The organism is Acinetobacter sp. YH12241 (genome assembly GCF_013417535.1).
GTDB lineage: Bacteria > Pseudomonadota > Gammaproteobacteria > Pseudomonadales > Moraxellaceae > Acinetobacter.
This window is the reverse complement of the sequence record NZ_VPDQ01000005.1, coordinates 113597-158058: the sequence shown is the minus strand read 5'-3', so window position 1 is coordinate 158058 and position 44462 is coordinate 113597. Positions and strand designations below refer to the sequence as shown.

44 protein-coding genes, 1 other RNA gene and 1 pseudogene are annotated in these 44462 nt (G+C 42.6%); 27 read left to right on the top strand and 19 right to left on the bottom strand.

Going from position 1 to position 44462, the window contains the following annotated elements; translation table 11 throughout:
• Positions 1-167: 167 nt before the first annotated feature.
• The 8 genes from purD to FTV18_RS04985 all read right to left on the bottom strand — a co-directional run bounded on the left by purD (position 168) and on the right by FTV18_RS04985 (position 8257).
• Positions 168-1451 (bottom strand): phosphoribosylamine--glycine ligase, encoded by a 1284-nt coding sequence (purD, locus tag FTV18_RS05020; RefSeq protein WP_180017646.1) that lies wholly within the window; start codon positions 1449-1451, stop codon positions 168-170.
• 147 nt (positions 1452-1598) lie between these two features.
• Positions 1599-3173: a bifunctional phosphoribosylaminoimidazolecarboxamide formyltransferase/IMP cyclohydrolase gene (gene purH / locus FTV18_RS05015; RefSeq protein ID WP_180017648.1), complete on the bottom strand. Its 1575-nt coding sequence runs from the start codon at positions 3171-3173 to the stop codon at positions 1599-1601.
• Between the two features lie 94 nt (positions 3174-3267).
• Positions 3268-3537 (bottom strand): DNA-binding transcriptional regulator Fis, encoded by a 270-nt coding sequence (fis, locus tag FTV18_RS05010; RefSeq protein ID WP_001086304.1) that lies wholly within the window; start codon positions 3535-3537, stop codon positions 3268-3270.
• Positions 3538-3938: 401 nt separating this feature from the next.
• Positions 3939-4799 carry a DUF3426 domain-containing protein gene (locus tag FTV18_RS05005; protein ID WP_180017650.1) on the bottom strand — a complete coding sequence of 287 codons (861 nt, stop codon included), beginning with the start codon at positions 4797-4799 and terminating at the stop codon, positions 3939-3941.
• Between the two features lie 18 nt (positions 4800-4817).
• Positions 4818-5723 (bottom strand): 50S ribosomal protein L11 methyltransferase, encoded by a 906-nt coding sequence (gene prmA, locus FTV18_RS05000; protein WP_180017652.1) that lies wholly within the window; start codon positions 5721-5723, stop codon positions 4818-4820.
• Positions 5724-5846: 123 nt separating this feature from the next.
• Entirely contained in the window at positions 5847-6746 is a 900-nt protein-coding gene (locus tag FTV18_RS04995) for a bile acid:sodium symporter family protein (RefSeq protein WP_180017654.1), read from the bottom strand.
• Between the two features lie 87 nt (positions 6747-6833).
• Positions 6834-7721, bottom strand: a complete 888-nt coding sequence (locus tag FTV18_RS04990; protein ID WP_180017656.1) for a bile acid:sodium symporter family protein — start codon at positions 7719-7721, stop codon at positions 6834-6836.
• 146 nt (positions 7722-7867) lie between these two features.
• The gene (locus tag FTV18_RS04985; protein ID WP_051065385.1) at positions 7868-8257 is read right to left on the bottom strand and encodes a hypothetical protein; all 390 of its coding nucleotides are present in this window, start codon (positions 8255-8257) and stop codon (positions 7868-7870) included.
• 249 nt (positions 8258-8506) lie between these two features.
• Here FTV18_RS04985 and mnmG point away from each other — a divergent pair, with 249 nt between their 5' ends.
• The 3 genes and pseudogenes from mnmG (at position 8507) to FTV18_RS04970 (ending at position 11859) form a co-directional block, all read left to right on the top strand.
• Positions 8507-10387: a tRNA uridine-5-carboxymethylaminomethyl(34) synthesis enzyme MnmG gene (gene mnmG / locus FTV18_RS04980; protein WP_180017739.1), complete on the top strand. Its 1881-nt coding sequence runs from the start codon at positions 8507-8509 to the stop codon at positions 10385-10387.
• Positions 10388-10532: 145 nt separating this feature from the next.
• Positions 10533-11456, top strand: a pseudogene (locus FTV18_RS04975) (ADP-ribosylglycohydrolase family protein).
• A 76-nt stretch (positions 11457-11532) separates the two neighbouring features.
• A complete protein-coding gene (locus FTV18_RS04970; RefSeq protein ID WP_179992306.1) occupies positions 11533-11859 on the top strand; it encodes a hypothetical protein in 327 nt (108 codons plus the stop codon).
• Between the two features lie 56 nt (positions 11860-11915).
• On the opposite strand, the gene glnG is transcribed toward FTV18_RS04970, so the two are convergent.
• Positions 11916-13397 carry a nitrogen regulation protein NR(I) gene (gene glnG, locus FTV18_RS04965; RefSeq protein ID WP_005235270.1) on the bottom strand — a complete coding sequence of 494 codons (1482 nt, stop codon included), beginning with the start codon at positions 13395-13397 and terminating at the stop codon, positions 11916-11918.
• Positions 13384-14493, bottom strand: a complete 1110-nt coding sequence (gene glnL, locus FTV18_RS04960) for a nitrogen regulation protein NR(II) (protein WP_180017658.1) — start codon at positions 14491-14493, stop codon at positions 13384-13386. The genes glnG and glnL overlap by 14 nt, the downstream gene beginning before the upstream one ends.
• Positions 14494-14843: 350 nt before the next feature.
• Between glnL and rimO the strand changes: the two genes are divergently transcribed.
• The 12 genes from rimO (at position 14844) to lpxA (ending at position 27207) form a co-directional block, all read left to right on the top strand.
• Positions 14844-16187 (top strand): 30S ribosomal protein S12 methylthiotransferase RimO, encoded by a 1344-nt coding sequence (rimO, locus tag FTV18_RS04955; protein WP_004786172.1) that lies wholly within the window; start codon positions 14844-14846, stop codon positions 16185-16187.
• Positions 16188-16233: 46 nt separating this feature from the next.
• The gene (pyrH, locus tag FTV18_RS04950) at positions 16234-16962 is read left to right on the top strand and encodes a UMP kinase (protein ID WP_004786170.1); all 729 of its coding nucleotides are present in this window, start codon (positions 16234-16236) and stop codon (positions 16960-16962) included.
• 79 nt (positions 16963-17041) lie between these two features.
• Positions 17042-17596 carry a ribosome recycling factor gene (gene frr, locus FTV18_RS04945; RefSeq protein WP_005235283.1) on the top strand — a complete coding sequence of 185 codons (555 nt, stop codon included), beginning with the start codon at positions 17042-17044 and terminating at the stop codon, positions 17594-17596.
• Between the two features lie 7 nt (positions 17597-17603).
• Entirely contained in the window at positions 17604-18356 is a 753-nt protein-coding gene (gene uppS, locus FTV18_RS04940) for a polyprenyl diphosphate synthase (RefSeq protein WP_179992307.1), read from the top strand.
• A gap of 5 nt (positions 18357-18361) precedes the next feature.
• A complete protein-coding gene (locus tag FTV18_RS04935; protein ID WP_034702638.1) occupies positions 18362-19186 on the top strand; it encodes a phosphatidate cytidylyltransferase in 825 nt (274 codons plus the stop codon).
• Positions 19187-20383, top strand: coding sequence for a 1-deoxy-D-xylulose-5-phosphate reductoisomerase (gene ispC, locus FTV18_RS04930; protein ID WP_180017660.1), 1197 nt, complete (start codon positions 19187-19189; stop codon positions 20381-20383).
• A 3-nt stretch (positions 20384-20386) separates the two neighbouring features.
• Positions 20387-21742, top strand: coding sequence for an RIP metalloprotease RseP (rseP, locus tag FTV18_RS04925; protein ID WP_034702634.1), 1356 nt, complete (start codon positions 20387-20389; stop codon positions 21740-21742).
• A 38-nt stretch (positions 21743-21780) separates the two neighbouring features.
• Complete coding sequence (gene bamA / locus FTV18_RS04920) at positions 21781-24285, top strand: outer membrane protein assembly factor BamA (protein WP_180017662.1); 2505 nt, start codon at positions 21781-21783, stop codon at positions 24283-24285.
• 80 nt (positions 24286-24365) lie between these two features.
• A complete protein-coding gene (locus FTV18_RS04915) occupies positions 24366-24857 on the top strand; it encodes an OmpH family outer membrane protein (RefSeq protein ID WP_218945543.1) in 492 nt (163 codons plus the stop codon).
• 3 nt (positions 24858-24860) lie between these two features.
• Positions 24861-25931 carry a UDP-3-O-(3-hydroxymyristoyl)glucosamine N-acyltransferase gene (lpxD, locus tag FTV18_RS04910; RefSeq protein ID WP_180033303.1) on the top strand — a complete coding sequence of 357 codons (1071 nt, stop codon included), beginning with the start codon at positions 24861-24863 and terminating at the stop codon, positions 25929-25931.
• A gap of 5 nt (positions 25932-25936) precedes the next feature.
• A complete protein-coding gene (fabZ, locus tag FTV18_RS04905; RefSeq protein ID WP_171064833.1) occupies positions 25937-26422 on the top strand; it encodes a 3-hydroxyacyl-ACP dehydratase FabZ in 486 nt (161 codons plus the stop codon).
• Positions 26419-27207, top strand: a complete 789-nt coding sequence (lpxA, locus tag FTV18_RS04900) for an acyl-ACP--UDP-N-acetylglucosamine O-acyltransferase (RefSeq protein ID WP_004786156.1) — start codon at positions 26419-26421, stop codon at positions 27205-27207. Before fabZ ends, lpxA begins: the two co-directional genes overlap by 4 nt.
• 68 nt (positions 27208-27275) lie before the next feature.
• Here lpxA and FTV18_RS04895 read toward each other — a convergent pair whose 3' ends face one another.
• Entirely contained in the window at positions 27276-28079 is an 804-nt protein-coding gene (locus FTV18_RS04895) for a YbgF trimerization domain-containing protein (protein ID WP_180017668.1), read from the bottom strand.
• A 295-nt stretch (positions 28080-28374) separates the two neighbouring features.
• On the opposite strand from FTV18_RS04895, the gene ffs reads away from it, so the two are divergent.
• An RNA gene (gene ffs / locus FTV18_RS04890) (signal recognition particle sRNA small type) lies at positions 28375-28471 on the top strand.
• Between the two features lie 299 nt (positions 28472-28770).
• Here the strand turns inward: ffs and FTV18_RS04885 are convergent.
• The 4 genes from FTV18_RS04885 to FTV18_RS04870 form a co-directional block, all read right to left on the bottom strand.
• Positions 28771-29385 (bottom strand): regulatory protein RecX, encoded by a 615-nt coding sequence (locus FTV18_RS04885; protein WP_180017671.1) that lies wholly within the window; start codon positions 29383-29385, stop codon positions 28771-28773.
• 75 nt (positions 29386-29460) lie between these two features.
• A complete protein-coding gene (gene recA / locus FTV18_RS04880; RefSeq protein ID WP_004786150.1) occupies positions 29461-30504 on the bottom strand; it encodes a recombinase RecA in 1044 nt (347 codons plus the stop codon).
• Between the two features lie 145 nt (positions 30505-30649).
• Positions 30650-31090, bottom strand: coding sequence for an RNA-binding S4 domain-containing protein (locus FTV18_RS04875; RefSeq protein WP_004786147.1), 441 nt, complete (start codon positions 31088-31090; stop codon positions 30650-30652).
• Entirely contained in the window at positions 31083-31769 is a 687-nt protein-coding gene (locus tag FTV18_RS04870; protein ID WP_004786146.1) for an HAD hydrolase-like protein, read from the bottom strand. Before FTV18_RS04870 ends, FTV18_RS04875 begins: the two co-directional genes overlap by 8 nt.
• A 12-nt stretch (positions 31770-31781) precedes the next feature.
• On the opposite strand from FTV18_RS04870, the gene FTV18_RS04865 reads away from it, so the two are divergent.
• The 3 genes from FTV18_RS04865 to FTV18_RS15680 all read left to right on the top strand — a co-directional run bounded on the left by FTV18_RS04865 (position 31782) and on the right by FTV18_RS15680 (position 33687).
• Positions 31782-32633 carry a 3'(2'),5'-bisphosphate nucleotidase CysQ gene (locus tag FTV18_RS04865; RefSeq protein ID WP_180017673.1) on the top strand — a complete coding sequence of 284 codons (852 nt, stop codon included), beginning with the start codon at positions 31782-31784 and terminating at the stop codon, positions 32631-32633.
• Positions 32634-32693: 60 nt separating this feature from the next.
• A complete protein-coding gene (locus tag FTV18_RS04860) occupies positions 32694-33443 on the top strand; it encodes a histidine phosphatase family protein (RefSeq protein WP_179992317.1) in 750 nt (249 codons plus the stop codon).
• Between the two features lie 121 nt (positions 33444-33564).
• Positions 33565-33687: a hypothetical protein gene (locus FTV18_RS15680; protein WP_004786141.1), complete on the top strand. Its 123-nt coding sequence runs from the start codon at positions 33565-33567 to the stop codon at positions 33685-33687.
• 140 nt (positions 33688-33827) lie between these two features.
• Here FTV18_RS15680 and rpsT read toward each other — a convergent pair whose 3' ends face one another.
• Positions 33828-34097, bottom strand: coding sequence for a 30S ribosomal protein S20 (gene rpsT / locus FTV18_RS04855; RefSeq protein WP_004786139.1), 270 nt, complete (start codon positions 34095-34097; stop codon positions 33828-33830).
• 213 nt (positions 34098-34310) lie between these two features.
• Here rpsT and FTV18_RS04850 point away from each other — a divergent pair, with 213 nt between their 5' ends.
• From FTV18_RS04850 to FTV18_RS04830, 5 genes are all read left to right on the top strand, one after another.
• Complete coding sequence (locus FTV18_RS04850; RefSeq protein WP_034702612.1) at positions 34311-34976, top strand: NAD-dependent epimerase/dehydratase family protein; 666 nt, start codon at positions 34311-34313, stop codon at positions 34974-34976.
• Between the two features lie 12 nt (positions 34977-34988).
• The gene (gene rraA / locus FTV18_RS04845; protein ID WP_125278329.1) at positions 34989-35498 is read left to right on the top strand and encodes a ribonuclease E activity regulator RraA; all 510 of its coding nucleotides are present in this window, start codon (positions 34989-34991) and stop codon (positions 35496-35498) included.
• Positions 35499-35599: 101 nt separating this feature from the next.
• The gene (locus FTV18_RS04840; RefSeq protein WP_034702605.1) at positions 35600-36397 is read left to right on the top strand and encodes a glutathione S-transferase N-terminal domain-containing protein; all 798 of its coding nucleotides are present in this window, start codon (positions 35600-35602) and stop codon (positions 36395-36397) included.
• A 222-nt stretch (positions 36398-36619) separates the two neighbouring features.
• Positions 36620-37303, top strand: a complete 684-nt coding sequence (locus tag FTV18_RS04835; RefSeq protein WP_034702603.1) for a response regulator transcription factor — start codon at positions 36620-36622, stop codon at positions 37301-37303.
• 59 nt (positions 37304-37362) lie between these two features.
• Entirely contained in the window at positions 37363-39225 is a 1863-nt protein-coding gene (locus tag FTV18_RS04830) for an ATP-binding protein (protein WP_180017675.1), read from the top strand.
• A gap of 85 nt (positions 39226-39310) precedes the next feature.
• Here FTV18_RS04830 and FTV18_RS04825 read toward each other — a convergent pair whose 3' ends face one another.
• Genes FTV18_RS04825 through FTV18_RS04815 form a run of 3 tightly spaced genes read right to left on the bottom strand, consistent with a single transcriptional unit; the run spans position 39311 to position 41481 of the window.
• Positions 39311-40480, bottom strand: coding sequence for a cupin domain-containing protein (locus FTV18_RS04825; protein ID WP_180017679.1), 1170 nt, complete (start codon positions 40478-40480; stop codon positions 39311-39313).
• A 24-nt stretch (positions 40481-40504) separates the two neighbouring features.
• Entirely contained in the window at positions 40505-41098 is a 594-nt protein-coding gene (locus tag FTV18_RS04820; RefSeq protein ID WP_180017681.1) for a nucleoside triphosphate pyrophosphatase, read from the bottom strand.
• Positions 41098-41481, bottom strand: coding sequence for a DUF2237 family protein (locus FTV18_RS04815; protein ID WP_180017683.1), 384 nt, complete (start codon positions 41479-41481; stop codon positions 41098-41100). Before FTV18_RS04815 ends, FTV18_RS04820 begins: the two co-directional genes overlap by 1 nt.
• A 141-nt stretch (positions 41482-41622) precedes the next feature.
• On the opposite strand from FTV18_RS04815, the gene FTV18_RS04810 reads away from it, so the two are divergent.
• The 3 genes from FTV18_RS04810 to fba all read left to right on the top strand — a co-directional run bounded on the left by FTV18_RS04810 (position 41623) and on the right by fba (position 44397).
• Positions 41623-42810, top strand: coding sequence for a phosphoglycerate kinase (locus FTV18_RS04810; protein ID WP_034702596.1), 1188 nt, complete (start codon positions 41623-41625; stop codon positions 42808-42810).
• A gap of 150 nt (positions 42811-42960) precedes the next feature.
• Positions 42961-43239, top strand: coding sequence for a hypothetical protein (locus FTV18_RS04805; RefSeq protein ID WP_180017685.1), 279 nt, complete (start codon positions 42961-42963; stop codon positions 43237-43239).
• Positions 43240-43359: 120 nt separating this feature from the next.
• Entirely contained in the window at positions 43360-44397 is a 1038-nt protein-coding gene (gene fba, locus FTV18_RS04800) for a class II fructose-bisphosphate aldolase (RefSeq protein ID WP_104426189.1), read from the top strand.
• Positions 44398-44462: the final 65 nt, after the last annotated feature.

Below are 44462 nucleotides of genomic sequence, written 5' to 3'. Positions count from 1 at the left end.
TGATGGGAGAGAATGTTCAAGAGTGGATTCTAAATGTTCAGATAAAGACATAAAAAAATGAGCGTATTTACATACACTCATTTTTACTACATTTTACTAAAATTTGCTTAACTGACTGGCATTACCGCACTCAGCGGGGTTTTTACTTAATTTTTTACGAGAAAGAATTAAGCATTTTCACGAGCAATTGCACGGTAACCAATATCTTTACGATATTGAACGCCGTCAAAAGTCACTTTCTCACAAAGCTCTAATGCTTTCGCTTGTGCTTCACCAATGGTATTACCCAAAGCAGTCACACAAAGTACACGACCGCCAGCAGTGACAATATCACCATTTTCATTGGCTTTTGTACCTGCATGGAAGACTTTCGCATCAGTCATTTCAGTATCTAAACCTGAAATCACATCGCCATTACTAGAAGTTTCAGGATAGCCTTTAGATGCCAGTACGATCCCGACAGTTTTACGCTCATCCCATTCAGCTTCTGCAGGTAAATTACCTTCAAGACCTGCTTGGACTAAATCAACCAAAGATGATTTTAAACGCATCATGATTGGTTGAGTTTCTGGATCGCCAAAACGACAGTTGAACTCAATCACTTTTGGTTGGCCTTTGTCGTCAATCATCAAGCCTGCGTATAAGAAACCTGTGTATACGTGACCATCTTTTTTCATGCCTTCAACAGTCGGACGCATCACTTCATTCATGGCTTTTTCGAATACGTCAGCAGTCACAACAGGAGCAGGAGAGTATGCTCCCATACCGCCAGTGTTCGGACCTTGGTCGCCTTCAAAAATACGTTTATGATCTTGAGACGTTGCCATTGGCAGGATGTTGTCACCATCAATCATACAAATGAAAGATGCTTCTTCGCCTGCAAGGAATTCTTCAATCACCACACGAGAACCGGCATCACCAAATTTGTTGCCTGCCAGCATGTCATCAATCGCATCAAATGCTTCCTGATTGGTCATGGCAACGATCACACCTTTACCCGCAGCAAGACCATCGGCCTTGATTACGATTGGCGCACCATTTTTTTCAACAAATGCTTTCGCAGCATCTACTTCAGTAAATACATCGTAGAAAGCTGTTGGAATGTTATGACGTTTTAAGAAATGTTTTGCGAATGCTTTAGAGCCTTCAAGCTGAGCAGCGTATTGAGTAGGACCCCAAACTTTCACACCTGCTTCGCGGCAAGCATCAACCACACCATTCACAAGCGGTGCTTCAGGGCCCACGATAATCATTTCAACTGCATTATTTTTTGCAAAATCAATGATGGCAGGGTTATTGAGAATGTCCAAAGCGACATTTTCACATTTATTTTCAGTTGCGGTGCCTGCATTGCCCGGTGCAACAAATACTTTTGCCACTTGATCGTCTTGTGCGATTTTCCATGCAAGTGCATGTTCACGGCCGCCACTACCTAAAACTAAAATGTTCATCTTTAGAAAATTCCCTCGAAAATGAAATTCCACAAACCCAATGAGGTTTAAAAATCTTTTAACATCTTATAGCAAGATATTAAATAATCTACTGATGTAACAAACCCTCCTTACGAAAAGGAGGGTTTGGAATTTAATACTTAAAAATTAGTGGCGGAAATGACGCATGCCAGTAAATACCATTGCAATACCAGCTTCGTCAGCTGCTGCAATAGTTTCTTCATCACGCATTGAGCCACCTGGTTGGATGATGCATTTGATGCCAGCTTTAGCCGCGTTATCGATACCGTCACGGAATGGGAAGAATGCATCAGATGCCATTACTGCACCTTCAACCACTAAACCAGCGTGTTCAGCTTTGATTGCAGCAATACGAGCAGAGTTTACACGGCTCATTTGGCCAGCGCCCACACCGATAGTTTGACGGTTTTTCGCATAAACAATCGCGTTAGACTTCACGTATTTTGCAACTTTCCAAGCGAAGATCATGTCATCGATTTCTTGTTCAGTTGGAGCACGTTTAGTCACAACTTTCAAGTCATCTTTAGTGATCATGCCCAAGTCTTGATCTTGAACCAGTAAACCACCGTTTACACGTTTGTAGTCAAGTTGTGGAGCACGTTCGTTAATCGCTGGAAGTTCGCCACATACCAGTACGCGTACATTTTTCTTCGCGCCAGTTACTTCAAGTACGCCTTCAGCGATGCTAGGAGCAATGATCACTTCAACGAATTGACGATCCACAATTGCTTGCGCAGTTGCAACGTCTAATTCACGGTTGAATGCAATGATGCCACCGAATGCAGATTCAGGGTCGGTTGCATAAGCAAGATCATAAGCTGCTTTGATGCCATCTAGAGAAACTGCAACACCACATGGGTTCGCATGTTTTACGATCACACAAGCAGGTTTCGCAAATGATTTCACACATTCAAGTGCAGCATCAGTATCCGCGATGTTGTTATAAGAAAGTTCTTTACCTTGTAGCTGCTTAGCAGTCGCAACAGAAGCTTCTTTCGCAGCAGGATCTACATAGAAAGCAGCAGACTGATGCGGGTTTTCACCGTAACGTAAGTCTTGAGCTTTGTTTAATTGAGTATTGAAAGTACGCGCAAATTTGTCTGCCTGACCTGCTTCTTTACCTACGCGAGCGCCTAAGTAAGATGCGATCATACCGTCATATTGAGCAGTATGTTCGAATGCTTTAACCGCAAGGTCAAAACGGGTTGCATAAGATAAAGCACCATCAGCTTTAAGCTCAGCAATTACAGTTGCATAGTCAGCAGCGTTTACCACGATACCCACAGATGCGTGGTTTTTTGCAGCAGCACGAACCATTGTTGGACCACCGATGTCGATGTTTTCAATCGCATCAGCCAGTGAACAGTTTGGTTTCGCTACAGTTGCAGCAAATGGATACAGGTTAACAACGACAAGATCGATCGCATCGATGTTGTGTTCAGCCATCACAGCTTCGTCTAGACCACGACGAGCCAGGATGCCACCATGAATTTTCGGATGTAGCGTTTTTACACGGCCGTCCATCATCTCTGGGAAACCAGTGTGCTCCGAAACTTCTACTACAGCGACATTATTGTCTTTCAACAATTTGTATGTACCACCTGTAGATAAAATTTCTACCCCAAGAGCAGCAAGGTCTTGTGCAAATTCCACAATACCGGTTTTATCGGAAACAGAGATTAAAGCGCGTTTAATAGTCATGATCTTCGTCACAGTTACCAAGGAACAGATTAAATCTAAATAGCTAATTAACAGTCAAAAAAAATGCCTGCGGTAGCCGCAAGCATTTTACCATTTATTCACTCATTAAACCGTGAGCTTTTAACTTTTTACGTAAAGTACCGCGGTTTAGTCCGAGAATCTCGGCAGCGCGTGTCTGATTACCACGCGTATATTCTAGAACGACAGATAATAAAGGCTTCTCCATTTCTGCCAGCACCATGTCGTACACCTGAGAAGGTTGCTCGCCTTGCAGTTGTGCAAAGTAGTGGCGAACTGCGCGATCTACGTGAATACGAAGAGCGACATCAGATTGTGCAGTAAAAATAGGAGATTTGCTATTCATGCGAATTAATCCGAAAAATCAAATATCACTTGGGTAAAGCGATATATAAAAGTGGTCTAGAAATTGAAATGAACTCCATTTTAGATCCTAAAACTGGAGTTCTAAAACTTGGTCATTACATTGAGCTTGTAGCTTGCCACATCTCGACGATTTGGTCGAAAAATAAGCGTAACAATAGTTAAAGTTTTGTTACTGACCAAAATCAAAACAAAAAAATCTGCTCGATACGCAATAAGTTTTATAGCGCATTAGGCAAGACTGTATTTGTTGTGAAAAAGTAGCGAGGAGTTTGCAGCACATAGCTTTCGTGGCGCGTATAATACCATTGTCTCGGGAAAAGTGAGCAAGAAAACTGCATTTTTTTTAACTTTTTTTTCGTTTTTTAATAGTTTTTATCAATATTAAGGTCGAATTATTTCCAAACTGTAATTATCGAAGTCTTTACGGTCGACAGGAAGCACAAATTCAAATTTAAATGGGCTGTTTTGGGGAATACGTTGAATCTTGACCAGACTTTCGATCAGGTATTCCTGAGGTTTTAAATTATAAGTCGCCAAGACCACACCCTGATCTTTAAGGTGAACTCTCAAGTTTGGCATTTCCAGACTGCGCTTGTGGAAATTGATCAGCTCGCCACTAAACTGGGTTTTATCTGTGGCAATCGCTTTGGCTTTGACCTTATTGGTATTGATCAGATTGTAATGTTCTTCCAGATTGGAACAGTTGAACACTTCACAGATATTTTTAAAAGCCACACTCATCACATGACTATTCTTAATATAGTGCGGATTGAACCAGAAGAATTGAAATAACAGTAATCCAAATAGGGACAGGTTCAGGCTGGTCCAGCCTAAATAATAAAGCGGGCCTTTATTGTGCTGTTTATCAGCCTGATCATCCCAGTTCATGCTAGGGAGGACTGCAATCGGTTCGGTACTGAAATAATTCAGGTTGTTCAGATAGGTTTTCAGATCAATATTTGAGTTTTCAACTTTTTCATCAAAGATATTCAGTAAATAGTGCTGATCTGAAGAATTAACTGAAGAAGTAGATTCGGTGAGGCTTCTATTAATATAAGAAACATGACTTGGCGTATGGGTAAGGGCGACCGAATTCTGTGCTTCGGTCACCAGATGCGATAAAGCATTAAAGGTCGTACTACATTTTGGGCAGCAAACCATGCCTTGGGCAATGGTTAATTGCGCAACCGTAACTTTATAGGTTGTAGAGCAGGTCGGGCAGTGGGTTCGCTTGTCACTCATAAATGTTTTATAGACTCTTTAATTCTTATGGCGTTTCCCCGAGATACGGCACCAGTGTTCATCGCGTTTTTCTACTTCTAATATATCAAAATGTTTTGAGTAAATGCTAGTAACATCAGCAACTTGCTCTTCGATAACACCTGCGAGTGCGAACTCTGCCTCAGGTTTGACCAATTCTGCGAACTCAGGCTCAAGCATCATGAGTGGGCCAGCCAGAATATTGGCAACAAACACATCTGCTTTCTGCTCACCAAGTTCTGCATTGAACTTTTCCGGTAAACCAACATAAAGTCGATCCAATACGCCATTCAGTTCAGCATTCTGTTTAGTCGCTAAAACAGCTTGTGGGTCAATATCAGTTGCATAGGCATATTTGGCACCGAGTAACAGGGCCGCGACAGCCAGAATGCCTGAACCACAGCCATAATCGATCACGATCTTGTCTTTTACATCGGTTTTACCCAGCCATTGCAAGCAAAGGAAAGTAGAGGCATGGTTACCTGTACCAAAAGCTAAACCTGGATCAAGTTTAATATTCACTGCATCTGCTTCAGGCGCTTCCATCCACTCTGGAACAATCCAGAATTTTTCAGAAATCTGGATTGGCTCGTAGGCATCCATCCAGGTGCGTTCCCAAGCTTGATCTTCCAAGAATTCATGGCGGATCGGTGCTTCAGGTAGTTGTGCGCGAATAAAGGTTTCCAATGCAGCTACATCGATTTCTTCTTCGTCATCTTCTTGAGCATAGATGCCAGTCACGATCACTTTATTCCAGAGCGGTGTTTCACCTGGAAGTGGTTCCAGTAAATCCTGGTTTTCAGCATCATCCAGAGTGACACTTACGGCGCCCAGTGAGCTAAGTAATGTTTCAGTAAAATCTACCTGAGCTTGATCAACTGTAATATGAATTTGTAACCACTTCACAGAAATAACCTTTATACATTTTTTCAAAAAGCTATTGTAACGGAAGTTCAGCTTGAAGGTGTGATCTTCTTGAGACGGAGTCAAATAAAAAGGATGCTTTCGCACCCTTTTTACGAAAACCGGTTAAAACGCATTTTCTTGAGTGGGAGAGATGGTAGGGCGTGCAGCTACTGGAGCAAAGCGATTCAGTAATAATCCAAAAATAGCCGCGAAGATATACATAAAGATTGAATAAACCGCAGCGGGCATAGCAACTACAGTGCTGGACATGACAGTAAGTGCAATAGTCATGGCGAGTGTGCTGTTATGAATACCGATCTCGAAGGCGCTGGCACGTGCCTGAGCGGAATTGATATTCATCAGGCGTGGAACAAAATAGCCAATCATTAAGCTGAAGAGACAGAACAGGGCGGTTGCTAAACCCACCTGAGTCAGATATTCGGCAATATTGGCGCGTTCACTATAAATTGCTCCTGCAATAATCAGCACCAGAAAGAGGACTGCAAAAATGCGGAGAGGCTTGTTTAACTTTACTGTAAGCGCAGGCGCATAATGACGAATCAACATACCAATCGCGACTGGTATAATAATGATACCAAACACTTGCAGAATCTTTCCGAACTGCAAGCTGATCTGCTGACTGTCCTGCATAAAATGCATAATGGAAAAGTTCATAATTAAAGGCAAGGTAAATGCAGCAACCACCGAATTGATCGCAGTCAAGGTAATATTGAGGGCTAGATCGCCTTTAAACAAATAGCTGAACAGATTTGCGGTACTGCCACCTGGCGATGCGGCCAGCAACATCAGACCAACAGCAAGTAAAGGTGGTAAAGCCAGAACTTTACATAGAATGAAAGCAATGCTTACCAGTAGAATTAATTGACAAAACAAGGCAACCAGCACTGCTTTAGGGTGCTGACTGACCCGGGCAAAATCTTTAAGCGTGAGTTCGAGTCCTAATCCCACCATGATGATGGCGAGTGCGAGGGGGAGGAATATTGTTATGATGCCAGAGTCCATCTGTATGCTCCTTATAGAAATTTATTTTAATAGTTTTAAATTTTCTATAAAAAGCATACAGCTTAAGCAGGAAATTGACTTAGAAAGTTACAAATCTGATAAACGACTCTTGCCACTATAGCTAAGTTTCTGCTGACTAATCATAAAGCCAAAAATACCAGCAAAAACGTACATGACAATTGAATAAATACCCGCAGGGATGGCAATGGTGACATTATTCAGGACAGAAATCGCAATCGTCATGGATACAGTCGTATTATGAATGCCGACTTCGAAGGTGCAGGCGCGTGCCATCTTGTCTGGAATATCCATTAATAAAGGCAGGCAATAACCGAGAAACAGGCTGGAAAAACATAATATGGAAGTAGCAATCCCGATACTGGCAAAATATTCGATGATGTTAAAGCGCTCTTGGAAAATGGCATAGATCAAGAGCATGCTTAAAAAAGCGATAGATAGCAGCCGCATTGGCATATGTACAATATCTGAAAGCTTTGGAAATTTTGCCCGAATCAACATGCCGATCACAACCGGAATAATCGTAATCAGAAAAACCTGAGCCATTTTTTCAAGCGGTAAGCCGATGCCGGTATCCTGTCCTATAAAATAGTACAGGGACAGGTTCATAATAAAAGGTAAGGTGAAAATAGAAATAATCGTATTGATAGCGGTTAACGTGATATTAAGCGCCACATCACCTTTATAAAGATAGCTCAGCAGATTGGCAGTGGCACCTCCTGGAGAGGCAGCTAGCAGCATCATGCCTACAGCAAGCAATGGTGGCAGATCCAGTACCAGACAGATTAAAAAGGTTAAACCGGTTAAAATGACCAGTTGTGAGAATAAGACAATAAAAATCACCTTGGGATAACGACTAACATGCAGAAAATCCTTGACTGTTAACTGTAGTCCTAACCCCATCATCGTAATTGCCAAAGTAATCGGCAAAAACAAACTAAAAAACCCCGAATCCATGAAGTTTCCTTTTTATTATTCATTTTTTAGGTATGTTTTGAGTTTAGCGTAGATAAATAAATAAGCAATATAAAAACGGGTAAAATTTATGCATTTTACCCGTTAAGTTTCTGATTAAAAATATATTTAATCAGGTATATAGTGATTTACATCCCTGATTGAGATGGGGTTTGAGGCTGAGTTTGCATTTGTGACTGTGGACGTGGAGGGGTAAAGCCTAATGCACATTTACCATTGACCTGAGTGCCATTAATGGTTGCTGAAGTTTTGCCGCCTGAACTACAAGATGTATAAAGTTCAGGTTCATCGCCTTTGATATTGGTTGATGATGAAGGGAAGAACTGTTGCTGACAGGTACCATTCCAGATAATGCCGCGGTAAGCAAAACTTACAGGAGCGCCCTCTGATTTACCTTTACAAACTTGCTGGTATTTTTGGGCATTATAAACCTTCTCGACTTTATCATTTGCTGAGGCTGCAAATGGAGCGAAACATAGACCGCAGAGCGCTGTTGCTAGGAAAATATTCTTATTCATCATGTATACCTTTGTTTGTAATGTGACCACTTTATAGATTAAAAACTAATCAATATTAAACAATATGAGTCGGGTAACTTTTTGAGTTTAGATGTTTAATTTATATAGTAAGTATGCAAAGTTTAATTACATTGCTTTATTGGCTGGCAGAGTAAATTCCGAAGGATAAATTCAAGTGATTTTGTCAACTTTGGAAGGAAGTTTGCTATAATGTTCAGCTATCCTTTTTCTATCTCTCTATTTACCACTATGCACTATCCTAAAGTATACGATGTCATTGTTATCGGTGGCGGTCACGCAGGTACGGAAGCAGCACTGGCTGCAGCACGTATGGGTCGACAGACATTACTCTTAACTCATAACATTGAGACTTTAGGGCAGATGAGCTGTAACCCGGCCATTGGCGGGATCGGTAAATCACATTTAGTGCGTGAAATTGATGCCTTGGGCGGTGCAATGGCACTGGCTGCCGATAAAGGCGGTATTCAATTCCGTATTCTGAATTCACGTAAAGGCGCAGCAGTTCGTGCAACTCGTGCGCAGGCTGACCGTGTTCGTTATAAAGCGGCGATTCGTGAGACTTTAGAAAATCAAGCGAATCTGGATATCTTTCAGCAAGCAGCAGATGACCTGATTGTTGAAGGCGATACTGTTAAAGGTGTCGTGACCCAAATGGGTATTCGCTTTGATGCGAAAACTGTGGTGCTAACTGCAGGTACATTCTTGGGTGGTGTGATTCATATCGGTCTTAACAATGCTTCAGGTGGTCGTGCCGGCGATCCTCCTTCAATTTCATTGGCACATCGTTTACGTGAGTTAAACTTACCTGTAGGTCGTTTAAAAACAGGTACACCGCCACGTATTGATGCACGTTCAGTCGACTTCTCTGTCATGATACCGCAGCCGGGTGATTTCCCGTCTCCAACCATGTCATTTATGGGTGATGTGTCTATGCACCCTGAACAGGTGAATTGCTACATCACTCATACCAATGAACGTACTCATGAGATCATTCGTGGCGGTTTAGACCGTTCACCGATGTACACTGGTGTGATTGAAGGTGTAGGTCCACGCTATTGCCCATCGATTGAAGATAAGATTCATAAATTCGCTGATAAAGACTCCCATCAGGTCTTCCTTGAACCAGAAGGCCTGGATACACATGAGCTTTATCCAAATGGTATTTCTACTTCTTTACCATTTGATGTTCAGTTTGAATTGGTACGCTCAATCCGTGGTATGGAGAATGCGCACATTCTTCGTCCAGGTTATGCAATCGAATACGATTATTTCAACCCTCAAGCATTAAAGTTCACTTTGGAAACAAAAGCGATCAATAACCTGTACTTTGCTGGTCAAATCAATGGTACAACCGGTTATGAAGAAGCGGGCGCACAAGGCTTGCTTGCAGGCTTGAACGCTGCACGTCGTGCATGGGATCAAGAACAATGGACACCAAAACGTGATGAAGCATACATGGGCGTACTGGTTGATGACCTAATTACTTTAGGTACTAAAGAACCGTATCGTATGTTCACTTCACGTGCGGAATACCGTTTGATGTTGCGTGAAGATAATGCGGATCAGCGTTTAACACCAATCGGTCGTGAAATGGGTCTGGTTGATGACGAACGTTGGGCAGCTTACTGTGAAAAAATGGAAGCTGTAGAGAAAGAAACAGGTCGTTTGCAACACCTTTGGGCTGCACCAAACAATCCAATGGGTAAAAAATTCGTAGAAATGACGGGTGCGGATCTTTCTAAAGAATGTTCTGCAATTGATTTGTTAAAACGTCCAAACATCACCTTTGCTCAAATTGCAGAGCTCACAGGTTCTGAAGTTTCACCACAAGTGGGTGATCAAATTGAGATTGCGGTGAAATACGAAGGTTATATCAACCGTCAGCATCAAGACGTTGCACAAATGAAACGTTTAGAGGAAACCAAGATTCCTGCTGATTTTGACTATGATGTTGTTTCAGGTCTTTCTCGTGAAATTACATTGAAGTTAAAAGATATTCGTCCTGAAACACTGGCTCAAGCAAGCCGTATTCCGGGTGTAACACCTGCGGCAGTTCAATTGGTGATGATTACGATTCGTAAGAATGCCCAAGCGAAAAAATCTGCATAAGATTTTGAAGTGATAAAAAACCCGCGTAATGCGGGTTTTTTATATTTAATGAAGTTAAAAAAATTAAAAGATCAATTATTTCATGAATAAATTCAGTAATTTTGCTATGTTAATTATGGGAAATGTACAACAATGAAGCTAAAACATGGATAGAGAAAAATACATACGTGGCGCGATTTACGGTTTACTTGTTGGTGATGCGGTAGGTGTGCCTTATGAGTTTAAAGTGCCGAGCCAGCTGCCTGATATTGAACAAATTGATATGATTCCCCCAAAAGGATTTGCGCGGACTTATGCCAGTCTTCCAATTGGAACGTGGTCAGATGATGGTGCACAAGCATTATGTTTGTTGGCCTCATTGTTAGATCAAAATAAACTCAATCCTGAAGATTTTATGCAACGGATTTGCGATTGGTACCAATCAGGTTATATGGCTGTCGATGGTCAGGTATTCGATGTGGGAATTCAAACGGTTGATGCGATACATCGTTATCAATAGGGTATCTAGTTAAATCAAGTTGCGAAAAATGATGAATATGCCAATGGTAATGCTGCGCTGATGCGTGTATTGCCTTTAGCGCTCTGGCATCAAGGCTCTAATCGTGAATTAATAGAGGCGGCATTTATACAATCACATCTGACTCATGCGCATATCCGTTCTAAATTATGTTGTGCATTATATTGTTTATGGGTACGTAAAATTTTAGATGGTTGTTCTATTCAAGATTCATGGATAGAAGCAATTGAAATACTCAAGCGTGAATTGAGTGATCAGAATGGTGCGTTAGATGAGCTTGAGCACCATATTTTAAGTGATGACTGGGATCGACCGACAGGTACTGGCTATGTCGTAGATTGTTTAAAGTCGGCATATTACGCACTACAAGCTAGCGATTATGAAAAGGTGATTAAGACAGCAATTGCGCTGGGTAATGATACAGATACGACTGCATGTGTGGCGGGTGGTATAGCTGGTTTATATTATGGTGTAGATGCAATTCCATCATCTTGGATGAATCATTTACGAGGTAAAGAAATGGTGGAAGAATTGCTTGTGCAATGGTTGTAGAAATTTTCTAAAGAATGACTGCGATGATGTTGGGATTTGCTAAAATATTCAAAAGTTCCACATCTAGATCATTCCAATGCCATACCAACTCGTTGAACTCGATATCCAAGCCACAGACAACATCGCTTGCCCTCATTGCCATCAAGACATCATTAATTGGCAAGAAGAGCAGTATGTTCAACCCTGTGAACATACCTTATTTATTGCCATGGATATCGGCTTTGAATACATCACCGATGAATTTGAGCAAACTATGCGAAAAACAGTGGATGAACTGCATGCCAATGATGACATCGTCAACATGTTCGAAGAAATCACCACAAGTACTTATCCGAATTATCTGATTTTAAAATCGGATCTAGGCGCGGCAGGTTATTCACGTTATATCGGTTTAACAGTGTAAGAATCTCATTATTATATATAAGCAATAAAAAAGCACCCAAGGGTGCTTTTTTAATTTCAGGCCTGGCCTTCGACTTCTTCTACTTCATCGTCATCTGCACTGTCCATGCCGAGCTCTTTCAGCTTGCGGGTGAGGGTATTACGTCCCCAACCTAAAAGCTCCGCAGCATGACGCTTACGACCACGGGTTTGTTGTAGTGCAGCATTAATGAGTGTGCGTTCAAACATTGGTGTAGCCACATCTAACAGCTTCATTTCGCCGTTTTTCAGTTTCTGGATCGCCCATTGACCCAGTAACTCATCCCAATGATGCGGCGCAATTTGATTTAGGTTCGGAATTGGAGCACCCGGATCCTGTTGCTGAATTGGAATCTGTTTTAATTCAGGTGGCAGATCTTCAGGATAGACTTCACGGCCGGTAATCATCACAGTCAGCCAGCGACAAGTATTTTCAAGCTGACGCACGTTACCTTGCCAAGGCAGCTTCTGCATATATTCCTGAGTTTCAGGACGCAAGATTTTAGGATTTACACCCAGTTCTTTACCTGCACGCGCAAGGAAGTGCTGTGCCAGCATTGGAATATCTTCAGAGCGATGCGCCAGTTTAGGTATATGAATACGGATTACGTTTAGACGGTGATACAAGTCTTCACGGAAGCGGCCATCATGTACCAGCTTTTCCAGGTCCTGATGCGTTGCAGCCACAATGCGTACATCAACTTTAACCGGAATGTGACCACCTACACGATAGAATTCACCATCAGCCAGGACACGTAACAAACGCGTTTGTGTTTCAAAAGGCATGTCGCCAATTTCATCCAGGAATAGCGTACCGCCGTTAGCCTGTTCAAAACGGCCTTGACGCTGTGTATTTGCACCGGTAAAAGCGCCTTTTTCATGACCAAATAATTCAGTCTCAATCAGGTCTTTTGGAATAGCCGCCATGTTCAGTGCAATAAACGGTTTATTGCTACGCGGTGAATGGCGGTGTAGGGCATGCGCTACCAGTTCTTTACCTGTACCGGATTCACCATTAATCAGCACGGTAATGTGTGATTGAGACAAACGACCAATGGCACGGAAGACTTCCTGCATGGCAGGCGATTCACCAATGATCTCAGTCGATTGAATGGTTGGTGCAGATTTGGCAGATTCTTGCTGCTGTAATTTGGTGATATGTAAAATCGCACGATTGACCAGTGCCAATGCTTCATCAATATCAAATGGTTTTGGCAGGTATTCAAAAGCACCTGTTTGATAACTGGATACAGCAGATTCCAGATCCGAATGCGCCGTCATAATAATAACCGGCAAATCAGGATTGGTATTTTTCACCTTGCCTAAAAAGGTCAGACCATCAATACCTGGCATACGGATATCGGTTAGGATCACATCAGGTGCATCTACGCCCAACTGATCAAGTGCTGACTGGGCTTCTTCAAAACTAGTAACGTCGAAACCTTCTTCTTTAAATGTTTTTTCTAGTACCCAACGCATGGCACGATCGTCATCAATCACCCATATTTTATTTCGCGACATGATCTGACTCCCAAGGTAAAAATAAGCTAAATACGGTTTTTCCTGGAACTGACTGGCATTCAATCATTCCGTTATGTTGATGCATAATATTTTGAGCAATGCTGAGACCTAGTCCGGTACCTTTGGCACGGCTGGTCACCAGTGGATAGAACACGGCTTCGATAATATCGTCTGGAACACCAGGGCCATTATCTTCAATGTCGATTCGAACCACAGATCGGTGAATCACACCACTAATGGTATAAAGACGCTGAATCCGGGTTCTTAAAATGAGTTCCGGTTGATGCTCGACAAAGAAATCCTTGTTTTCTGTCATCGCCTGAACGGCATTCACGCAGATATTTAGCATGACCTGAATGAGCTGATCACGATCTGCCAGAACTTCCGGTAGGGACAGGTCATAGTCCCGGGTAATTTTAATTTTCTTTTTAGTTTGATTCACGATCAGTGAGCGGACACGTTCTAAAGGCTCATGCACATTGACCATTTCATAGCTTGGTAGCTGGCGTGAACCGAGCATGCTATCTGCCAGATTTCTCAGGCGATCCACTTCACTAATAATAATGTCAGTGAACTCTTTATATTTTGGATCTTCAAGGCTACGTGCCAGAAGCTGGGTTGCACCACGAATGCCACCGAGTGGATTCTTGATCTCATGTGCAACACCACGAATTAATTGGCGCGCAACTTGATGCTGCTGGATATAGTTTTCTTCACGTGAGATTTTCAGCATACGGTCACGCTGATTCAGCTCGATCAACAATAAAGGATGATTTGGCTTGCCCGCATTGAGCAGGGAAACCGTATAGTCCACATGAATGTCTTTAAAGTTGACGATGATCGTCGCCTCACGGCGAGTATAAGGTTGGCCGGTATACAGCGTGTTATAGAGTGATTCTTCAGTGTTGAATTCATCTGTCGGCGCTTGAAGTATGTTCAATACCGGCGTACCTGATGCGCGTAACAGGCTGACATCAAACATGGCCTCGCAGGCCGTATTTAAGTAATAAATATTCAGATGACTATCAACCAGCATAATGGCAGTGGTCAGGTTGTCCACCAAAAGGCGATAGTCGATGGAAAGAGGCTGATCCATTAGCGGTGGTTTTCCTGTATTAAAATGGCGCAATGGCATCTTCATAAAGCAAAATAACAATTTCAAAGTTCAGATTTGAGGCAAATTAAGCAAGATGCACGCCAACTTTAGAACTCTTGTTAAAATTTTGCTGAAAAATGCACGAAATCTGACGGGGATGCCCAATCAAACTCAGGTATAACGGATTAAATTGAGGCTGTAAACCTAAAATGATTCATTTTGGTGCATAAGCTTTTATATTGAATATTTTATGGCGTTATTTTAGTGCGTGATGCAAAGAGTGGCCATTTCAACTATTTTTATGATGCGAAAAGACATACAATACGCGCATTCTAGTGGAGCGCAGATTCATGAAGTCCCCCAAAGTCGGTTTTGTATCTTTAGGTTGTCCTAAGGCATTGGTAGATTCTGAACGAATTTTAACTCAGTTAAAGACTGAAGGTTATGATGTCGCATCGGATTATGACGGTGCTGATTTAGTAGTAGTAAATACCTGTGGTTTTATTGAATCTGCAGTACAAGAGTCTTTAGATGCCATCGGTGAAGCGATGAGCGCGAATGGTCGTGTTATCGTAACAGGTTGTCTAGGAAAAGACGAAGATAAAATTCGCCAAATGCACCCGAATGTCCTGAAAGTGACGGGTGCAGCAGCATATGAAGAAGTGATGGATGCGGTACATGAGTATGTTCCTGAGCCGCCAAAACACAATCCATTTATTGATCTGGTGCCTGAGCAGGGTATCCGTTTAACCCCTAAACATTATGCATACCTGAAAATATCAGAAGGCTGTAACCACCGTTGTACCTTCTGCATCATTCCAAGCATGCGTGGTGATCTGGTTTCCCGTCCAGTCGGTTCTGTGCTTGAAGAAGCTGCGGCACTGAAACGTTCAGGTGTCAAAGAAGTACTCGTGATCTCCCAGGATACTTCTGCTTATGGTGTCGACACCAAATACAAACTGGACTTCTGGAACGGCCAGCCAGTTAAAACCAAATTCTATGACATGTGTGAAGCATTGGGTCAATTGGGCATCTGGGTGCGTCTGCACTATGTCTATCCATATCCACACGTAGATGCTGTGATTGATTTAATGGCTCAAGGCAAAATCTTGCCTTATCTGGATATTCCATTCCAGCATGCCAGCCCAAGAATCCTGAAGCTGATGAAACGTCCAGCGCACAGTGAAAATACACTGGAGCGTTTAAAAGTTTGGCGTGAGAAATGTCCTGACTTGGTCATCCGTTCTACATTTGTGGTAGGTTTCCCGGGCGAAACGGAAGAAGATTTCCAGATGCTTCTGGACTGGCTGAAAGAAGCACAACTGGATCGCGTTGGCTGTTTTACTTACTCACCAGTTGAAGGTGCGACGGCGAATGATCTTCCAGACCATGTGCCGGAAGAGATCAAGCAAGAACGTTATGAACGTTTCATGCAGGTTCAGCAGGAAATTTCAGCAGCGAAGCTACAAAAACGTATTGGCCAGAAAATGACTGTGCTAGTCGATGATCTAGAAGAAGAATTCCCGGTTGCTGTAGCACGCTCATATGCGGATGCGCCTGAAATTGATGGTAATGTTTTTGTTGAAGATATCGACAAAAGTGTGATTAAGGCAGGGGATTTGCTTGAAGTCGAAATCACTGATGCAGATGAATATGATTTATTTGCTAAGCTGATCTCAATCAAGTCTGCTTAAGATTTTGAATTAAAAGAATTTATATTAAATAATTTGGAGTTTTATGATGTTGGATTCTAAAAAGCCACGATTTGGTCGCATCCTGCTAAAGCTATCTGGTGAAGCACTGGCAGGGAACAAAGACATGGGTATCGATGCACAAGTGCTCGATCAGATGTCACTTTCTATTGCGCATCTCGTGGGTTTGGGTGTACAAGTCGGTATCGTCGTGGGCGGTGGTAACCTGTACCGTGGTAGCCAGTTGCAAAAAGATGGTCTGGTAGGTCGTGTAACCGGTGACCAGATGGGTATGCTGGCAACTGTCATGAACGGTCTGGCATTACGTGATGCTTTGGTACGCCGTAATATCAAAACCCGTTTGATGTCTGCATTACCGATTGGTGCAGTGGTTGAATCTTATTCTAGCCGTGATGCGATTCGTCATCTGACTCAAGGTGAAGTGTGCGTATTTGTAGCGGGTACAGGTAATCCGTTCTTTACTACGGATACAGCAGCTTGTTTGCGTGGTATCGAGATTGAATCTGACCTGATCCTGAAAGCTACTAAGGTTGATGGTGTTTACAACAAAGATCCAAGCAAATACGAAGATGCCGTGAAATACGACACATTGACATTTGATCAGGTGTTGGACGAGAAGTTGGGCGTCATGGATTTAACTGCGATCTGCTTATGTCGTGACCACAATGTGCCACTTCAAGTATTTGACATGAACAAATCTGGCGCATTGCTTTCAGTGGTGATGGGTGAAAAAGAAGGAACTCACGTCACCAATTAATGACGTGAGCTACAAAGCCCTTTATACTACCTCCTAATTTAGTAAATACATCTTTTAAGAATTAAGTAAGGAAGATCATATGATTAACGATCTTAAAAAAGACGCAGAAGAGCGTATGAACAAGTCTCTTGACTCGTTAGAACATGGTTTCGCTAAAGTTCGTACCGGACGTGCGCATCCATCAATTTTGAACGGCGTCATGGTTCCTTACTACGGCTCTGATGTGCCATTGAATCAGGTTGCAAACGTAGGCGTGGAAGATTCACGTACATTGCTGGTTCAACCATTTGAACGTTCAATGGTTGCTGCGATTGATAAGGCGATCCGTGAGTCTGATCTTGGTTTGAACCCGATTACTGCTGATGCGATCCGTGTACCGATGGCTGCACTAACTGAAGAAACCCGTCGTGACATGCAGAAAGTTGCACGTAACGAAGCTGAAAATGCCAAAGTTGCGATCCGTAATATCCGTCGTGATGTATTGGGTGACATCAAAGCATTGTTGAAAGAAAAAGAAATTTCTGAAGATGATGAACGTCGTGCATCTGACGAAATTCAGAAAATCACAGACAAATTTGTTGCTGAAGTAGACAAACGCTTGGCTGCGAAAGAAGCTGAATTGATGAAGGTCTAATTCATCAATGACCGCTTCTGAAGAAAATTCCCGTCTTCCAAAACATGTTGCCATCATCATGGATGGCAACAATCGTTTTGCCAAAAAAAATCAGATGCAGAAAGGCGATGGACACCGTGAAGGAAAAACGGTTCTAGACCCGATTGTTGAACATTGTAGAAAAAGAAATATCCAGGCTTTAACGGTCTTTGCATTCTCCAGCGAAAACTGGAACCGTCCCCAATATGAGGTCGACCTGCTCATGAAGTTGTTGGAAGACACGATTCATGAACAGTTGCCACGTATGCAAAAATTTAATATTGCTTTACGTTTTATTGGTGATCGGTCGCGTTTATCTCCTGAACTGCAAGCATTGATGTTGCAAGCAGAACAAAGGACTGCTAATTTCGATAGTATGACGCTTACCATTGCAATCAGCTATGGTGGAATGTGGGACATGGCACAAGCTGCAAAGCAGATTGCTGCGGATGTTTTAACAAATAAATTAGATCTTGAAGCAATTGATACTGATGTGTTCGGTCAATATGTCAGTTTGAGTGACTTGCCGCCTGTTGATCTGCTGATTCGTACCGGTGGAGATTTCCGCCTGTCCAATTTCCTGCTCTGGCAGGCAGCATATGCAGAGCTGTATTTTACTGAGACCTTATGGCCAGAATTTACCGTAGAGGAATTCGATGACGCACTTGCTGTATTTGGCGGGCGCGAACGTCGTTTTGGTAAAACATCAGAGCAGATTCTTCAAGAAAGACTTGAGAATTAATACACATGTTTGAGCGGATTATAACCGCATTGGTGCTGGTCGCAGTCGTACTGAGCTGTATGTTTGCGACCAAATCACAATATCCAATGTTCGCATTGATGGTTGTGGCTGCCGGGGTGGCAGGCTATGAGTGGTTTAAACTCATGCCGCGAAAATGTAAAAATGTAATCAAGCCAGTGGCGTGGGGTTATGGTCTACTGACTGCAGCCTTATCTGCACTGGCTTTATACTATTGGGATGTGGCCTTATTATTATGGTCGGCATCTATCCTGACCTGGTTGCTGAGTATCTACTGGGTTAAAACCTATCCTGATTATGATGGCTGGTACAATGTCAGCTTGCACGGCATCGGGATTGTACTGGTTTCTGCTGCTGTTACAGCAATCTTCTCGGTTTGGCTAAACTCCCCATGGTGGTTGATGTACCTGTTTCTGCTGGTATGGGGTGCAGACAGTGGCGCTTACTTTGTTGGACGCAAATTCGGCAAGAAAAAACTCGCACCAAATGTCAGCCCAAACAAGTCGGTAGAAGGTCTATACGGCGGTATTCTTACCTCCATGCTCATCGTGGTTGTCGTCGCTTCACTTTATCTGGATATGACCTGGCCAGAGCTATGTCTGTTCCTGATCCTTTCTGTTATTACCGTGTTTAGTTCAGTGCTAGGTGATTTGTTTGAATCCATGATTAAGCGTCGTGCTGGAATCAAGGATTCGGGCCGTATTTTGCCGGGTCATGGTGGTGTACTAGATCGTATTGATTCTTTGCTTGCTGCAGCTCCTATCTTTGCAACAGGCATATATGTTTTAAAACTTATTGGCGTAGATTTATAAATGTCACAAGCTGTTTGTATACTGGGTGCTACAGGTTCAATTGGTCAAAGTACTTTAAAAATTTTGCAGCAACATCCTGAAGCTTACTCGGTTTTCGCTGTGACAGCGCAAAGTCGTATTACTGAGCTGGCAGAAATCTGTCGGCAGTACCGTCCTAAAGTGGCTGTAGTGCCTGCAAATAAGGTCGATGAGCTTTCTCAGTTGCTACAAGTGCAGGGCTTATCAGATATCGAAATTCTTCAGGATGAAGCGGGCTTAATTTCAGTCGCAGAGCATGCTGATGTTGATATTGTGATGGCAGCAATAGTCGGGGCGGCAGGCCTGCTTCCTACATTGGCTGCAGTCAAAGCGGGTAAGCGTGTCCTGTTGGCCAATAAAGAAGCCTTGGTCATGTCCGGCGACATCATGATGCAAGCCGCGCGAGATTATGGTGCATTATTATTGCCTGTCGACTCTGAACATAATGCAATTTTCCAGTGCCTGCCTCAAAACTACTTTGATGCCGAACGTAATGGTCAACCTAAGCTCGGTGTTCATCAGATTTTACTGACTGCTTCTGGCGGTCCATTCCTGAACCATTCGCTTGAACAATTGCATGATGTGACACCTGCTCAAGCCTGCAAACATCCTAACTGGTCAATGGGGCAAAAGATTTCCGTAGATTCCGCTACTTTAATGAATAAGGGACTGGAACTTATCGAAGCGTGTCATTTGTTTGCAGTTCAAGAACAATTTGTTACAGTTGTTGTGCATCCACAGAGTATTATTCATTCCATGGTGCAATATGTGGACGGGTCAACATTGGCACAAATGGGCAACCCGGATATGGGCACGCCAATTGCACATGCTTTGGCATGGCCACAACGGATCAGTACCCATATCCCGGCTCTGGATTTGTTTAAGCATTCACAACTGAATTTCCAGGAACCGGATGTGGTTCGTTTTCCGGCACTGAAATTAGCGCGTCAAGCCATGAAGAGTGGTGGAATTGCGCCTACAATTTTGAATGCGGCCAATGAAATTGCAGTTGCTGCATTTTTAAATCAGCAAATCAGATTTACCCAAATTCCTCAGGTGGTTGAAACTGTCCTGAACCAGATGGACAATCAACCAGCACACGATCTGGATACTATCCTGCATGCAGATCACACAGCACGAGGTTTATCACAGCAATATGTTGTGAATAAAGGAAGTTAAGACATGAACGCCTTGTTTATTATTGCAGCCGCAATCCTATTACTCGGTCCCTTAATTGCGATTCACGAGTTTGGTCACTACATTGTGGCACGTAAACTGGGCGTTAAAGTACTGGTCTATTCCATTGGCTTTGGGCCAACCCTCCTAAAATGGACTTCCAAAAAATCCGGTATCCAATATCAGCTTTCAGCTTTGCCTTTGGGTGGCTATGTCAAAATGCTGGACGAGCGTGAAGGCAGTGTGGCAGAAGAAGACTTGCCTAAAGCCTTTAACCGTCAGCATCCCTGGAAACGTATTGCCATCGTTGCTGCGGGTCCTCTCATTAACCTGCTTTTAGCCGTTGTCCTGTTTTGGGTACTTTTTTTACCTGCACAAGAACAGCTGAATACTCGTGTAGGTAAGGTCTTACCAAACACACCTGCAGCCACTGTACAGATGCAGCCTGGTGACAAGATTGTCGCTGTAGATGGTACACAAGTCGAAACTTGGGAAAAACTGAGTTATGCCTTGGTGGATCGTGTGGGTGAAACTGGTGTGGTCTCGATTCAGGCGGACCGTGCGGGTGAAAACAAGATATTCCAGTTACCAATTCAGGACTTTCTTAAAGATCAAAGTCAGTCACCTCTTGATACATTAGGTTTCTTGCCATATCGTCCGGAAATTCCGGCTGTGGTGAGCAAACTGAGTGAAGATGGTGCAGCCATTCGTCAGGGTCTTAAAGAAGGTGACAAGATTCTGGCGATTGATGGTGTACAGATGAAAGACTGGTTCGATGTGGTACAAGTGGTACAGGCATCACCAGAAAAATTACTTAAGATAGATGTATTACGTGGTAATCAGGTCGTGCATCTTCAGGTCATGCCGCAAGGCAAACGTGACAATATGGGGAATGTAACCGGTATGCTCGGAGTGCAAAGCGATCCGGGTAAGGTGACAATTCCTGCTGAATATAAACAGACGATTCACTATACGCCTGTTGAGGCGATGGTGATGGCCTTTGACAAGACAGCACATCTGTCTTCAATGATTCTGAACTCGATCGTCAAAATGGTACGTGGTCTGATTGGTCTGGATAATCTTTCAGGCCCGATTACCATTGCCAAAGTGGCGGGACAAAGCGCGGAAATGGGTTGGGAAACTTTTATTTCCTTTATGGCGCTAATGAGTGTAAGTTTAGGGATATTAAACTTATTGCCAATCCCAATGCTTGATGGCGGACATCTGGTTTATTATTTTATCGAATTAATTCGTGGTAAACCTGTTTCTGAACAAATACAATTGGTTGGATTAAAAATTGGTATGGTACTGCTCGGCAGTATGATGCTTTTGGCATTATTTAATGACTTTATGCGTTTATAATAACGTAAATGGAATAATTAACAGCGGAAAAGACTGGCATGCAGCACACACATTTATTTATGCCTTTGGCACTCGTTAGTGCAATGGCAGTAGCACAACAAGTATATGCGGCAGAAGACTTCATTGTACAAGATATAAAATTTGATGGATTGGTACGTTTAACTCCAGAAAATGTGTACGGCTTGGTGCCAATCAACAGTGGTGATCGGGTGAATGATCCGATCATTGCCAATGCGATTCGTAGCCTGTATGCATCTGGACTATTTGATGACATCAAAGCCGTTCAACAGGGCAATACCTTGGTATTCCAGGTCGTAGAACGTCCGATAATTTCGAAAATTGAGCTGAAAGGCAATAAGCTGATTCCAAAGGAAGCACTGGAAGAAGGCCTGAAAAAAATGGGTCTGGCTGAAGGTGAGGTGCTGAAGAAATCTGCACTGCAAACAGTCGAAACCGAGCTGGAACAGCAATATATGCAGCAAGGTCGTTATGATGCTGATATTACGGTAACAACGACACCGCGACCAAATAACCGCGTTGAAGTGCTGATTGATTTTGTTGAAGGTAAAGCCGCTAAAGTTTTTGATATCAATATTATCGGTAATACTGTCTTTAAAGAATCAGATATCAAACAGGCATTCGCTGTTAAAGAAAGTGGCTGGAGCTCGGTCATTTCGCGTAATGACCGTTATGCACGTGAAAAAATGGCTGCGAGTTTGGAAGCTTTACGTGCGATGTATCTGAACCGCGGTTACATCAACTTCAATATTACCAATTCAAGTCTGAATCTGAGTGAAGATAAAAAGAATGTCTTTATTGAAGTTTCAGTGAATGAAGGCGAACAGTTTAAGTTTGGACAAACCAAATTCCTAGGCGATGCGCTTTATAAACCTGAAGAGCTACAAGCTTTGCAGTTGTATAAAGAAGGTGATACCTATTCTCAGGAACGAGTGAATGCGGTCAAGCAGCTATTGCTACGTAAATATGGTAATGCTGGTTATTATTATGCTGAAGTAAATGTTGTACCTCAAATTAATAATGAAACTAAACAAGTTGACCTGAACTACTATATTAATCCGGGTCAACAAGTGACTGTACGTCGGATCAACTTCACAGGTAATTCTAAAACTGCCGATGAAGTATTGCGTCGCGAAATGCGCCAGATGGAAAGTGCGCTGGCAAGCAATGAGAAGATTGACCTGTCTAAAGTACGTTTAGAACGTACTGGTTTCTTTAAAACAGTTGATATCAAACCTGTTCGTATTCCAGGATCACCAGATCAAATTGATTTGAATGTGGCAGTTGAAGAGCAGCATTCAGGTACCAGTACTCTAGCTGTTGGTTTCTCGCAAAGTGGTGGTGTAACATTCCAGGCTGGTCTAAGTCAAACTAACTTCCTGGGCACAGGGAATAGTGTTTCGATTGATCTGTCACGTTCTGAAACTCAAGATTATTATAACTTGAGTGTAATGGATCCGTACTTCACGATTGATGGTGTACGTCGCGGTTATAATCTTTACTACCGTAAAACAAAGCTGGATGATGACTATAACGTAAATAACTATGTTACAGACAGCTTGGGTGGTGGTATTAACTTTGGTTATCCAATTGATGAGAACCAGAGTGTAAGCCTGGGTCTGAATATAGACCAGACTGAAGTGACCACAGGGCCATATGTATCTACATATGTGGCTGACTATTTGGAACGTAATGGTGGTAAAGAAACCAAGCGTGGTGACTTCTGTCCAGGTCAGGTTGAATCTGCAACAGGCAACTGTGTAGATGCAAATGGTGCTCCACTTGATACTATTTCATATGGTCAAGAGTTTAAAGGCGATTTCTTGACCTATAACCTGAATCTGGGCTGGTCTTATAATACCTTGAACCGTCCAATGTTCCCGACTACAGGTATGTCACATCGTGTCAATGCAGAAATTGCCTTGCCAGGTAGTGATGTGGAATATCAAAAGCTCACCTATGACGCACAGGCTTTCTTCCCATTAGGCAAAGACTTTGTTCTGCGTGGTTATGGCCGTTTAGGCTATGGTAATGATCTGCCTTTCTATAAGAACTTCTATGCCGGTGGTTATGGTTCGGTACGTGGTTATGAAAACAGTACCTTAGGTCCTAAATATCCAGGCGTATATTTCTCTGACATCGGCCGAACTGATCCATCCCCAGAAGAAGTGGGCGGTAATGCTTTAGTTCAGTTTGGTACTGAGTTAGTTCTGCCTGTTCCATTTAAGGGAGATTGGGCGCGTCAGGTTCGTCCGGTACTCTTTGCTGAAGGTGCTCAAGTATTTGATACTCAGTGTGATGTATCTAATGATAATATTTTCGTGAATGGCAGCTCGATTAGTGGTAAACAGTACTGTAAAGATAACTTTGGTTTCGATGCAGGCAATATGCGTTATAGCGTAGGTGCTGGTTTCACCTGGATTACCATGATTGGTCCATTATCACTGAGCTATGCATACCCGTTGAATGATAAAGACGGTGATGAAACTCAAAATGTTCAGTTCGAAATTGGGCGTACTTTCTAAGAAGATTTTGATCTTAAATACAAATTTTGCTCATGAAGCCATCAGGTTTTGTGAGCAAAATTTTTTGAATGGGTAAAAACATGAAAAAAATGATGATGGCAATGGGTATTGCTTTAGCGGGTTTAACTTCATTGTCACATGCCGATGATTACGGAATCGTTGATCTGGAAAAAGTGGTACAAAACAGTACTTATTTAAAGCAGCAAAATGCCACTCTGGAAAATGAAATCAAGCCGCAAACTGCACAGATTGCACAGTTTCAAAAAGACCTTACTGCAATCAAGCAAAAAGGTCAGGCTGCAAAAACACAGGCAGAACGTGAAAAAATAGCCAAAGAATTTGAAGGCAAAGCGACTCAACTGGCAGGTGTGCAGCAACAGGTACAGGCAACCGTGCAAACGCGCATGCAAAGTGTGAATAAAGCTTTTGAAGGAAATCTGAAGCGTGCTGCTGAACAATTGCGCCAAGAAAACAAGCTAGATGTGGTTTTAAATAAAAATTCCGTACTTGCTTATGACGCGAAGTATGATTTAACTGATAAAATGATTCAAAAGGTTAATGCAATTAAATAATCGATGAATCATCAAAAACTTCAGTTAGCTGACCTCGCTCGTCTTGTACAAGGTGAGTATGTAGGTCAGGCAGATTTATGTTTGAGAGGTTTGGCAAGTCTTGAAAATGCAACCTCTCATGACCTTGCATTTGTCAATGCAGATAAATATCTCGAACAGGCAGCTCAGAGTAAGGCGGGCGCTTTAATTGTGACTGCTGAATTAAAAGAGCAGCTAACTTCCCAGCAGAACTTCATTGTCGTAGCCAATCCTTATCTGGCTTTTGCAATTCTGACTCACGTTTTTGAGAAAAAACATACGATTCAGGGAATTGAAAGTACCGCACAAATTCATCCATCTGCCATCATTGCTGACAGTGCCTATATTGGCCACTATGCCGTTATTGGTGAGAATTGTGTGGTGGGTGAAAATACGATTATCCAGTCACACGTTCAGATCGACGACCAGGTTGAAATTGGTCGGGACTGTTTTATTGATGCACATGTGACTTTAACAGGTGCTACAAAAATCGGTAATCGTGTTCGGATCCATGCCAATACCGTAATTGGTAGTGAAGGTTTTGGGTTTGCACCTTATCAAGGGAAATGGCATCGAATTGCCCAGTTGGGTTCAGTCTGTATTGCAGATGATGTCCGGATCGGTTCAAACTGTAGTATTGACCGGGGTGCACTGGATGACACAATTCTGGAACAAGGTGTCATTATTGATAATCTTGTGCAAATTGCCCATAACGTCAAGATTGGTGAAAACACTGCGATCGCAGCCAAATGCGGGATTGCTGGCAGTACCACGATTGGCAAAAACTGTATTCTCGCGGGGGCTTGTGGGGTAGCAGGACACCTACATATTACCGATAATGTGACCTTGACAGGAATGTCAATGGTGACAAATAACATTACTGAAGAAGGTACTTATTCTTCAGGCATGGGATTGTTGCCAAATCAGCAATGGAAACGCACAGTGGTTCGCTTAAGACAATTAGCAGATGTGCCATTGACCCAGTTAGTGAAACGATTGGATCATATGCAATCTCAAATTGAGTCCATTGAATCAACATTTAAGTTGCGTAAATAATTATGATGACAGAGTCGAATTTGCCTACATTCACGAAGCCTGAATTGCCAATGAATATTCAAAAGATTCGTGAATATTTGCCCCATCGCTATCCATTTCTGCTGGTAGATCGCGTTGTTGATATTACCGAAAATGGCATTGTTGGTTATAAAAACGTCTCAATTAATGAAGAGTTTCTGCAAGGCCATTTTCCGAACTATCCAATCATGCCAGGCGTATTGATTGTAGAGGCATTAGCACAGATCTCAGGTATTCTTGGTTTTGTCATGAATAATGAAACTCCAAAAGAAGGTTCATTATTCCTTTTTGCTGGCGCTGAAAAGGTTCGATTTAAAAAACAAGTGGTTGCTGGTGACCAATTAGTACTTAAATCTGAATTAGTGATGCAAAAACGTGGCATTTATAAATATAATTGCATTGCCACAGTAGATGGCATTGTCGCAACAACCGCGGAAATTATGGTTTCCCATCTGAAAGTCGAGCAGGCATGAGCAATAATCCCCTAATTCATCCAACTGCCATCATTGACGCATCTGCAGTAATTGCTGCAGATGTACAGATTGGCCCTTACTGTATTATTGGGCCAAATGTCACGATTGGTGCTGGTACCAAACTGCATTCACATGTCGTGGTGGGTGGTTTCACACGTATTGGTGAACATAATGAAATTTTTCAGTTTGCCAGTGTCGGTGAAGTCTGCCAGGATCTGAAATATGCAGGTGAGGAAACCTGGCTGGAAATTGGTGATTATAACAAGATCCGTGAACACTGCAGTCTGCACCGTGGTACGGTGCAAGACAAAGGTATTACCAAGATTGGCAGTCATAACCTGTTAATGGTAAATACCCATATTGCACATGACTGTATGGTTGGTGATCATAATATTTTCGCAAATAATGTCGGTGTAGCGGGTCACGTACACGTAGGCGATTATGTCGTGATTGGTGGTAACTCAGGTATTCACCAGTTCTGTAAAATTGACTCTTACAGCATGATTGGTGGTGCTTCACTGATTCTGAAAGATGTTCCTGCCTATGTGATGGTATCGGGTAACCCGGCCCATGCATTTGCCATGAATGTTGAAGGCATGCGTCGTAAAGGCTGGTCGAAAGACGTAATTAACGGTTTACGTGAATCCTTTAAGCTGATTTACAAATCTGGCTTAACGACTCAGGAAGCTATTGAGAAAATCCGTAACGAGATTCTTCCAGAAGTTTCTGAAGCACAACGTCTGATTGATTCACTCGAACAATCCAAGCGTGGCATCGTGCGCTAAGCTAAAGAAATGAAAGTAGAATTAAAAAAAGACACCTTCGTGGTGTCTTTTTTTATGGGACTTTTTATTTACTTAAAAAATTTAACTTCTTCAGCTTTCGGATAGTTCTTGAGTAGTTTCGCTTTATATTGCGAAGCAAGAGTAGTGTTCTTTTCTACATCCTTACTAATATTATAAAGCTGATAAAGGGCAGTAGAGGCTTTTGCAGAATTTGGATAGCGGTCAACCACAATCAGATAATTCTTCTTTGCTTCATTAAAATTCGGTGGGTCAATGGACAGGTTAAATTCGGCTAACCAGAAGTGAGCATTGCTGATATAGACACTATTCGGATTATTCTTGATAAAATTCTGCATGGGTGCAATAGCTTTAGCTGCACCACCATTTTTATAGGCATCCAGTGCAATGGTATAAGCCGCTTTTTCCTGCTCACTCGGCTGTTGCGTTGTGGATGCCTGATGAGTGGCTACTGGAGCATTAGAGCTTAAACTGGGAGAAATATCCTGTTGGTTATCCTCCGCGGAGGTATCTTCAGCAGGTTCAATTTTTTGCTGCAACAGTTCAAGACGTTGATCCAGATCGGCATAGCGGTTGGTTAATTCGCTCTTTAATCTCTCGATCTCATTTTCTTGTTCTTCGATTTTTCCACGTAAACTGCGTAGATCATTTTCAAGCTGCTGGTTTTTTTGCATAAGCTGCCAGCTGGTATTGGTCTGAGGTGCATCTGCGCCTGTAGCAATGGCAGATTGAGTGCTGATATTATTTGATTGAGCACCTTGGCTGAGTCCACGTGATTCGATAGGAATCGCAGCAAAAAGAGAGGTTGTACAGAGTGCAGTGAGGGCACACAATACCTGTTTCTTAAACATCATATAAGTTCCATGATTCTTGGCGAGATTATGTATCCGCAGCTCATTTATTCTAAAAGAGATAACTCGTTTATAGCTTCACATTTAAAACGGCATTTTTAGAAATTGCAACAAGGTTTTACAAAGATCATGTGAATTTCGATATTCATGAATTAATTGTGAAGAATATTAAAAAACCAACATATTGGAGCATATTGTTTTTAAAATAATCAAACGGATAGCATATGCTGAAAATTTGAAATACAGCCCTTGCAACTTCAATAAAAATCTCTATACTCTGTTCCTGTAATGGTAGCCCTGCCGGTTACTTCGCAATTGTACTCTATGAACCCCGCCAGGACCGGAAGGTAGCAACGGTAGTAGATCTATGATGTGCCGGAGCTTTGCTGGTAGGGTTGCCACCAGATTTATAATTATAAAATTTCTCTATTCTCTCTTTATTTTTCAATCTTAATTTTTATTGTATTTCATTCCTTTAATATTTACTTTCAGATTTCTATCCAGAGCTGCTTTCGTGGATGTTTATATTGTTTGGAATATTGAAATTCAATTATGAAAATAGACTATCTTAATTTGAGCTTTTGAAAGCTTTTTGTTGTTTGGGATTAGTTGTAATAAGGGAAACTATTTAAGCAGGATGGCAAAGAAGAAAATAAAAAATAGCCTAAGCGTAATTTTCACAAATACAAAAGAACTAATCTTCGGCCTTGCGGCTAATCGCTTTCATGATCGCATCCATTTCAAAACCGCGATACATCAGAAAACGGATCTGTTTAGCTTTAAGTTTTGGATCTTTCGTCACTTCTGGACCATATTTTCTAAGTTTCAGTTCATAAGCCTGTTGTACCCAGTCCGTTTCTTTGAGTTCTTCACTGATCAGGGCAGTATCAATTTTTTTGCTTTTCAGCTTCATTTTAATCTGATTGGGACCTTTGCCTTTACGCTTTTGGCTCGACAACATGATTTCAGCGACACGTTGATCACTTTGATAGTTTTCTCTAGATAGCTCTTCCACCAAAGTGACCACTTCATTGCGATCTTCTGCATAAAGCGCCAGTTTCTCAATGAGTTCAGCTTTGGAGTATTCTTTGCGAGTCAATACAGCAAAGGCATAAGAACGCAAACGGGTGCCAGTTAGACCGGGTTTATTCTGCTCTTTATCGGAGTTACCAAATAAGCTGTCTTCCGGATCAAATTCTGGCAAAGCCTGTGACTTAACAGGTGCAGGAGTGACTGAATCTTCAGCATCACCAAACTGCTGTTTAATCGCATCATAGTCCAAAAGTTTGCTGAATTTTGCGTCTGACATATTGATCTCGATTAAAATATCTATTCCATAATAACAAAAACGCCCCGTAGGGCGCTCTGTTATAACGTTTAAGGATTATGCATCCAGAAAGTCTGCTGGTTCTTCTTCGTCTTTATCTTCGACTACTTTGCCTGTAGTAAGCAGTTGCTCACGGATCAGTTTTTCAATAGTATCCGCCAGTTCTTTGTGTTCTTCAAGATAACGGATGGTATTGTTCTTACCTTGGCCAATCTTGTCGCCTTGATATGAATACCATGCACCCGCTTTTTGAACGATTTCTTGCTGTACTGCAAGATCAATCAGTTCACCAAGATGGTTAACACCTTTACCATACAGAATCTGGAACAGAGCTTCTCTGAATGGAGGTGCCATTTTGTTTTTCACAACTTTGACTTTGGTTTCAGAACCTACAATCTCGTCGCCTTCTTTCACCTGACCGATACGGCGAATATCCAGACGTACAGAAGCGTAGAATTTAAGTGCATTACCACCAGTTGTGGTTTCCGGGCTACCGAACATTACACCAATCTTCATACGGATCTGGTTAATGAAAATCACCATACAGTTTGAACGCTTGGCATTACCGGTAATTTTACGCAGTGCCTGGCTCATCAAACGTGCTTGCAGCCCCATATGTGAGTCACCCATTTCGCCTTCAATCTCGGCACGAGGCGTCAATGCAGCAACAGAGTCGACTACGATCAGGTCAATCGCACCAGAACGTACCAGCATGTCAGCGATTTCAAGTGCCTGTTCACCGTTGTCTGGTTGAGAAACCAGCAGGTTATCAATATCTACACCGAGTTTACGGGCATATTGAGGATCAAGCGCGTGCTCGGCATCGATGAATGCACATGTACCGCCAGCTTTTTGACATTCAGCAATCGCTTGCAATGTCATTGTGGTCTTACCTGAAGATTCAGGACCATAAATCTCGATAATACGGCCTTTCGGTAAACCACCAATACCGAGTGCAATATCAAGCGTTAAAGAGCCTGTAGATACAGCTTCAACTGCTTGCACGGTATTGTCACCAAGACGCATCACTGTGTTTTTACCAAACTGTTTTTCAATCTGGCTTAAGGCAGCATTGAGCGCCTTGTTTTTATTCTCATCCATCTTACAACCTCAATACGATGTCACAAACTTAGTACTCAAGTGGATGTCTTACATTAGAGCTTCGTTCCACAGGAATATAGTGACAGAAATTTCCCTTGTGTTCTATAAAATCCAGCAGTGTTACGACACATGCTGACGCTTGAATTTAATCATCATTATATGACCAATGTTGATCAAAGTTCTGACTATTTTCATTCTTGAATCGACTGATGTCTCGACGATCTTTTTTGCTTGGCCGATGATCGGGACGCGCTAGATTATGCAACTTTCTTTGTGATGCAATCAATTCCCGGCGAGCGATACTGACTTCAGTTTCTTCATACAGTTTCTGTGCCACAGGTGCAGGACCACGAACATCAGAAAGTTCTTTTACAACTACGGTTTTTTTGTCGATACCTTGCTGAATCGTCAACTCCATACCCACACGGACTTCGCGAGATACTTTTACACGCTCACCATTATGATGGACTTTACCGCCCTCAATAGCATTCTTGGCAATGGAACGGGTTTTAAAAAAACGTGCCGCCCACAGCCATTTATCTATACGCATGCCTACCGCATCTTCGGGTAAAGACGATTTACGCATATTGCTTGTTTACCTCAGACTGATTTAAATGAGTGATTAAATCTGTTAATTGGTGCAGCATCGGGTAATTGCAAGTCTGGCGTGCAACTTTACTGGAAGAAGGTTGCTGGATGCAGAACAGGTTCTGGATGCCATAAGCCTTGGCGCCATTCAGGACTTTTTCGGTATCATCAATAAAATAGACCTGCTCAGGATCAAAGGGGTGCAAAGCATTCAGACCTTGCCAGAATTCTACAAATTCCTTGGCATGTCCAATGCTTTCCGAGCTGACAATGACATTGAAATAATCTTTGAGATTCAGATGATCCAGTTTGAAGGCGAGTCCTGCACAGTCGGCATTGGTGGCAAGCCAGATCGGATAGCCATTATTTTTAAGATAATCGAGTAATTCCAGGCAATAAGGGCGTAAGCTAACTTTATCTTTATGCTCAATTTGCATGGCCAGAACATCGACTTCGACTTTAGCCGTCCAGAAGCGAGAAGAGTACCAGTTTAGGGTATGATTATGTTGCTGATAGAATGCATAAAGCGTTTCGCGGCTCTGTTCCAGACTACAGCCATGTGTTTCAGCATAACGGACCGGTAATAACTCGTTCCAGATGAAATCATCGTAGGCAAGATCAAGTAAAGTTCCGTCCATATCAAAAATGACAGGCGGTTTTTCTGAGCAATTCGACATATAAGGTTTTCTATGTTTAAAGCGACAATAGCACCACAAGATCCGATGATTTTGCAGTTTGTGCCCATTTTGACACAGGCCTGTGAAATTTTGCGAGAAGAATATCAGCGTTATTGTTCAGGTGCTGCGTTTGATATTGTCAAGAAAAGTGATGATTCTCCTGTGACCCAGGCAGACTATCGGGTGAATAGTTATTTAACCCAAGCTTTAGCGGAAATCTCAGAATTGCCTTTATTGTCAGAAGAGGGGCAGCAGGATCAGCGTCATGCCTGGACAGATTTCTGGTTACTTGATCCTCTGGATGGCACTAAAGAGTTTTTGCATCAGCGCCCAGAATTCACTATTAACTTGAGTCTGGTCAGAGGCAGTCTGACTACCTTTGCGATTCTGGCGGTTCCTGCGCAGCAGCTAATTTATTTCTGTCCTGAAGAAGGCTTGCCGATTAAATACGATATTCAGAATCAGGCATGGTTTGGCTATGAGTCAGCTACCGATCATCAGGATGTCTTTGTCGGTCTGAGTCAGAGCAGTCAGCAGAAGCCAAAATATATCGAGTATCTGCAAAGCCTGGCTAAACTTGGCGCGTACACCGAGTTCAAGGCAGGAAGTGCCTATAAATTCTGCATGATCCTTGAAGACCGGGTAGATATTTATCCTCGTTTCCATCCAACCTCTGAGTGGGATACCAGTGCCGGTCAATGCATGCTCGAGCGGATTGGCGGAGGGTTGGTTGATCTGGAAGGTCGGCCATTCATCTACAATCAGCGCAAGACCTTACTGAATGGCGGGTTTATCGCCTATAAGAATGAAGCAATGAAAGCACTGGCTTTACGGGCACTGGCAGACATGCAAGACAATGATTGAGCTCATAGCCGTTCATGGTATAGTGAGGAAGATTCCGTTGATAGATCAGTTGGCAAGATTGTGGCATTAAAACTGCTTCCACCAAGTATGCTCAGTGCAATAGATTTATTGCCTGATACCAAGACACCTGTGACTCTGTTTACGCGGCATTCTCTGCGTGAAGATGTCGCTGGTCAGGGACTGGCAGGTTATGATTTGCAGTTGACGCCGCAAGGACGTGATCTGGCGCAGGAATGGGGCGCTTATCTGGTCAATCAGACAGATCGGCATATCCAGCATTGTATATCGAGTCCGATTCAGCGCTGTGTAGATACCGCAGCATTGATGATCGAGGGGGCAGATGCAACGGATAAAGCACCGCATACCCATAAGATTGAAATCGTTGAACAGGGTTTGCTGGTTGAGCCAGGCAGCTTTGTACTGGATATTCAAAAAGCAGGGCCATATTTCAAAAAACAGGGGGCATTGGGCTTTATCAATAGCTTCGTCAATAATGCCTTGCCCGGAATGAAACATCCCATTAATGGCGTAGTGGATGTACTGGAATTAATTTACAACACTCATCCGAAAACGCTGTATGGACTCAGTCTGGCGGTCAGTCATGACACCATTCTGGCAGCTATGATTGCAGTGATGTCTGGGCATCAGGAAGTCAGTCGTGAAGACTGGCCGAAAATGATGGAAGGTCTGTTTGTCTGGTTTGAAGGCGATGTATTTGAGGAATCTAAACTAAAATGGATCTGGCGTGGCAAAGTGCATGAGCTGGATATTTCCCAATTTCAGAATGCCGAATTAAAGGTAAATAAATAATTCAAAGGCTCAATCATTTAGGTTGAGCTTTTTTACATTTATCGTATGAAAGTGAAATAGAGTAACGATGAAATATCACTATGCTGATATTTAAACCAATTTTGGAAGCATAGGAGTCATCATGAAAATAATCACAATTTTAAGTCTGGTCGTTATGCTGGGATTAACTGCCTGTCAGCGTGATACAGACAATGCGCAGCAAGATCAGACCACAACACCTCATTCTATGGATAAGGATGAATAATGTATTCTATTTTTATTTAAGTAAAAGATTTCTATAACTAGGATTGGAAAAAATTCTGGTATTCATCATTCTTTATTGTTGAATTGGTATTAAATTTCAGGCACAAAAAAAGCCCTAAAAGGGCTTCTTTTGATTTGCGATTAGTTAGAAGCTAATGCTTTAACTTGCGCGTTCAAACGGCTCTTATGACGAGCTGCTTTATTTTTATGGATGATACCTTTGTCAGCCATACGGTCGATTACTGGAACAGCTTTTTTGTAAGCTTCAGTAGCAACAGCATAGTCGCCAGCAGCAATAGCAGCTACTGTACGTTTAAGATATGTACGAACCATAGAACGCAAGCTTGCGTTGTGTTTGCGTGCTTTAACGTTTTGACGAGCACGTTTTTTTGCTTGAGCAGAGTTTGCCACTCGTGCACTCCTTGAAATAGATTGGTCTGGGCGGGCTGAAACTCAACTGAAAACCACATCAGAAGAACTATCACCAGCCCGTAAACAAGTGCCATATTTTGAGGAAACTATGGGCTTAAGTCAAGTCTTGACATGCTTTGACAACATTTTAGTTGCAGAAAAATTCTAAAGAAAACGTTAGATTAGTATCTAAGCAGGGAGATCGTACAAAAAATGACTAAAACCATTACATATCCTATCGTGATTGGCGCTACAGGCTTGGTCGGAAAGACTTTGGTACAACAGCTGGTAAATGAACCTAGTTGTAAGCGTATTAGCGTCATCGTGCGTAAACATCAACCAGAATTTGAACAGTGGCACAAGGTCAAGCAGGTGGTCGTTGAGGATTTCTTAATGCTCAATGATCAGGATGTCAGTGGCCATACTCATGCCTTTAGCTGTCTGGGTACCACGCTAAAGAAAGCCGGCTCCAAAGAAGCTTTTTATAATACCGATTACACCATCAACGCCCATTTTGCCGAACTGGTGCAGCAAACGGATGCTCATTATCTGTTGATTAGTGCGATGGGTGCCAATTCAAAATCCAGACTGTTCTATAACCGGGTAAAGGGTGAATTAGAGGATTATATCCAGACCTTGTCTCTGGAGCGTATCAGCTTGTTCCGACCCTCTTTGTTGATTGGTGAGCGAGATCATCAGCGTTTACTGGAAGACGCGGCACAGAACCTGTTTGACAAGTTTTCGCATTTCATCCCCGATTCTTTTAAATACAAGCCAGTGACAGCAGAGCAGGTGGCTCATACTATGGTATATGCAGCGCTGAATCAGACTGTGAAATTTGAAATTTATGATAATTTAGCCATACAAAAAATGAAATGAGGGTAAAAAATCGTGTCCAGCGTACCATTTGTAACTTGTGACCTGCTTGATGACAATCCGGATAAAAACTTGCAGGTGGTCACCCCATGCCTGGATGGCAAATTCTTTAGAAGCTATGGTGCACGTAAAAGCTTTGGCGGCCAGATTGTGACCGTAAAATGTTTTGAAGATAACTCTCGAGTAAAAGAGTTATTGGCGACAGATGGTACCGGCAAGGTTCTGGTTGTAGATGGTGGTGCTTCGATGCGTTGTGCATTGATGGGTGACCTGATTGCTGAGTCTGCGGTGAAAAACCACTGGAATGGTGTAATTATCTACGGCTGTGTCCGTGATGTCGATGCGATTGCTGAGCTTGATCTTGGTGTACATGCTTTAGCTTCTATTCCTCAAAAGAGCAACCGTAAGGGGATTGGTGAGGTAGATGTGCCGCTTTATTTTGGTGGCGTGACCTTTAAATCAGGCGAGTATGTCTATGCTGATAACAACGGCATTGTCCTGTCCAAAGAGCAACTGGTGGACTAATTCCGGTTATTGAAAATATACAAAAACAAGCTATACCGTGGAAGTCAGGCAGTTTAGATTGCTGCTTTCACGGTTTGAAAATAATAAAGAGGACAGACGATATGTTAGGCCATCAGATTAAAGTAGCACAGGCATTGGCATCCGCATTTCTGGAAGGTGGACGTGGTACGACCGGGACACCATTTCCGAATCAGCCTGAAAAGCCTCTCAAGCTTTATGAATATGAAGGATCACCATTTTGTCGTCGTGTTCGTGAGGTGATGACTTTACTGAACCTCGATTATGAAGTGTATCCGTGCCCACGAGGCGGTAAACGCTTTCGTCCCGAAGTGAAACAGCAAGGTGGCAAACTTCAGTTTCCATTTTTAGTAGATGAAAATACCGGAGATAAGCTATACGAATCTCAGGATATTATTCATCACCTGTTTAAGCATTATGGCAAGACAGGTAAGACTCCAGCCAAATATTCAAATTATCCAAAAGTGCCGGTTGCTGCCATTGCAGGTACGATGGTGAATGGTCTACGTGGTGGCATGGCTAAACCGTTGTCGAAGAATAGCCCTGCGCCTGAACAGCTTCTTGAGCTGTGGGGCTTTGAAGCCAGTCCATATACCCGTATTGTCCGTGGCGTATTGTCTGAACTGGAAATCCCTTACATCTATCATAATGTGGCAAAAGAACGTTGGCAGGATCAAGGTCTGGCAAAACTGCGTTTAAAACCGGGGAAATATGAACCTTTACCGGGTGGTAAGCGTGAACAGGTCTTAAAAGTAATGGGAGATAATATTCAGGTTCCTTATCTCGTTGACCCAAATACCAATACAAAAATGTTTGAGTCCAAAGATATTGTGGAGTATTTGAAGCAGCAATATGGTCCTGAGAAGAAAAGCAAAAAATAAACTGCTCCTAATATTTGGAAGATAAAAAATTGCCATCTGAAAATAGATGGCATTTTTATGGTTTATAAATTTAAATTTTCCAAGAACAAGAACTCTGCTTTCAAAATTATTCATACTTAGAGCTACTCACAATAAAGTTAAAAAAACTCATGATTTTTCTTCTTTTTTTGTTTATATTTTAATTTCAATGGGGTAATAAGAATAACGATAAGGGGTGTGCTTATGACAGCACAAGACGCCGTACTACCGGTACCTGTATTAATTGTTGAAGACGAATATGTCATTCAGTGCCGTTTAAAAAATATTTTGAAGGATCTGGGATATAGTGATGAGGTATTGCTGTTCGCCAATAATGTCAGGGAAGCCGAATATCTTCTGCAACAAGAACCGTTCTGTTTAGCACTGATTGATCTTGGACTGCCAGATGGAAATGGCATTTCCATTATTGAAAAAATACATGAGCTCGGTTCACAAACCTTAATACTAGTGGTATCTGCCTGGAGCACTCAGGATAGCTTGTTAAAAGCAATTAAGGCGGGGGCAACCGGTTATGTACTCAAGGAACGCGATGATACAGAAGTAAGTCTGGCAATTCGTAGTATTTTGCGTGGCGGTGCACCCATTGATCCTTTTATTGCACGGGAAATTCTCAAGCAGATTTCCAGTTCAGAGCCATCTTCCTCTTTGGAGCAGATCGTACTTGATCCTGAACAGGAAAGCTTGACTCAACGGGAAAAAGAAATTCTTTCATTGGTGGCACAGGGGCTCAGCAATCGTGAAATTGCTGATGAACTCTGCGTGTCACGTTATACCGTTGAAAGTCATATCAAGCATATTTACCGCAAACTCTCTGTTAGCAAGCGGACCAAAGCAGTCAGCACCGCCCGGCATTTAGGTATTCTTTAGTGCGAATGCTGTCTGTTAGCAAGATGTTTGGGCAAAGACTAAGGCTCTTCGCTCTATTAATGATAGGGAGCTGGCTGAGCCTATTCTCTTGCATCAGCTTGGCACAGAATAATTTTCAGATTAACGAGCTTTGTCAGGTGAACATTGAACAGCAACAAAAAGTTCAAGTCCCAAGTCATCTCGAAATTCCGGATGCGGGCTGGCAACCTGTGACATTACCGGATAACTGGAAAAATAACTGGCCGAAATATAATGGGGGTGCCTGGTATAAAATTCGCTGGGGTTGGTCTTGTCAGGACAATATACGTCTCGCTGAACCCATTGTTTTTGATATTGATTATCTGAACTCTGCTGGAGCTGTTTTCCTGAATGATGATCTGCTGTGGTCGGATCAAAACCTGCAAGAGCCTTTGTCTAAAAGCTGGAATGTACCACGTTACTGGATTTTGCCCATTGCGGGCTTGAAGCAGACAGACAATGAACTGCTGATTTATGTACGAGGCTATAGTTTCCAGGGTGCAGGGCTTGGCAGAATTGAATTTCACAACATCATGGCCAATGACCAGCATTACTCAAAAAAGATCTGGGATCGCCGTACGCTCTTTCAGATCAATATGATTCTATCCGGTACGATTGGAGTCATTAGCCTGATTATCTGGCTATTCCGACGTTCAGAAACCACTTTTGGCTGGCTGGCGTTGAGTTCATTATTGTGGATTCTGTTTATCTCCAATGTATTAACCACAGAGAATTTTCCTTTTCCCTCCAGTATATGGGCCGGTAAAGCCAATCTGATTTTCTTTATCCTCTATATGCACTGTTTTTGTCTGTATCTAATTCGGTTCTTGAAGCAGAAATTTCAGCGTTTGGAGCGGGGACTTATCGGGGTGACTGCTTTATTCAGTCTATTCATCATAGCCAGTTCTTTAGATCATTTAGAAGCAGTGCTCAGTGTTGCTTTTGTCTGCTATGTGCTGCTTTATATTAGTTGTGTCATCTATGTTAGCTACTGGGCAATTAAAACTCGAAATGGCGAATATCTGTTTCTGATGCTTTGTCTGTGGGGAATTTTGCTGTGTGTCATTATAGATCTGATCATTCTGGGTCAAACGGCGGTTAGTGAATTCTCACCTTTATCACCTTATACATCACCGATTATTATCCTGTTTGTCGTGCTAATTATGGGGACACGACTGAATCGTAATATTAAAAAAATCGAAAAATTTAATACGCAGTTAGAATTAAAAGTACGGCAAGTCAGTGCAGATCTAAATAAAAGCCTGAGTGATCAGCATAAGCTGGAACTGGATAATGTGCGTTTGCAGGAACGGATTAATCTGTCACATGAACTGCATGATGGACTAGGTGGCTCGATTGTGCGTTCCATGATTCTGGTGGATCAAAGTACCGAAAACATTTCCAATCGACAGTTTTTATCTATGCTGAAGCTGCTTAGGGATGACCTGCGTCAAATCATCGATAGCGGTTCTTCTATTGACAATAAAGTGCCTGAAACGCCAGTGATCTGGATTGCGCCAGTACGTTACCGATTTACTCAATTGCTGGAAGAAATGGATATCGCCGTAGAATGGTCATTTCCTAAAGTCTGGCAGCGTGAACCTACGGCTTTACAATGTCTGACCCTGATCCGTGTGGTAGAAGAAAGCTTGACCAATATTATCAAGCATAGTCAGGCCACAAAAGTGAGTGTGAGTATGGAATATACACAACCACATCAACTGACTTTAAAAATTCAGGACAATGGTATCGGTTTTAATCCGGAGATGGTGCAGAAAAATGGCATGAGCATTGGTATGCGCAGTATGAAAATGCGTATTGAACGCATGGGTGGAATGCTGGATATTCAGTCTGCGAAAGGCGATACTTGCGTACACGTGGTGATGGAACTCTATCAGCCTTAATCATCTCAAAATTATACATACATAAAAAAGAAGGATCATATGATCCTCTTTTTTTATAGACTTAAAATGACCGAGATATAAAAACTTACTCTTCTTCAGCCGGTGGCACTAGCATCAGTACAGAATCATTCAATAGCTCAGCAACATCCTCCAGTATATCTTCGTCAGCGAAATCTTCATCCAATAAGACACGCGCACCATCAGCAATCTGCTTCAGTTTTGAAGTAAATGCTTCAGAAATACAGATTCCCTCACCATTGGCCCAGAATAAGGTTTCACCATCTTCTTCTGTATAGAGTAAGCGTGAAGCGGGTTCAAGCATCAGGCTATAGCCCTGATCAAGTGCTTCTTCCAGATCACCTGTACCAATTTCTTCAGCTTCCGGAATATTCTCTTCATATTTTGGTTCTGACATCAGGCTCATGATGGCATCTTCAAGCACATTGGAGTTATGCAACTGCTCCATGATTTTGCCTTTCAGATATTCAAGTTCATTGCCTGTGACTTCACCCGCAGCACTGATATGATCGCGAATGATGTCAGTCAATGGATTGCGTAAGACTTCATTTTCCGAAAATTTATCGCCTAAACGGTCCATCATGTCACTGACATTTGGCATACGGAAACCAAAAGAGAAAGTCAGACAGTCATCTTCTGCTACGCCGTAATGAGACAGACCGGGTGGAATATACAGCAAATCACCGGGTGCAAGAACTTCATCAAAATGCACATCCATTTCTGGCAATAATTTTAATGGCTGCCCCGGTACAAGTTCGGTCTCGGCATCACACATTTGCCCCAGTTGCCAGCGGCGATGACCATAGCCTTGAACCAGAAAAACATCATAAAAGTCGAAATGTTGACCGACTGAACCGCCTTGAGGTGCATAAGACACCATGATGTCATCACGACGCCATTGAGGGATAAAGGCAAACTTTTTCCAGAGTTCAGACAGGTCGAAAGAATAGTGATCCACAGCCTGAACCAGTAAAGTCCAAAGCTTAGGCATCTTCTGGAAGTCAGCTTTTAATAAAGGAGATGTCTTGACCGACCACTGATTTGGATCACGATCTTTCTGCTTGATCAGACGTGCAGTGACATTTTCTTCAAGTGCCAGCTCCATGACATCATCAGGTTCTAGCAGGCCTGCGATTTCAGGCATGGCATTACGCACCAGCAGCGGTTTTTTCTGCCAGTATTCGGCAAGGAATTGTTCAGCGGTAATACCGCCTAAAACGTCTAAAGGTAGGGACATAAATAAAGCCTAAAATAAAGGAGATTAAGGAACTAAAATCTTTAGCTCACGCAGAATATTGCATAGCTGAATCATCGGCATACCCATCAGGGTAGTTTGATCCTGACCGATCATGGTTTCAAACAGACTAATCCCAAGGCTTTCACATTTAAAACTACCGGCACAATGCAGGGGCTGTTCGATCTCTACATAGCGCTCAATTTCCGCTTGAGACAGTTTGCGGAATTTGACTTTGTAATGTTCTACCAGCGTACGTTCAAAACCGGTAGATTTCTGCTGAACGCTGAGCGCCGTACTGAAATACACAATCTTGTCCGAATTGGCCTGCAGCTGGCGAATGGCCTTTTCTATTGTTAAAGGCTTACCCATAAAGATATCTGGTGCGCCTTCACGCCAGGCTACCTGATCAGAACCGATCACAATTGCATCAGGATGTTGCTCAGCGACATGACGAGATTTTTCAAAAGCCAGGCGTTTGGCTAATTCATCCGCATGATTTTCACCTTGGGGTGATTCATCTATGTCCGGGACGACCGATACGTAATCAAGACGTAGACGGTTCATCAGTTCTTTACGGGTCTGGCTTGAAGAAGCCAAGATGATTTTTGCGGTATTCATTAGACAGCGTATTCTTCTAAAATATGGAGAGGAACATAAGCAAGGACAGCTTTGTGACAGGCTTGCAGCTTGATCGGTGGCGCTTGTCCAGCTTCATAAGCTTCTACCCAGCGTGTCACGCAGATACACCAGAAATCACCAGGTTGCAGTCCAGGAAATCCCAGTTCTGGTAATGGTGTAATCAGGTCATTGCCCAATTTCTGGGAAAAATTCAGAAATTCAGAGGTCATCTGTGCACAGACAGTGTGCTGTCCCAGATCGGTAGGTGCGGTATGGCAAAAGCCATTACGGAAATACCCAGTAATGGGATCAAAACAACAGCTTGCCAAAGGCTCGCCTAGAACATTGAGACGGTTAAGATTAGGATCAGGATGTATCGACATAGGTACTGAATCTGGAAGAAGCTTTTTTCTATCATAACAAAACTTTGGCATTCATAATGTTTTCTGCAAAAGATGCTAACCTTTTTCTGCATAATCATTTAAAATCGCCTCGTTTTTAATATCTATAAAGAGAGCTCTACAATGAACTTTCAGCGTATGACTGACCTTGACCTGACGGGTAAACGTGTTCTGATCCGTGAAGATTTAAATGTACCGGTTAAAAATGGTGTAATCACTAGCGATGCGCGTCTACGTGCTGCATTACCAACAATTAAAGCTGCAGTAGAAAAGGGCGCGGCTGTCATGGTGTATTCACACCTTGGTCGTCCAGTTGAAGGTGAGCCGAAGGCTGAACAGTCTCTTGCACCTGTAGCAGCTTATCTGACTGAAGCATTGGGTCAGGAAGTAAAACTTTTCACAGACTATCTAGATGGTGTTGAAGTTCAGCCGGGTCAAGTGGTTTTACTGGAAAACTGCCGTTTCAACGTAGGGGAAAAGAAAAACAATCCTGAACTTGCAGCAAAATATGCAGCCCTTTGTGACGTATTCGTGATGGATGCGTTCGGTACTGCACACCGTGCAGAAGCATCAACTGAAGGTGTCGCTCGTTTAGCTAAAGTAGCAGCAGCAGGTCCTTTATTGGCGGCTGAACTGGATGCATTGGGCCGTGCATTGAAAACACCTGAAAAACCAATGGTTGCGATCGTTGCGGGTTCTAAAGTTTCTACCAAGCTTGATGTTTTGACTTCATTGTCTGACATCTGTGATCAATTGATTGTTGGTGGTGGTATCGCAAATACGTTCCTTGCAGCTGCTGGTTACAATGTAGGTAAATCACTATGTGAAAATGACCTGATCGATACAGCGAAAGCCATTGCCGCAAAAGTTTCAGTTCCACTTCCTACTGATGTTGTGGTTGCTGATGCATCTGAAATCAACTTTGATGACTTCCTGGGTTCATTAGCTGCGGCTAAAGCGACTGTGAAGAAAGTTGAAGACGTTGCTGACAATGACATGATCCTTGACGTTGGTCCAGAAACTGCAAAAGCATTTGCTGAAATCCTGAAAACGTCTAAAACAATTCTTTGGAATGGTCCAGTCGGCGTATTCGAAGTAGATCAGTTCGGTGAAGGTACTAAAGCATTGTCTTTAGCGATTGCGGAATCTGAAGGTTTCTCGATTGCAGGTGGTGGCGATACTTTAGCTGCGATCGATAAATACGAAGTTGCTGACAAAATTGGCTATATCTCTACAGGTGGCGGTGCATTTCTTGAATTCGTTGAAGGCAAAACACTTCCTGCAGTTGCGGTATTGTTAGAGCGTGCTTAATCGCATGTCCTAATGTAAAAAGCTGGCTTGATGCCAGCTTTTTTTATTTTTATAGCTTATTTATTCCAGATCTGTTCATCAATGATTCATTAAAGTGCAATAAAGCTGTCATAAGATGCAGACAATAGAGTATGAAGATGAGATCTTTAGATGAAACAGCACCTCACTTTAGCTGCATTGCTGGCAGCATCTTTTATGTTTACTGCCTGTACCCCACAGAAAAATACACCGGCAGATGACCTAGAAAATACAACAGTGGTAAATGAAGAGACTATTAGTCCGGAGCAACAAGCCGCAATTGATGCGATTGATAAACCGGTTCTGGATGAAAAAAATACAGATGTTCCGGCTGAAATTGCCAATGCACCTGCAGATGCCGCGACTGTAGATGAATCTGTATCAGTTGCTTCCGAGCCTATGACACCATAACTCAGACTATGCAAGTAAAAATCACTGCTTTTGCAGGGATTTTTTATAAAATATTGTATTTTTTGGCTGTATTGCAATAGTTGAACATGTAGAATATGGCCCATTACCTGGGAGGATATTATGGCTCTTATTTCGATGCGCCAGCTCTTGGATCACGCCGGCGAACATGCTTACGGCGTACCAGCGTTTAACGTAAACAACTTAGAACAAATGCGCGCAATCATGCTCGCAGCAGATGCAACGAATTCACCTGTAATCGTGCAGGCATCTGCAGGTGCTCGCAAATATGCAGGTGCACCATTCTTACGTCACCTTATCTTGGCTGCAGTTGAAGAATGGCCACATATTCCAGTGGTAATGCACCAAGATCATGGTACTAGCCCTGACGTATGTCAACGTTCAATCCAGTTAGGCTTTACTTCAGTCATGATGGACGGTTCACTGGGTGAAGATGGTAAAACACCAACTTCATACGAATACAACGTTGATGTGACTCGCCGTACTGTACAAATGGCACATGCATGCGGCGTTTCAGTAGAAGGTGAGATCGGCTGTCTGGGTAGCCTTGAAACAGGTATGGCAGGCGAAGAAGATGGTGTAGGCGCTGAAGGCGTACTTGATCATTCTCAACTGCTAACTTCAGTTGAAGAAGCTCGTCAATTCGTTGCAGATACCAATGTTGACGCATTAGCCATTGCAGTGGGTACTTCACACGGTGCGTACAAGTTTACTCGTCCACCTACAGGCGATATTCTTGCAATTGACCGCATTAAAGAAATTCATGAAGCTCTGCCAAATACTCACCTTGTAATGCATGGTTCTAGCTCTGTGCCGCAAGAATGGCTGGCTGTGATTAATCAGTATGGCGGCGACATCAAAGAAACTTATGGTGTTCCTGTTGAGCAACTGGTTGAAGCGATCAAACACGGTGTTCGTAAAATCAACATCGATACTGACTTGCGTTTAGCTTCTACAGGTGCAATGCGCCGTATGATGGCTGAAAAACCAAGCGAATTCGATCCACGTAAATTCTTCAGCGCAACTGTAGATGCAATGAAGCAAATCTGTATCGACCGTTACGAAGCATTTGGTACTGCAGGCAATGCAGACAAGATTCGTCCAATCTCTTTAGAGAAAATGGTTGAGCGTTATAAATAATTCCTTGTGAATAATTTATAAGAAGAGCCCACAGCGAATGTGGGCTTTTTTATATATATAAATAA

What these genes read in the sequence shown, in the direction of transcription:
- FTV18_RS04810 (WP_034702596.1), top strand. Translation starts at nt 41,623, where the DNA reads ATGAACTTTCAGCGTATGACTGACCTTGACCTGACGGGTAAACGTGTT.
- FTV18_RS04840 (WP_034702605.1), top strand. Translation starts at nt 35,600, where the DNA reads ATGTTAGGCCATCAGATTAAAGTAGCACAGGCATTGGCATCCGCATTT.
- FTV18_RS04850 (WP_034702612.1), top strand. Translation starts at nt 34,311, where the DNA reads ATGACTAAAACCATTACATATCCTATCGTGATTGGCGCTACAGGCTTG.
- bamA (WP_180017662.1), top strand. Translation starts at nt 21,781, where the DNA reads ATGCAGCACACACATTTATTTATGCCTTTGGCACTCGTTAGTGCAATG.
- recA (WP_004786150.1), bottom strand. Translation starts at nt 30,504, where the DNA reads ATGGATGAGAATAAAAACAAGGCGCTCAATGCTGCCTTAAGCCAGATT.
- purH (WP_180017648.1), bottom strand. Translation starts at nt 3,173, where the DNA reads ATGACTATTAAACGCGCTTTAATCTCTGTTTCCGATAAAACCGGTATT.
- FTV18_RS04830 (WP_180017675.1), top strand. Translation starts at nt 37,363, where the DNA reads ATGATAGGGAGCTGGCTGAGCCTATTCTCTTGCATCAGCTTGGCACAG.
- FTV18_RS04865 (WP_180017673.1), top strand. Translation starts at nt 31,782, where the DNA reads ATGTTTAAAGCGACAATAGCACCACAAGATCCGATGATTTTGCAGTTT.
- FTV18_RS04805 (WP_180017685.1), top strand. Translation starts at nt 42,961, where the DNA reads ATGAAACAGCACCTCACTTTAGCTGCATTGCTGGCAGCATCTTTTATG.
- FTV18_RS04870 (WP_004786146.1), bottom strand. Translation starts at nt 31,769, where the DNA reads ATGTCGAATTGCTCAGAAAAACCGCCTGTCATTTTTGATATGGACGGA.
- FTV18_RS04895 (WP_180017668.1), bottom strand. Translation starts at nt 28,079, where the DNA reads ATGATGTTTAAGAAACAGGTATTGTGTGCCCTCACTGCACTCTGTACA.
- rimO (WP_004786172.1), top strand. Translation starts at nt 14,844, where the DNA reads ATGAAGTCCCCCAAAGTCGGTTTTGTATCTTTAGGTTGTCCTAAGGCA.
- rseP (WP_034702634.1), top strand. Translation starts at nt 20,387, where the DNA reads ATGAACGCCTTGTTTATTATTGCAGCCGCAATCCTATTACTCGGTCCC.
- FTV18_RS04875 (WP_004786147.1), bottom strand. Translation starts at nt 31,090, where the DNA reads ATGCGTAAATCGTCTTTACCCGAAGATGCGGTAGGCATGCGTATAGAT.
- FTV18_RS04915 (WP_218945543.1), top strand. Translation starts at nt 24,366, where the DNA reads ATGAAAAAAATGATGATGGCAATGGGTATTGCTTTAGCGGGTTTAACT.
- FTV18_RS04835 (WP_034702603.1), top strand. Translation starts at nt 36,620, where the DNA reads ATGACAGCACAAGACGCCGTACTACCGGTACCTGTATTAATTGTTGAA.
- FTV18_RS04825 (WP_180017679.1), bottom strand. Translation starts at nt 40,480, where the DNA reads ATGTCCCTACCTTTAGACGTTTTAGGCGGTATTACCGCTGAACAATTC.
- ispC (WP_180017660.1), top strand. Translation starts at nt 19,187, where the DNA reads ATGTCACAAGCTGTTTGTATACTGGGTGCTACAGGTTCAATTGGTCAA.
- fis (WP_001086304.1), bottom strand. Translation starts at nt 3,537, where the DNA reads ATGAATAGCAAATCTCCTATTTTTACTGCACAATCTGATGTCGCTCTT.
- frr (WP_005235283.1), top strand. Translation starts at nt 17,042, where the DNA reads ATGATTAACGATCTTAAAAAAGACGCAGAAGAGCGTATGAACAAGTCT.
- uppS (WP_179992307.1), top strand. Translation starts at nt 17,604, where the DNA reads ATGACCGCTTCTGAAGAAAATTCCCGTCTTCCAAAACATGTTGCCATC.
- FTV18_RS04995 (WP_180017654.1), bottom strand. Translation starts at nt 6,746, where the DNA reads ATGGACTCTGGCATCATAACAATATTCCTCCCCCTCGCACTCGCCATC.
- mnmG (WP_180017739.1), top strand. Translation starts at nt 8,507, where the DNA reads ATGCACTATCCTAAAGTATACGATGTCATTGTTATCGGTGGCGGTCAC.
- glnG (WP_005235270.1), bottom strand. Translation starts at nt 13,397, where the DNA reads ATGTCGCGAAATAAAATATGGGTGATTGATGACGATCGTGCCATGCGT.
- FTV18_RS04820 (WP_180017681.1), bottom strand. Translation starts at nt 41,098, where the DNA reads ATGAATACCGCAAAAATCATCTTGGCTTCTTCAAGCCAGACCCGTAAA.
- glnL (WP_180017658.1), bottom strand. Translation starts at nt 14,493, where the DNA reads ATGGATCAGCCTCTTTCCATCGACTATCGCCTTTTGGTGGACAACCTG.
- lpxD (WP_180033303.1), top strand. Translation starts at nt 24,861, where the DNA reads ATGAATCATCAAAAACTTCAGTTAGCTGACCTCGCTCGTCTTGTACAA.
- FTV18_RS04970 (WP_179992306.1), top strand. Translation starts at nt 11,533, where the DNA reads ATGCCATACCAACTCGTTGAACTCGATATCCAAGCCACAGACAACATC.
- lpxA (WP_004786156.1), top strand. Translation starts at nt 26,419, where the DNA reads ATGAGCAATAATCCCCTAATTCATCCAACTGCCATCATTGACGCATCT.
- purD (WP_180017646.1), bottom strand. Translation starts at nt 1,451, where the DNA reads ATGAACATTTTAGTTTTAGGTAGTGGCGGCCGTGAACATGCACTTGCA.
- fabZ (WP_171064833.1), top strand. Translation starts at nt 25,937, where the DNA reads ATGACAGAGTCGAATTTGCCTACATTCACGAAGCCTGAATTGCCAATG.
- FTV18_RS04985 (WP_051065385.1), bottom strand. Translation starts at nt 8,257, where the DNA reads ATGAATAAGAATATTTTCCTAGCAACAGCGCTCTGCGGTCTATGTTTC.
- FTV18_RS04990 (WP_180017656.1), bottom strand. Translation starts at nt 7,721, where the DNA reads ATGGATTCGGGGTTTTTTAGTTTGTTTTTGCCGATTACTTTGGCAATT.
- fba (WP_104426189.1), top strand. Translation starts at nt 43,360, where the DNA reads ATGGCTCTTATTTCGATGCGCCAGCTCTTGGATCACGCCGGCGAACAT.
- FTV18_RS04885 (WP_180017671.1), bottom strand. Translation starts at nt 29,385, where the DNA reads ATGTCAGACGCAAAATTCAGCAAACTTTTGGACTATGATGCGATTAAA.
- FTV18_RS04815 (WP_180017683.1), bottom strand. Translation starts at nt 41,481, where the DNA reads ATGTCGATACATCCTGATCCTAATCTTAACCGTCTCAATGTTCTAGGC.
- pyrH (WP_004786170.1), top strand. Translation starts at nt 16,234, where the DNA reads ATGTTGGATTCTAAAAAGCCACGATTTGGTCGCATCCTGCTAAAGCTA.
- FTV18_RS05005 (WP_180017650.1), bottom strand. Translation starts at nt 4,799, where the DNA reads ATGAGTGACAAGCGAACCCACTGCCCGACCTGCTCTACAACCTATAAA.
- FTV18_RS15680 (WP_004786141.1), top strand. Translation starts at nt 33,565, where the DNA reads ATGAAAATAATCACAATTTTAAGTCTGGTCGTTATGCTGGGATTAACT.
- FTV18_RS04935 (WP_034702638.1), top strand. Translation starts at nt 18,362, where the DNA reads ATGTTTGAGCGGATTATAACCGCATTGGTGCTGGTCGCAGTCGTACTG.